The sequence below is a fragment of the Verrucomicrobiota bacterium genome (genome assembly GCA_016871675.1).
Lineage (GTDB): Bacteria > Verrucomicrobiota > Verrucomicrobiia > Limisphaerales > VHCN01 > VHCN01.
The window spans coordinates 1-57,671 of record VHCN01000008.1 but is presented as its reverse complement, the minus strand read 5'-3'; the positions used below and the strand labels follow the sequence as shown (position 1 = coordinate 57,671).

The window sequence follows — 57,671 nt, the reverse complement described above, 5'->3', positions numbered from 1 at the left end:
GCTGCGCGATGCTGCACGGGAAATGCGCGAGCAGGTTCGTGCCCGCGTCGAACGCCTGCAGCGTCTTGCCCGCCAGATGGATGGTGACCCACGCGGCTTTCGAGCGAAACGCCGGCGCGCCCACGTTCAGCACCTGCACGGGCGTCCCGGCGGTGAGGTTGGTCCAATTCAAGTCCGGGTTGAGCCGCCGGATGAGGATCGGATGCGCGTGGCTGCGCTCGGCGACGAGTTCGAGGATCGATTCGTAATCGAGCGCGCCTTGCTGCGACTTGCCGAGCCACGTCGTGCTGAGCGGTTGAAGTCGCGCGAGGTCGTTGCTCGTCACCGTGTAGGTCACGAGCGGCGGCACGGTCAGTTGAAGCCGCGCCTGCGTCTCGCTGTCCAGGCCGCCGGTGGGTTTGAGCCCCTCGCGCGATTGGAACGCCCGCAGCGCCGCGCGCGTCTGCGGACCAAACTGCCCGTCCATCGAGCCCGATGAAAAGCCCGCGCGGTCGAGCGCGAGTTGCGCCTCGAGCATCGGCCACGCGAACTTGCCCGACTCGACGCGGTTCGTCGCGGCAAGGGATGTGTTGGTGGACTTCGCCGGGGGCGGATTCGTGTCGAGGCGCGCGATGACGGGGTTCGTCGCCGGCACGTGCGGCACGGGGACGACATTCGTCCGGGCGGCGAGGGCGGGCGGGGTGTTTGTCGCCTTCGCGACCGGCTGAGGCTGGACCTCGGGCGGCGTGAACCATGCGAGGATCGGCTTCCGAAAATGCCATGCCAGAAATGGCGCGCCGCACACGGCAAGCGCGATGAGAAGCAGCCGTCCCCGCCTCGCCGGCCGCTTCGGGGCGCGCACGGGCTGGAACAGCGGCATCTTGATCAGCACGCGCGCATCAAAGCACAACCCGGCTCGCGGCGGAAGAGAATCCACGGTCGCCGGACGCGCGCGCCTCGCGCCAGTCGAGAACTTTCAACTGCACGGTGCGCGTGCCGTTGAACTCGTTGATCTGCGGCGAGAATGCGAGGTCGAACCGGCCCGCGGGCAGTTCCGGGTCGGCGACATTCCACATCACGGCCTGCCGGGTATCGCGCCCATCGGTCACGTGCAGACGGGCATGCTGCTTCTCGCCGCCCATTCGAAACACGGGGCGCGCGAGCGAGAGGTTCCGCGCGACGAGGCTCACGGCGGGATTCGCCTGCCCCGTCGGTTGAAGCCGCTCCAGCTCGGCAAGTTGGCCGAGGCTCAACTCGCCGAGTGACGTCTCGGCGTCGAGCCGGACTTCGGGTTGAAGTTGCTCGGCCGTGAGCGCGCGGCGGGCCAGCTCGTTCAAGCGGGCGCGCAGCGCGTCCACGTTTGAGGGCTTCAGCGAGAGCCCCGCGGCCATCGCGTGCCCGCCGTGGCGCGCGAGCAGGTCATCGCATTCGCGCAACGCGGCCGCGAGATCGAAGCCCTCGATGCTCCGGCCGGAGCCGCGCCACTCGTGCGCGTCGCCCCCGAGGATGATCGTCGGCCGGTGAAAGGCCCTCTGCACGCGCGAGGCGACAATGCCGACGACGCCGATGTGCCAGAGCAACTGCCCCTCGACGATCACGAAGTCCGTCTCCGGGTTGAAGCGCGCGCGCACCGCGCCGGTGACGTCGTCCGCGATGGCGCGCTCGATTTGCTGGCGTTCGCGGTTGCGCGCGTCGAGCCCGCGGGCGAGCGGCTCGGCCGTCGCGAGGTCGGGCGCGAGCAGGAGGTCGAGCGCGGCGGTCGCGGTCTCGAGCCGGCCGGCGGCGTTGAGGCGCGGGCCGAGTTGGAAGCCGACGTCGTAGGTGCCGACCGGCTCGCGGACCTGCGCGACGCGCTTGAGCGCGACGAGCCCGGGCCGCGGCGTGGCGTTGAGCCGCTCGAGTCCGGCCGTGATGAGGATGCGGTTCTCGTGCCGGAGCGGGACAAGGTCGGCGATGGTCCCGAGCGCAACGAGGTCGAGCAGCGGCCGCACGTCAAACGCGTCCGCGCCGGGGAGGCCGAGTTCCCGCGCGCGCTTGACGAGCGCGTGCGCGAGCTTGAAGGCGAGTCCGGCGGAGCAGAGTTCGTGGAAGTCCGGCTGTTCCCCGCGCCGCTGCGGATTCACGAGTGCCACGGCTCCGGGCGGCGGCGAAGAGACCTGGTGGTGGTCGAGGACGATCACATCCACGCCGCGTTCGCGAAGCCACGCGATGGTCTCGACTGCGGTCGAGCCGCAGTCCACCGCGAGCAGAAGTTTGACGGGGAACTTGTTGAGGCAGTTCTCCACGGCGTCGCGCGTGAGGCCGTAGCCTTCGTCCATGCGATGTGGCAGGTAGGGATGCACAGTCCAGCCGAGAGACGAGAGCACTTCGTGGAGCAGCGCGGTCGAGGTGACGCCGTCCACGTCGTAGTCGCCAAAGATGACGAGCGGCTCGGCGCGTTCGCGCGCGAGCCGCAGGCGGTCGACCGCACGGTCCATGTCGGGCAGCAGGAAGGGATCGGCAAGCTGGCGCAGGCGCGGCCCGAGAAACTGCCGGATGGACGCCGCATCGGACTGGCCGCGGTTGAGGAGGCACTGGATCATCAGCGGCGAGAGGCCCAGCTCGCGCGCGAGCGGCTCCGCGAGCAGGGGTTGCGGCGGGGCCAGAGTCCAGCGGGATTTCATGCAGCCGGCGGCGGCGGGTCCGCCGGAGGACTGGCCCGCAACGCGAGGATTGAGAGCAGGACGGACAACAGGATCAGCGCGCCAACGACAAGCAGCGACGCGCCGGTCGGGATGTCCAGCCAGGGTTTGACGAGCATTTTCAGGCCGATGAAGGCGAGCACGAGCGCGAGGCCGATCTTGAGGTAGCGGAAGTAACGGATCGCGCCCGCGAGCACGAAGTAGAGCGAGCGCAGGCCGAGGATGGCGAAGACGTTTGAGGTGAAAATGATGAACGGCTTCTCGGTGACGGCGAAGATCGCGGGGATCGAGTCCACGGCGAACACGAGGTCGGTCGTCTCCACCATCAACAGCACCAGCGCCAGCGGCGTGAGCGCGCGCCGGCCGTCCAGGCGCGTTATGAAGCGGTCGCCCTCGAACTCGCGTGTCACCGGGTAAAGCCGCCGCGTGAGATTCAGCACCGGGTTCTTCTCCGGGTGCACGCCGTCGTCGTCCACGAAGAGCATCTTCACGCCGGTGAAGAGCAGGAAGCCGCCGAACAGATACAACACACCGTGGAACCGGGAGACCAGCACCGCGCCGCCCCAGATCATCAGCCCGCGCATTACGAGCGCGCCGAGGATTCCCCAGAAGAGCACGCGATGCTGCAACTCGGGCGGCACGCGGAAGTAGGCGAAGATGAGCGCGATGACAAACACGTTGTCCATCGAGAGCGAGAGTTCGATGATGTAACCGGTGACGAACTCGAGCGCCTCGCCCCGGCCCCGCATCGGCACGAGCGCCGCGGCGAACCCCATGGCCAGCGTGAAGAACACAAGCGTCCACGCAAACGCCTCGCGGAAGGTGACGGCGTGCGCCTTGCGGTGGAAGACGCCGAGGTCAAGCGCGAGGAACACCAGGACGCCGCCGATGAAGACGGCGTAGTGCAGGGGCGTGATCTCTACAAGGGCCAGCAGGAATGCAGGCATGGTGTCCATGACTTTGGATCCGGTTTACATGGCCCGGCCCCCGCCAGGTCAGCTCGCGCGAAGTCCGGGGCGAGGCAGCGACCGACTCACGCCCTGGCGGCTTCCGCCGCCTCGGGCGCGGCGGTCATCGCCGTGCCGCCGAGCGCGGGGCGCTTGCCCTTGTGCCACCAGAGCACAAACGCGCTCGCGATGTAAATGGAGGAGTAGGTGCCGATGATGATGCCCCAGAGGAACGTGAAGGCGAAGTCGTTGATGACGCCGCCGCCGAACCAGTAGAGCGACGCGGTGGCGACGAACACGGTGCCGGACGTGATGAACGTGCGGCTGAGCGTCTGGTTGAGCGCGATGTTCATCAGCTCGGTGAAGCTGCCGCGGATGCCGAGTTTCAGGTCTTCGCGGATGCGGTCGAAGATCACGATGGTGTCGTTGATGGAGAAGCCGATGATCGTGAGCAGCGCCGCGACCACGGTGCCGTTGAGCTCGCGCCCGGCGAGGAAGTAGATGCCCAGCGTCATCAGGATGTCGTGGCAGATGGCGATGACGGCGCCGAGCGCGAACGAGAATTCGTATCGGAACGCGACGTAAACGAGGATGCCGAACAGCGCCAGGACCACCGCCCACAGCGCGGTGCGCAGGATCTCCCCGCCGACCGTCGGGCCGACGCTGCGGAGCTGGTTGTTGGTGAATTTCTCGTCCGGGAACGCCTTGATGATCGAGTCGGCGACGGCCTTGCCCGCGCCCGCGAGCACGGTCACGCGCAGGCGCTCGGAATTGTCGCCGGGGGATTTCTGATACTGGAGCAGCGCGTCCTTGACCTGATGTTCCCTGCCTTTGGCATCCGTGAACTTCACCGCGGTGACGACGGCGCGGATTTTCTCCAGGTCCTCGACCTTCTTCGCGAACGTGAAGAAGAGTTCGTCGCCGCCGCGCATCTCGTGGCCGAGCACGCTCGCGCCACGGAAGCCGACGCCGTAGACGAGGCCGACGAGGATGAGGCTCCACGACGCGATGAACGCGGGCCTGGCGAACTTCATGAAGTTGTAGTTCGCGTCGCGGAAGATTTGGAACATCGGCAGGCTCTTGATCAGGCCGCGCGCGAGGAGGAAGTCGAACATGAGGCGCGTGATGATGAGCGCGGTGAACATGCTCACCGTGATGCCAATGGTGAGTGTGACGCCAAAGCCCTTCACCGGCCCGGTGCCGAGGTAGATGAGCAGAACCGAGGCGATGAGCGTGGTGAGGTTCGAGTCGAAGATGGTCGCGAAGGCCCGCGCGTAGCCGGCGTTGATCGCGCCGCGGAGGGACTTGCCGGCCGCCAGTTCCTCGCGGATGCGCTCGTAGATGAGCACGTTCGCGTCCACCGCCATGCCGATGGTGAGCACGATGCCCGCGATGCCCGGCAGGGTCAGCGTGGTGCCGATGGAACACATCACGCCGAGAAGGATGAGGATGTTGATGACCAACGCCGCGTTCGCGATGAGCCCGGAGAGCATGTAATAAACGAGCATGAACACGCCGACGGCGATCACGCCGTAGATCGCGGATTTGATGCCCGCCTCGATCGTGTCCTTGCCGAGCGAGGGCGTGACGCTGACTTCCTCCTCGATGGACAGGGGGGCTTCCAGCGGGTTTTCGAGCGCGCTGGCGAGTTCGGCGGCTTCCTTCAAGTCGAAGCTCCCGCTGATCTCGCAACTCCCCCCGAGGATCGGCTCGCGGATCACCGGCGCGGACAGCAACTCGCCGTCGAGCACGATGCCGAACCGCTGGCCTACGTTGTCCTTGGTGATGTCGCCGAACAGCTGCGCGCCCTCGGTGTCGAAGCGCAGGATGATGATCGGGTCGTTGTTGACGTGGTGCCGGCTGTGGAAGGCCCGCGCCACGTGCTTGCCGGACAGGCCGAGCTCGGCCTTGACCTTGACGAACACTTCCTCGGCGCGCTCGTCGGGCTTGCCTTTCTGGTGGAGCAACTTCATCCGCTCGTATCCGGGGAAAGACGTGTAGCCCTGGCGGATGAGCTCGTCGCTGTCCGGCCGGAGCATGCGGAACTCGAGGAACGCCGCGCGCTGGATGTTCTGCCGCGCCATCGCCATCACGGATTCCTCGATGCCCGGCAGTTGCACCACGATGCGGTCCTCGCCGGCCGGCTGGATGAGCGGCTCGGCCACGCCGAGTGAGTCCACGCGCTTGCGGAGGACTTCGACGGCGTTCTCGATGGCGAGCGCATGGGTGACGCCGCGGCTGACGATGTTCGTCTTGCCCTTCTCGTCCACCTCCAACCGCGTCAGGTCCATGCGCACGGTGAAGGACACGCCGCCCTGCAAATCGAGTCCAAGCCGGATCTTGCCCGCGGCCTCGCGCTGGAGCCGGTAGAGGATGGCGAGGTTGGGGTTCTTCTGCCCGCGGACTTTGAAAGGGAAGTAGCGCGTGAGGTCGTTGGTGCCGACGGCCGCGACGAGGTTGCCGAACGTGTTGCCCGGCTTCTCGGTCTGGAGCTTGCGCGCGCGCTCGACGATCGAGGCGAAATTGGCGTCCGGCCCCGCCGCCCGCTCCTGAAAGACCTGCACCAAGTCGCGGTTCGTCGGCGGGTAAACGCTGTAAAGCGAGAAGCCGATGGCAAAGAGGGCCGCCAGCAGCCGCCAGGTGTTGTTGCGGGGCATAGAAAGGGGGAACTGCTCAGGGCTTCGCGGGTTCCGAGGCGACCTCCGTGACGTCGGTCACGGCGGACTTGAGCACCTCAAACTTCGCCTCATCCGACCGGAGGGTGATGCTTTTCTCCTTGATGGTGACGACCACGGCGACGATGCCGCTGCTGGTGACGACCCGGTCGCCTTTCTTGAGCGCCTTGATCATCGCCTCGCGCCGCTTTTGTTCCTTCTGCTGCGGACGGATCATGATCCAATACATGATGACGACCATGAAGAGGATCGGGGCGAGCGTGACCCAGATGGGCGGGGGCTTCTGCCCCGGCTGGGGCGGGGGCGAGAACGCGAGCAGGCAGGACAAGTCGTTGAGCATGGTCATTTCAAAAACAGAGCCGCCAAATCTAGGGACGAGTCGCGGAATGGCAAGTCCAACATTCGGTTGAAAGGAGGCGACGCGCCGGTGCCGGGTGGGTTCAGGCCCAGGTTCGCATCGAGGATGCGCCCCCTCCAGCGTCGTGAGCGCGCGTTTCAGCCGCAGGAACAGCAGGAACGCCATGCCGCCGATCGCGAACAGGCTCAAGTCCAGATCGCGTCCAAACCACGACGACGGGTCGGACAGCACGGCTTCAGCCGGCGGTAACCGAGCACCGCCCATCCCCCACCTCAGGTGACACGGCCGCCGTGGTGGGCCGAACGTCGCCGAGCCCTCCGGCGAGTTCCACCGCTTTCATCCGAGTCGCGCGGACGAATTCCGCTTCCCTACTGCACGGATCGCGATAGCCTCCACCCAGCCATCCCGACCATGAAACTCCTGCGCCCCGCCCTCCTCTCAATCGCCCTCGCCCTCACGCTCGCCGCCCGCGCGCAGGACACGCCACTGACTCCCGTCGGGCTCTTCACCGCGGCGGTGAAGCAACTCACCGCACTCGTCGAGCCCGCAGCCGGCGCGCCCGCGCGGAGTTTCACCGCCACGGTCAAACTCACCAAGGCCACCGGCGCGCCCGACATGTTGATCGGGCGCGACTTCGACCTCGCGTTCCAGGCGCCCGACCGCCTGCGCCTCGCCGGCGACGTCAACGGCACGCGCGCCTCGCTCGGCCGCGACGGCCATGAACTGTGGGCCTACGTGCCCGGGAAAAAGTTCGGCGTCATCGGCCAGCCCGGCCTCGTGAAGTTCGCCACCGCGCCGGAAAAGAAGGACGCGTCGAAGCTCGGCCCCTTCAAGCTCCCGCTCCCGCGCGACCAGATGGCCGTCCTCCCGCTGCTCTTCAAAGTCGAGGCGCGCCCGGATGAACACGTGGGCGGCGTGGACTGCCACGCCATCGTCGCGCGGCCCGAACCGCAGGCGCTCGAGGCCTTCAAGCTCCAGCCCTTCACGCTCTCGCTGTGGCTCCGCAAGTCCGACCACCTCCCCGCGCGCATCGGCTACAACGACGGCAAGAAACTCGACGTCGTCCTCGAACTCCGCGACGCGACGCTCGGTGAAGCCCCGCCCGCCGCCTCGTGGAAACTTGCCGCCGCGCCCGGCGACAAGATCGAGCCTGTCGCGCTCGGCCACTTGCTGCGCTTCCTCGACATCGCGCCCGCGATGCTCACCGACAAAATCCCCCCGCTCGGCCCCGTGACCGCCGAACGCCGACTCGTCGCCACCGAGGGCGCGGGCCGGCTCGAGATTCACGACGGCACGAAGGTGCTCTTCCTCAAGGGCACGCCCGAGGACATGGGCCGCCAGCACGGCGTTTTGATGAAGAAGGAAGTCCGCGACCTCGTGGACCGCGTCCTTTACGGCGTCGGCGTTGGCAGCAGCTTCGACAAGGGCCGCTGGTTCTTCGGCGAGATCGAGTCATGCCAGGCGCGCATCGGCAGGTTCATTGACGCCCGTTACCTCCGCGAGATGGACGCGCTCGCCGCAGCCGCCGGAGTCGAGCGCGAGGAGGCGCGGCTCGCCAACTTCTTCCCCGAGCTGTTTCATTGCAGCGGCTTCTCCATCTTCGGCGACGCCACCGTCGGCGGCCGCATGTATCACGGCCGCGTGCTCGACTACATGAAGGGCGTCGGCCTCGAGCAAAACGCCACGGTGATGGTCTTCCAGCCCGACATCGGCCACGCGTGGGTCAACGTCGGCTACGCCGGCTTCGTCGGTTCCGTCACCGCGATGAACGCGAGGCACATCTCCATCGGCGAAATGGGCGGCCGCGGCGAAGGCAATTGGGATGGCAAACCCATGGCACAGCTCATGCGCGAAGTCATGGAGAACGCCGGCACCCTCGATCAAGCCGTCGAAATCATGCGCCGCGGCCCGCGCACATGCGAATACTACTACGTCATCTCCGACGCCAAATCGAAGCGCGCCGTCGGCATCGCCGCCACGCCGACGAAGTTCGAGGTGGTCCTGCCCAACATGGCGCACCCGCTGCTGCCGCATCCCATCAAGGACGCCGTGCTGATGAGCGCCGACGACCGCTACGAGGAACTCGCCCGCCGCGTGAAGGCCGGCTTCGGCCGGTTCGACGCCGACCGCGCGCGCGACCTGATGACCCGCCCCGTCTGCATGGACTCGAACATCCACTCCGTCCTTTTCGCGCCCGACACGCTCGACTTCTGGGTCGCCAACGCCGACTCGCAGAATCCCGCGGCCCACTGCCGCTACACGAAATACAATCTGGCGGCGTTGTTGAAGGCGCCGACGCCTTCGAACCCGTCGGCGGCCGGGAGCGGGCGGTAGATCCGACGACACGGCGGCGTTTACGCGATGAGCTCGTTGATCACCTGCCCGCCGGTCTGGCTGAGTTGCTTGAAACGGCCTTCGTGGAAGTAGGTCAGCTTGTTGTCGTCGAGGCCGAGCAGGCGCAGCACCGTCACGTGCAGGTCGCGGAGGTGGTGGACGCACTCGGCGGCCTTCTCGCCAATCTCATCGGTCGCGCCGATGGCGTGGCCGGACTTCACGCCGCCGCCCGCGAGCCACATGGCCATGCCCTTCGCATTGTGGTCGCGGCCCGCGACGTTCTCGCCGCCGCGCACACCGTTGTCCGGCGAGCGGCCGAACTCGCCGCTCCAGATGACGAGCGTCGAGTCGAGCAGGCCGAGCCGCCGCAGGTCGGTGAGCAGCGCGGCGATGGGCTTGTCCACGCAACGGATGCGGCCCGTGTGCGCGCGGTCAATGTAGTCGTGCGAATCCCAGCCGCCCTCGAAGAGCTGCACGAAGCGCACGCCGCTCTGCACCAGCTTGCGCGCGAGCAGGCAGCGCCGGCCGAAGCGGTCCGTCGCCGGCTGGCCGATGCCGTAAAGCTCCTTCGTCTTCGCGTCCTCGTTGTCGAGGTTGATGACGCCGGGCACTTCGGCCTGCATGCGGAAGGCGAGTTCATACGCGGCCATGCGCGCGGCGAGTTCGCCCTGGTTCGGATGCCGCCTGGCGTCGTCGGCGTTGAGCTTCGCGAGCAGGTCGAGGTTCGCGCGCTGCGTGTCGCGCGTGACATGCGGCGGCGGATTCAAGTCGAGGATCGGCGAGCCTTGCGAGCGCAGCGGCGTGCCCTGAAAGTGCGCGGGCAGAAATCCGTTCGACCAGTTCGCCGCGCCGCCCTGCGGGAACGCGCCATCCGGCAGCACGACGAACGCGGGCAGGTTTTGGTTCCTCGTGCCGAGGCCGAAGCTCGTCCACGCGCCGACGGCCGGGTCCCCGGTGAAACGGTTGCCGGTGTTCATCTGGTAGCACGCGGTCGGGTGATCAATCGAGTCCACCTGGCAACCGCGATACACGCACAACTCGTCCGCGACTCGCGCGAGATGCTCGAACTTGTCGCACATCCACAGCCCCGACCTGCCGTGCTGCTTGAACTGAAACGGGCTGCGGACGAAGTAGCGCTTGCCGCTCGTCATCGCGGAAGCGAAGCGGTCGTTGCGCGTGAACTCCTTCATGTGCAGTTCGGCCAGCTTCGGCTTCGGGTCGAAGGTGTCGAGGTGCGACGGCCCGCCCTCCATGAACAGGAAGATGCAGGCCTTGGCCTTCGCCGCGAGGTGCGGCTGCTTGGGCATGAGGGGATTCGCGGATTGCGGATTGTCCGCGGCGCTGAGTTCCTGACGCAGCAGCGCGTTGAAGGCGACCGTGCCCAGCGTCGCGCCGAGTCCGTAAACGAAGTCGCGCCGCGAGTGTTTCGCGAAGTGCTGGCAGCCGAATCGGTGGGGGTTCATCGCGTTCATCGCACGTAGACGAATTCATTCGCGTTCAGCAACACGAGGCACACCTCGGCCAGCGCGCGGGTCTCGGTGCCGACCTGCCAGGGCATCAGGTCGCGGGTGTAGTGCTTCAACACGTCGAGTTCCTCGTCCCAGAAGAAATCCTCGCCGGTCATTTCCTCGACCATGTGGTGCTTCACCTTCGTCGGCAGATCATTGGCCTTCGGCGCGTTCAACCGGTGGTGCGCGAGCATCTTGTTGAAGTGCGCCTCGCAGGATTTCACTTCATTGCCCGCCGGCGGCCGGCCAAACGCGCGACGGAAGGCGAGTTCGATGCGCGACTTCAACGTCGGCGCGGACTTCTCCAGCGAGGCGGCGAAGGCAAGCGCGCGGTTGTTCGCGAAGCCGCCGTTCATCAGCGAGAACACTTGCGGCGTGACGGTCGTGGCGTCGCGGTGCTCGCAGCTTGTCTCGGAGCCGGGGCGGTTGAAGACCTCGAGCATCGGGTCCGCGAGCGTGCGGATGCGGAAGGCGTAAAGGGTGCGGCGGTTGCGCTCCGCGGGCGTCGGCGACGGCTGATACGCCGGCGCGACCGAGCCCATGATGTGCCGCGGCTGGAAGGCAACCTCCCAGTTGATCTCGGGAAACACGCCCGGCCCGCCTGTCTGCGGATTCAGTTCGCCCGTCACCGCGAGCATCGCGTCGCGCAACTCCTCGGCGGCAAGGCGGCGGGTGGGAAAGTGACTCAAGAGATCGTTGCGCGGGTCTGCTGATTCCGCGTTCCGCGTTCCGCGTTCCGCGCTTGAAGTCTGCTGATACGTCGCGCTGTTCAGGATGAGCGCGTGGAGCTTCTTGAGGCTCCAGCCGTTCTCGGTGAACCAGCCCGCAAGCCAGTCGAGCAATTCGGGGTGCGTCGGCTTGCCGCCCATCGCGCCGAGGTTGTTCGGTGTCGCCACAAGGCCGCGGCCGAAGTGCTGCTGCCAGACGCGGTTCACGAGGACGCGCGCGGTGAGCGTGTTTTGAGGACTGGCGATCCATTTCGCGAGTGCCGTTCGGCGGCCGTTCGCGGAGTCGGGCAACGCCCACGGGCTGTTCGCGTCGAGGTCGTTCGCCGCGGACATCGCGCTGAGCACGCCGGGCTTCACCGCTTCGCCGGGCGTTTCGAGCGCGCCGCCGTTGAGGATGCTCACGACTTGCACGACTCCGACGCGGTTCGTCGGCACGCCAAAGAGCGGGCGCACCGAGGTGTAATTGTTCGGCGGGCCGGAATAGACCGACAGCGCGTAAGCCTCGAAGCGCTGCCGCTCGCGCTCGAAGAAGTCCTGCCGCTTCTGGTGCACCTTGCGCACGCTGAGCTCGTCCTTGGTCAGCCCGAAGTTGTCGCGGCGCGCGGTGTCCGACTTCGTGAGATCCGCGACGGACCCGGCGCCGTGCTGCTTCTCGTGGGCGGCGATCGCGTCCTGGTTTTTCTGCCTCAAGCCGGCCAGCACTGCGCGCGCATCGCTCAAGTGCTGCTCCACGCGCGCGCGGGCCGCGGTGGTGTCGCCGATGTGCTCGCCGGGAAGGAACGGTGACGGCCGCTCGGCAAACTGCGTCGAGGCGAACGCCGCCTGCAGCCGGTAGTAATCGCGCGTCGGCACCGGGTCGAACTTGTGGTCGTGACAGCGCGCGCAGCGCAGGCCCTGGCCGAGGAACGTGACGCCGACGTGGTGCGTGACGTCGTCGAGGAAATCCTGCCGCGTGACGGCGGCGACGGTCATGCTGGTGTGTTCCCACGGCCCCATGCGGAGGAAGCCGACGGCGATTAGCATTTCGAGATTGGCCGGCTCGATCTCGTCGCCGGCGATTTGTTCGAGGATGAAGCGGTCATACGGCTTGTCGGCGTTGAAGCTGCGGATGACGTAGTCGCGATAGCGCCACGCGTGCGGCCGCTCGTAGTCGTTCGAGAAGCCCGCGGTGTCGGCGTAGCGCGTCACGTCCAGCCAGTGCCGCGCCTGCTGCTCGCCGTAGTGCGGGCTGTCGAGCAACCGCTTCACGACCTTCGCGAAGGCGTCGGGCGACTTGTCCCTCACGAACGCATCCAATTCGGCGGGCGTCGGAGGCAGTCCGAGCAGGTCGAACGTCGCGCGACGCAGGAGCGTGGGCTTGTCGGCGGGCTTTGCTTGCGGGATGCCCCGCAACGCGAGCGGCGCGGCGGTGAAGGCGTCAATGGGATTTCGGATCGTGAATTTCGAATCGCGAATGCTTGGGACGGCTGGCGTGCCAACGGGCTGCCACGCCCACACGTCCTCAGGTTTGTATCTGCGGTTTGACCAGTCGGGTGAGAGTCCGCCGCTGGTCTTGACGACGATTCCGTCGGCGGCGTTCCAGGAGCCGGCGGCGGGTTTCTCGCCGGGCCACGGGGCGCCGGCGAGAATCCAGTCGCGCAGGATCTTGAGCTGCGCGGGCGAGAGCGCGTCGTTGTCCTTCGGCGGCATGGGGAGCTGCGGATCGGCGCGCGTCGCGGCGGTGTAAAGCAGGCTCTCGTCGGGCTTGCCGGGCTTGAGCACGGTGCGCTCGCTTTCGCCGCCCGCGAGTGCGCCGGCGCGCGTGGTGAGGTTGAGGCCGCCCTTGATTTTCTCCGCATCGTTGCCGTGACAGGCGAGGCACTTTTGGGAAATCACCGCCCAAGCGCGCTGCGCGAGTTCCTGCGCGGGCGCGGCGGCGGGCGACGGCGAAGCCGCGAGAAGTGCGGGGACGACAACGAATGCAAACGGGCGCTTCATTCGGATGCAGGGGAAGGTAATCCAGCCCAACGCGGGTGTCCACGGGGTTTTGACGGCGGATGCCGGGTGGCTCGCACTCAAGCCAGCGACTTCCTCAGTGCGCGCACTTCGCCGAGCAATTCGGATGCGGCCATGCACACGGGATGCGTCGCTCCCGTGCCGGCCGCGGGTTCGGCGTCAACGTCGTCCGTGTCACCGAGGCCCGCGTCGCGCAGCCGGCGCATGCGGTCGAGGATGAGGTCGCGGATTTCCTCCGCGTTGTCCACGCCGTGGAAGTAGGCGATGTGACCCGAGTCACCGTGTTCGCCGCGCTGGTGTCCCTCCTGGCCGCCGCCGCCGGCGGTCCGCACTTCGACATCGGCGATGCCGAGCAGCCGCTGCAACGGCCCCTGGTGCACGACGATTTGCTGGATGTTCGCGAAGGTCATCGTGATCTCTCGCACGGACTGCAGCCCGTGCCGGATGCGCAGGCTGCGGTCGGTCACCACGTACCAGCGCAGCTCGTAGTTCAACTTCACCAGCAGGAACGTGAAGGGCATCTGCGCCACAAGGCTCGCCAAGCCGAACCACTCGAGCGCGTGAAACGCCCGCTGCATCCACGCCGACTTGAAGGTGATGAAGCCGCCGAGCAGCAGCAGCAGGATCGCCGCGACCGCAGAGAGCTGCGCGAGCGCCCACCGGATTTGCAGCAGTCGGTAGTAATTATTCCCGGCGCGGAAAATGCGGATGGATTCCGGCGCGCCTGCGGGCGGCTCCGGCTCGGGCGGAACCTTCATCAACCGCAGCAGCAGAGATCTCAGCCGGTTCATCATGGCGCGGGTTCCACGGGTGGTGCGGGAGGCTGGCGGGCCGCGAGATCGGCGCGAAGGCCGCGAAGTTCGGACGCCACGGCGCGAAGCGTGGCGAGAAGTTCCGTAGCCGCGGCTTCATCGAGCAGGACGCCCGGCTTCGCCGCCGCGCCCGCCGCCGGAGGCACACGCTCCTTCATCCCGCGCATCTTCGAGTAGAGAAAATCACGGACGGCATCGAACTCGCGCAGCCCTTCGATGGTCATCTCCGCCTCCCCGCTGCCGGCCGCGGTTTGAATCTGAATGCGCGCGAGCCCTAGCCACCGCTCGACGAAGTTCGAGGTCAGGTGGATGTCCTGGATGCGCGAGTAGTTGAGGATGACTTCACGGCGGAAGAGGATGCCCCACCGCATCGAGATGCCCTCCGCGTCAAATCGGTAGCGCATCGTGTGATACCGGAAGTAGGCCGGCAGGATGAGGATCGGGAACAGCGGCCCGGTGATGAGCAGGCCGAGGAAGTAATACGTCATCAACTGCCGGCACGGCCGCTCGATGGCGTAGATGATCTCGTCAGGGACTTGCGTCTTCATGCGGTTTCAGTGGCGTTCGTCGGACCGTTCCTGACAGGTGGGTGGGTTGAGTTTCATGGTCCAAGCATGTTCTGCACTTAACCGGTTGCTGCGTCAACGGCATTCACCACCTCGGGCGGCGGAAGGTTCGAGCCGGCCGGGTCGCCGCCCATTCCCGCTCACTTCAAAGTTCCCAGGAAGGCGGCGAGCCTGGGCCAGTGCCGGCCGCGCGGGACATTTCCAATTCGCCCACACACGACTACGTCACGGCATTGACGCTGCGAAACGAGGCGACTAGCTTCGCGCCGTGCCAGCCGATGCCCAGTTCATTTACCGGATCAAAGTCGTTCACGCCGGCAAGGAACAGCTTCGTGAGTTCAACAAGAACGAGGTGGTCGTCGGCCGTCCCAAGGACGGACAGTCGCCCGACCTTGACCTGTATCCCGACCTGAACGTCTCGAGGCGGCACTGCAAGTTCACTTTCGACGGCTCCGCTTATTGGGTTGAGGACATCGGAAGCTCGGGCGGCACGCGGCTGAACGATGCGGAGATCAAAGGCCACGGCCGCCAGCAAGTTCCCCAAAACTCCACCGTCGAACTCGGTGACACCACGCTCATTCTTGAACTCGGAGTCGATGTGGACGGCTCATCACCGGCCGCCGCGCCTGCAGCGAAGCCCGCGGCCAAGTCCGTCTTTCGCGGGCCCGTCGCCGCGCCCGCGCCCGCGCCGGGCGGCGGAATGCTCCGCGCGCCCCCGCCTTCGTCGGGTGGATTCACGCCAGCCGGGTCCGGCGCACTTGCGGCCCCGGCGCCCTCGAAGCCCTCGCCACTGTCGCAGGTTCCCGCAGGCGTCGGACCCTCTTCGCTCGCGCCGGTCGCACCGCAATTCACGTCCCTGGAACAGGGCGCATCCGCCGCCCCGCGCCCCGGCATGCCGCCGGCCATGAAACTGCCCGTCGCGGCGGCGTCCGAGCCGCCGGCCGACGACGTGGACATGGAAATCGCCGTCGCGATGGACGTCGGCAGCTCGGTCTTCACCGTCAACGACCAGAGCAACGCCGAGATGGTGAAGCGGCTCGCGCCGATCATGGAGATGCAGAACGAGTTCGACGCCGAGGCGCGACTCGACGCCATTCATCATCGCATCATCGAGCACGCGCTCACGGCCATCTCCTCGGCCAGGCGCGGCGCGTTCCTCACGCGCAACAAGGACACGCAGGAGCTCCTGCTTTCGGCCTACATCGCCGACGGCGAACCCGCCGTGAGCGAGACGCTCGCCAAGCGCGCGATGACGGAGAAGAAGGGGTTCATCTGGACGCGCGGCGGCTTCTCGGGTGACGTGATGGCCAGCATCGCCAACCTCTCGATCCAGTCCGGCATGTATGTGCCCGTGATGTGGCAGGCCCGGCCGCTGGGCGTCATCTGCGTGGACAATCCGTCAAGTGACAACGCGTTCACCGCGGATGACCTGCGCATGCTCGTCGCGATCTCGAACTACGCGGCGATGGTCACCGCGAACCGGCAGTTGCAGGAGGAAATGCGGTTCAACGCCAAGCTCCTCGACCGCCTGCTGATGAACTTCTCCCCGCGCATCCGCGCCAAGCTCATCGAGAAGGCCCACGCCGGAAAGCTCCGGCCCGGCGGCGAGAAATCCGAGGTCACCGTGCTCTTCTCCGACATGCGCGGCTTCACCGCCATGAGCGCGAACATGGACGCAGGCGACGTCGTGGACCTCGTCAACGACTACCTGCCCGTGCTCTCCGCGCCCATCTTCAAGAACGACGGCACCATCGACAAGTTCCTCGGCGACGCCATCCTCGCGATTTTCGGCAGCCCCGACCCGGACCCGAACCAGTTCGAGAAGGCCGTGAAGGCCGGGATCGAGATGCAGAAAGCCGTGTGCGAGCTCAACCTCAAGCGCAAGGCGCGCGGCGATGTCACGGTCGAGGTCGGCATCGGCGTCCACTGCGGCTCCGTGCTCCACGGCTTCATCGGCGCGCAGGAACGTCTCGAATTCACCGTCATCGGCGACGCCGTGAACCGCTGCAACCGCTTCTGCAACGGCGCGCGCGGGGGCGAGGTGCTCATCAGCGCAGAGGTTTATCAGCGTGTCTTCCGGGTCGTGCAGGCTGAAAAAACCGTCATCAGCACCAAGCACGAGGGCGACCTGCCCGCGTATCGAATCAAGGGGATGAAGGGCTGAGGGAGTTCCGGGTTTCAGGTCGCAAGGTCCGAGTTCCCACGGGCGCGGGTTCCTGCGTCTCCCGACTTGGAACCCGGGACTGAGTCAGCCGGCCCGTTGCGTTTCCACCCAGCGCACCGCGTGGCGCACGAGTTCGGGCGCGCTCCGGACGCCGAGCTTCTTCTTGATGTTCGCCCGGTGAACCTCGACGGTCTTCACGCTCAGGTGCAATTGCCCCGCCACGTCACGGGTGGATTTGCCTGCGCCGATCAGTTGGTAGACTTCAAATTCGCGGTCGGTCAACTTTGCGAGCGGCGAGCGTTCCGACTCGGCAGGCTGGCCGGAAAACAGCTCGAGAATCCGCGCGGACATTCTGGCGCTCACATACACCTGCCCGCCGAGCACGTGGCGGATGGCTTCCATCAGTTTCCTGCCGCCCTCCTGCTTCATGATGTAGCCGCGCCCGCCCGCGCGGAGCACGCGCTCGGCGTAAAGCGACTCGTCATGCATCGAGAGCACGAGCACCGCGAGGCCGGGTCGCAACGCTTGCAGGTCCTTGATCAGTTCCACACCGCTCTTGCCCGGCAGCGTGATGTCCGCGAGCACGAGGTCGGGCCTCAACTTCTCGACGGCGGACACGGCCTGCTCCGAAGACTCGGCCTCGCCGCACACCGACAGGTCGGGCTCGTGGTTGATGAGTTGCGCCAGGCCCTCGCGCATGATGGGATGGTCGTCCACCACGAGGATGCGCTTGCGCGCCGTGACTGCGGTCGTTGAGCGGCGCGGTTTCATTCGGTCTTGGCCGGGGATGCGAGTGGACTGTGGACGGTGCAGACGACCGCAGTGCCGCCGCCGGCCTCGCGTTGGACCGCGAGCGTGCCGCCAATGAGCCCCGCGCGATGGCGCATGATGCGCAGGCCAAGCCCGGTGCGCGGCTTCGCCCGCGCGGGCATCCCGGCGCCGTCGTCCCTCACCGCAAGGAGCAGCCGTCCGGGCAGCGACCCGAGCGAAATCACGATGGACTTTGCGCTGGCGTGCTTGAGCGCGTTGGACACGGCCTCCTGCGCGATGCGGAACAGATGCGTCGCGGTGTTCGGATCGGAGACGGGCACGGGACGGTCGCACACAAACCTGCAGCGAACCTTGGTGACCTCGTTGGTGGAAGCCGCCAGCTCCCGAAGCGCGGCCATCAGTCCGTCCGACTCGTGCATGACCGGCGAGAGGCCGCGCGCGAGGTCGCGTGTGTGGCCGATGGCCTGCCGCACGAGGCGGGCGATCTCTCCGGCCCGGGCCGAGGCGGGCTTGGATTCCGCGGCGAGTTGTTGCTGGAGCACCTGCGCCATCAGCTCGATGCCCGCGAGTTGCTGGCCGAGCCCGTCGTGCAAGTCCTGCCCGATGCGTGTCTGCTCGCGCTCGCTCACTTCGAGGATTTCCTGCTCGAGCCGCTTGCGTTCCGTGATGTCGGTGCGGATGGCGACGTGCTGCTTGGGCCGGCCGTGGGCGTCGAGAAACGGAAAGATCGTCGTGTCCACCCAGTAGTAGGTGCCGTCCTTGGCGCGGTTGCGGATTTCAGCGCGCCAGACGCGCCCGCGCCCGATGGTGGCCCACAATTCCTTAAAGAAGCACTTGGGATGAAACCCGGAGTTGATGATCCGATGGTCCCGCCCGATCAGTTCGCCGCGGCTGTATTTGGAAATCTCGCAGAACTTGTCGTTCACATACGTGATGCGCCCGCGCGGGTCGGTGATCGCGACGATCGAGTGCGCGTCGAGCGCGGCCTTCACGTCGCGCAGCTCCTGCCTCGAGGCGTCGTCCCGCAGGCGCGCCAGCAGCTCGGACTTCTTCATCCGTGACAGGCCGGTCATCGGCGCCAGTCTAGCGGCGCCGGCGCCGTTGGCCAATTTCCAATCGTCCGCGCCGCGTCAGACCGCGGGCAGCTTCGCGCGATACTGCGTGGGCGACTGCCCGACGATGCGCTTGAAGACGCGGTTGAAGTGCGTGAGCGACTGGAAGCCCACGTCGTAGGCGATCTCGCTCACGCGCAGGTTCGGGTTGAGCAGGAGCTGGCGTGCCTTCTCGATGCGCACGCGCGAGAGGTAGTCGGTGAAGTTGATGCCGGTGGACTTTTTGAACAGCTTGCAGAAGTAAAACGTGCTCGTGTGGACGGCCTTGGACACCTGCCCGAGCGAAAGGTCCTCGTGCTGGTGCTCGTGGATGAACTGCCGCGCGCGCGTGATCACCGGCGGCTCGGCGTTGGCCTGCCGCACGAGAATCTGGTTGCTCACCATCGCGAGGTGTTGCGCGAAGATCTGCAGGAGCTTGACGGTGGACTCGTGCTCGCGCGTGTTGAGCACTCGGCTGCCCATCCACGCCTTTTTCATCGAGCCTCGGTCCGCCTCGACGCCCCATTCGGCGGCTTGTTTTTCGACCCGGCTGAATTGCGCCTCGGTCGGCTTCTTGCGGAAGACCTGACCGGTCTGCAGGAAGCCCACGAGCTTGTCGCCTGTGCGCACGGGCACCGCGGTGTCGCAGAGGCCGAAGTGGCAGGTGATGGTGCAAGGTTCCTCCGTGGCGCGCTCCGCGAGCTGCTGCTGGATTTGCAGGCACGCCGCGCACGCCTTGCTCCGCCCGGCCATCATCGCGCAGAAGGGATTCTCCTTCCGCTGACGGTGATGGGGAAGCTGCCACGACTCGACGGGTCGCAGCGCGACGGGCATCCCGGTCGCCTCGCTGAACGCGCGCTCGTAGTCGCGGAACAGCGGCGCCTGGGCGAGCGCCTCGACGAGTTGGTGGTTGCCGTTGTGCGCGGCGTGGGCGCCCGGCGCGCCGGCCTGGGCGAGCGCGGGGTCCGATTGCGCCGGGATGGTCAGGGCGGCGGCTTGCAGGGCGTGGGTGGCGGGCGTCGTGTCGACTGTCGTAATCGTGTTCGCAAGAGTTGTTTGCATGGCCACAATTTACGGTCGGCAAGGCTCCGCCAACAATGGGTGAGCCGCCTGAACGAGATCGATGGGAACTTCGTAGCGTGGCTAAGTGAAACCCCTAGTGCGGAGTCGCATCCGTGCCGCGGGACTCATGAGCCGCACGGTCGCGCGGGTTACTGCTTGCCGGATGCGTCGAGCATCTTGCGCGCGTTCTCGGCTTTCTTCTCCAGCGTCGCGCGCAGGGGCGGGAACAGCTCCAGCAGCCTCTGATAAAGCCTGAGCGCCTCGGCCCATGACTGCGTCTCCTCGAGCAACCGCGCCGCCTCGAAGCCTGCCGTCTTCATCGCGCCGGGGTCGGGTTGCTCGCCGTCGCGGAGGTTCTTCCCGTAAACGACGTTGAGCAGGTGGTTCACGGCGTCCGCGGTGCGCTTGAGTTTGTCCAGCGCGCGCGCGAGCCCGATCTCCGCGTTGCTGCGCGCGATGAGGTCCGCGCCCGGCCACGTCATGGCCTTCAGATAGGCGTTGGTCGCGTTCTGGTAATGCGCCGCGCCATCCAGGGCGGTCCCGGCGCGGACGTAGTGCATGTCGCCGATGCGGGCGGCGGCGAGCGGCGCGATGGCGTTGGTGGGGAAATTGTTCGTGATGGCGGTGAACGCGTTGATCGCGTCGCCGATGGGGTCGCTCTCCTTGAACCGCGCCTCGAAGTAAGTGTCCCCGAGCGCGAAGTAGGCGCGCGGCTTGAACTCCACGGGGCACGCGCCGTCGTTGACCATGTTGATGATCGCGAGGAAGTAGTTGGTCGCCTGCTTGAACTCGCCCCGGAAGTAGGCGCAGCGCCCGGCGGCGAACCGCGCCTCGAACGGCAGCAGCCCCTGCTGCCAGTTCGTGTTCTGGAAGACACGCTGGTAGTTCGCCTCGGCCGCCGCGAACTCGCCCTCGTTGTAATGATGCGTCGCCACCCAGAACTGCGCGCTCGGCGCGTTGGAGTGCGCGGGGAACCGGGCGACGAAGTTCGTGAACAGGCGAAATGCGTTCGTCGTGGCAAGCGACCGGTCCAGCAGCACCGCGCGCTCGTATTCCACGTCCGGCAGCGCCGCGTTGGAAGGAAACCTCGCGACCCACCGGTTGAGTTCGGCGGCGGCGGCGGACCAGTTCCCCTCCTGCTGGAACGTCCGCGCGACGGCCCGGTGCACGTCGGCCGCGAGCGGGCTTTGCGGGAAGTGGGCGAGCAGGTTGGTGAACACCGCGCGCGCATCCTCGGGCCGGCCCTGAAGATTCATCGCCTGCCCGAGCAGCAACTGGCTGCGGTCGCTGAAGTAACTCTCCGGATACCACAGCAGGATCTTGCGCGTCGCCTCCGTGGCCGCGCGCAGGTCGCCGACGGCAATGGCTGCGCGCAGCATCTTGTAGAGCGCCTGGTCAAAGAGCGTGCTCTGAACCCGCGGCAGGTCGGCGAACTGGTCGATGACCCGCCCGAAGTTCGTGATCGCGTTGGTGAAGTCGCGCAGGAGCATCTGTGCCTCGCCGAGCTTGTAGCGCGCGATGGCCTGCTCCTCGGACTTCGGCAGCCGCTCCGCCGCGTGGCGGAAATCCGCGAGGCTCGACGCCGGGTCGCCGAGGTTCCACAGCGCCCAGCCGCGCGTGTAGTGCGCGCGCCCGAGCAACGGGCTGTTGGTGAAGCCCGTGATCACCCGTGCCGAGTTGGTCAGCGCCAGGTGCAGCAGGCTCGTCGCGGCGGGCGGCGGCGCGTTCGTGGACGCGTCGAGATGCGTGAAATAGTCTTTGAGCCGCAACTCGCCGAGCGTCACCTGCGCGACATCGAGCGCGGGGTCGTTCGGTTGCTGCGCGGAAAACTCCTCGAGCATGCGGATGGTGTCGGCGACCTTGTTCTGCGCGAACGTGAGCTCGATGTTCGTGAGCAGCGCCTGCCGGCGGAACTCCGGCGGCGCGTTCGTCGTCAGGTTCACCGAGTAGACCGCGATCGCCTCATCGTAGCGCTTGAGCTTGGCCAGCAGGCTGCCGCGCAAGGCGACGGACTCCGCGCTGTAGCGCGGGTTCTTTGCCGCGCTCGCCAGCGAGAGCAGCGCGGTGGTGTTGCCGAGCGCGAGCTCGTCGCGGTGGTCGGCGGACTGCAACCGGCACACGAGATACTGCCGCCGCCACGCGAGATCGGGCGTGAGCTTGAGGGACTCGGGAAAGTTCAGCGCCGCCTCGCCCGCTTTCGGATCCTTCAAGTCCAGCAACGTCGAGGCGAGCAACAGGCCGCCGCGCGCAACCCACTCGTCGCGCGGCCGCGCCTTCGCGGCGCGCTGGAACGCGCTTGCCGCCGGCTGGAGCAGGTCGACGACCCTGCGCAATTCGCCGAGCTTCGAGCGGCACAGCGCCTCGTTGTAGCTCGCGGCGAGGAGATTCGTGGACGACGGGAAGGTGGCGACGAGCTTCGCGTAGGCTTCAGCCGCGGGCGCGAACTTGCCGCCGAGGAACAGCGCCTCGCCGAGCCAGAACTGGTATTCGTCCGCGAACTTCCCCGCCTCCGCGAGATTGGCCGTGAGCAACTCGGCCGCGCCCGCCGCGTTCGTCATGTGGTAGCGGGACTGCGCCTGCCGCAGGACCGCCTCGCTGTGGCGGTGGGACGCGGGAAAACTCTTCACGAAGTCGCCGAACTCGCGCTCCGCCCGCGCGTAGCCGAGCACGCCGTCCTGAAACGCCTTGAGCGCAACGTCGAACGCGCGCCGCTCCTCGGGAGTCGCATCCGCCGCGAAGTGGGGTTGCGCGGCCAATCCCGCCGCCGCGCAAAGCAGCAACGCCGCCAGCCGCCGGGCGGATTGCCTTGGATTGGGGCTCACGAGGTTCACGGGTCACTTCTTATCCGACAGGCCGGTCGAGGATTCGACTCAAAAATCTCCCCGTGTGACTCTCGGTCACGCGCGCCACGGCCTCGGGCGGGCCTTCGGCCACGATGCGCCCGCCGCCTTCGCCGCCCTCGGGGCCGAGGTCAATCAGCCAGTCGGCGCACTTGATCACGTCGAGGTTGTGCTCGATGACGAGCAACGTGTTGCCCGGGGCGCGCAGCTTGAAGAGCACTTCAAGCAGCTTGCTCACATCGTGGAAATGCAGGCCCGTGGTCGGCTCGTCGAGGATGTAGAGCGTGCGGCCCGTCTGCTTGCGAGCGAGTTCGGCGGCGAGCTTCACCCGCTGCGCCTCGCCGCCCGAGAGGGTTGTGGCCTGCTGGCCGAGGCGCACGTAGCCGAGCCCGACCTCGGCGAGCGTGAGGCACGGCTCATAGACTTGCGGCACCGCGCGGAAAAACGTCACCGCCTCGTCCACCGTCATGTCGAGCACGTCGGCGATGTTCATGCCCTTGTAGGCGATCTCGAGCGTCTCGCGGTTGTAGCGCCGGCCCGCGCACGCCTCGCACGTGACATACACCGGCGGCAGGAAATGCATCTCGATCTTGATGAGCCCGTCGCCCTCGCACTTTTCGCAGCGGCCGCCCTTCACGTTGAAGCTGAACCGCCCCGCGTCGTAGCCGCGCACCTTGGCGGCCGGCATCTTCGAGAAGAGGTCGCGGATGGTGTTGAACATGCCGGTGTAGGTCGCCGGGTTGCTGCGCGGCGTGCGGCCGATGGGCGACTGGTCAATGACGATGACCTTGTCGAGCTGACCGGCGCCGCGCAGTTCGCGGTGCGCGCCGGGGCGTTCCTTCGAGCCGAACCACTGCCGGAACAGCGCGCGTTGCAGGATGTCCACCACGAGCGTGCTCTTGCCGCTGCCGCTCACACCGGTCACGCATGTGAGCATGCCGAGCGGAATGCGCGCGTCCACGTTCTTCAGGTTGTTCTCCGTCGCGCCGAGGACTTCGAGCCAGCCGCGCTCGCGCGCCGGGGCGACGCGTTTGCGCGGGACGGCGATGCTGAGTTCGCCCTTGAGATAACGGCCCGTGAACGAGCGCGGGGACGAGAGGATGTCATCGAGCGCGCCCTGCGCGACGAGTTCGCCGCCGCGCACGCCGGCGCCGGGGCCGAGGTCGAGGATGTGATCCGCGCGGCGGATGGTGTCCTCGTCGTGCTCGACGACGAGCACGGTGTTGCCGAGGTTGCGAAGCCCTTCGAGCGTGGCGAGCAGGCGCTCGTTGTCGCGCTGGTGCAGGCCGATGCTCGGCTCGTCGAGGATGTAGATGACGCCGACCAACCCCGCGCCGATTTGCGTCGCCAGGCGGATGCGCTGCGCTTCGCCGCCCGACAGCGTGCCGCTCTCGCGGTCGAGCGTAAGGTAGCCGAGGCCGACGTTGCGCAGGAAACCGAGCCGGGCGCGGATTTCCCTGATGAGCTCGCCCGCGATCTTCTGCTGGAACTCCGACAACGCGAGCGAGCTGAAAAAGCTGTCCGCCGCGCCCACCGACAGCGCGCAGACGTCCATGATGGAAAGGCCGGGGATCTTCGATTTCGTGTTTGGGATTTCGGATTTCGGATTTGCCGGGCCGGCGCCGGCGCCTGAATCCGCAATGGCCAGCGTCACCGCGAGCACCTCGGGCTTGAGCCGCTTCCCGCCGCACGCGTCGCAGTGTTCAGGGGCCATGAACGCCTTCAGCCGGTTGCGCGTGAACTCGCTTTCACTCTCCGCGTAGAGCCGCTCGAGATTCGGCAGCACGCCCTCGAACGCGCGCGTGACCTTGCTCGGCTTGCCCGCGCGCATGAAGTGAAAGCTGACCTCCGTCGCGCCCGTGCCGTGCAGCAGGGCCTCGCGGAACTCCGCGGGCAGCGCCTTGAACGGCGCCTCGAGGTCCACGCCGTAGTGCGACGCGAGCCCGCGCAGCAGTGCCTTGTAGTAGACGACCATCCGCTTGCCGCCGCGCCGCCACGGAAGCACCGCGCCGGCTTCGAGCGACTTCTCCGGGTCGGGCACGACGAGGCCGGGATCGAAGACGAGCTTCTGCCCAAGCCCGTGGCAGACCGGGCACGCGCCGAAGGGCGAGTTGAAGGAGAAATGCTTCGGCGTGGGCGTGTCGTAGCTTCGGCCTGTCGCGGGCGAATGCATGCGGTTGGAGTGGAGAGTCTCTCGCCAGATTGCCGGTGGCCGGTGGCCGGTGGCCGATGGGTTGGAACCGCTCGTGCCTTCAGTTTTGAACCTTGGACTTTGAACCTTGAAGTCCTCCTCCGGAACTTGGTCCAAGACCAGCACGCGGCCCTCGCCCCATTTGAGCGCCGTTTGCGCCGAGTCAGCGAGGCGAATGCGCACTTTGTCGTCGAGCACGAGGCGGTCCACGACCACGTCAATGTCGTGCTTGGCCTTCGGGTCGAGCTTCACGCGGATGTTGGCCGCGAGCTCGACGAATTCGCCGTCCACCCGCGCGCGCACGAAGCCCTCGCGGGCGAGCCGCTCGATCACGTCGCGGAACTCGCCGCGTCCGCCGCGCACGACGGGCGCGAGCAGCATCACCTTCGCGCGCGGCGGCAGCGCGAGGATCTTGTCCACGATCTCCGTGGTGCTCTGCGCGCGGATGGGCACGCCGGTCTCGGGGCAATGCGGCTGGCCGATGTGCGCGAAGAGCAGGCGGAGGTAATCGTAAATCTCGGTGGTGGTGGCGATGGTCGATCGCGGGTTGGAGCCCGAGCTGCGCTGCTCGATGGCGATGGTCGGCGAGAGGCCCTCGATGGTGTCCACGTCGGGCTTTTCGAGCTGGTCGAGGAACTGCCGCGCGTAAGCCGAGAGCGACTCGACGTATTTGCGCTGGCCCTCGGCGTAAAGCGTGTCGAACGCGAGCGAGGACTTGCCCGAGCCCGACAAGCCGGTGATGACCACCAGCTTGTCGCGCGGGATGGCGAGCGTGAGGTCCTTGAGGTTGTGCTGCCTCGCGCCACCGACTCGGATGAAGCCCTGCGTCATGTGCGAATTTCGTGATGACGGCGAAGGGAGAGCATAGCGGCGCGGCGCGTGGATGTCCGCAAGATTCTCCCGCGATGAGCGGGAACAATCCGCTCCGCGAGCCTTTTTCCTTGCCGCTCCGGGGGCTTTCCCGAACACTCCGCGCACAACAGACCCTCACGTATGAGTGTGCGACGACTTCCTGTTTACACTCTGGCTGACTGCTCCGGTTCCATGCAGGGCAACCCCATCGAATCCGTCAAGAGCGGCATCCGCGCGCTCCGCGACGAGCTGATGGGCGATCCCAGCGCGGTCGAGTGCGCCTCCCTGTCCGTGATCACCTTCGACAGCAACGCGCAGCAGGTCGTGCCGCTGACCGAGCTCGCGCAGTTCAACCCGCCCGACATCCGCGCGGTCGGCACCACGGCGTTTGGAGCGGCGCCCAAGCTCCTGCAAGACTGCGTCGAGCGCGAGGTGCAGAAGACCACGCCCGAGAAGAAAGGCGATTGGAAGCCGCTCGTGTTCATCTTCACCGGCGGCGCGCCGACGGATCGTTGGGACACTTCCGCCGCCGACCTCAAGGCGAAGCGCCCCGGCAACATCATCGCCGTCGCCTGCGGCGACCAGGCGGACGCGGACATCCTGAAGAATGTGACCGCGCCCGTGCTCGTGATGAAGGAGATGACGCCCGACGCGTTCAGGGCGTTCTTCAAGTGGGTCAGCGCCTCGCCCGCCGCGCCCGCCGAGGGCATCGCGCCGCCGCCGCCGCAGATTGTGATTCACCCGTGAGCTCAACACCGGCGCGCCGCGTGGCTCACCGCCGGCACCAACCGCCATGCCGCTAACCCGCGAGCAAGTCCTCGAAGAACGACAGCGCCTGAAGGAACAGTATGGCGAACTTTACGACTCGGTCGCGGCGCTGCTCTTCCGGCACGACCCCGTCGGCATCCGCTCCAGGCACAACCCCGACGAGTATGAGCCGGAAGTTGGCACCATCCTGCCGCGGCTGCGCGCCTGCCGGTCCGAGGCGGACGTCTGCCGCGTCGTGCATGAGGAGTTCGTGTGCTGGTTTGACGTCGGCACCGCAGGGCCGCCCGAACGCTACGCGCCCATCGCCGACGAAATCTGGCATCTGCTGCAGCGCATCGCCGCGGCGTGAGGCTCGCGCGGTTGCCGTCGTTTGCTCCCTGATTCGGCCGGGATGAACACCGATCGTCTCACTGCCGGTTCCGCCGCCAAGCCTGCCGAAGACAAGGCGGAGAAAAAGCCCGCCGCAGCCGACCCGGGCAAGGCGTCCGATACCGCGACGCCAGCCGCGACCGCGCCCGTCGCCCTGCTTGGCCCGTGTCTCGAACCGCTCTTTCTCAAGACATTCGTCGAGGCGTTGCATGCGCCGCAGCGACGCGCGAGCGCGAGCGAGTGGGAGAAGGCGTTGAGCAAGACGTTCGACCTCATTCATCCGTCGCCGGGCGGGCACGAGTGGTTCGTGCTGGCGCCGGGGATGCCGATGAACTGCCCGTTCACGGGGTCGCGCTTGACAGCGCCGGTGCCGTTCGCTGAATTTTACCGGGAGAAGAGCCCCGGGGAACGCGCGTTCAAGGCGGAAGGCCACTCGCTGACCATCTGGCACAACATGTATATCTACAAGTGGCACCTGTTCTCGAACGTGTCGCCACTGGACGCGGACCGCACGCCCCAGGGCTACTTCAGCTTTCACCAGGGCCGGTGGTGGCTCGTGAACCAGAGCGGCCACGACATGTGCATCATTGACGGCGCCTACGTGCGCCACGGCGAGCACGTCGAGATCGTGCCGGGTCTGCGCCTGCTGCTCTCGGAGGAACCCGGCGGACGCCTCGCCGCGTTCGACTTCATGCGGTCGTGAGCATGAAGAAGTGGTTTTACTTCCACGACGGCGCCGAGCACGGCCCGTGCACGGATCGCGAGATCATCCTAAAGATCAAGGCCGAGGAACTTTCCGCCAACGTGTTGATCCGGCGCGAGGACAGCGACGATTTCCTCCCCGCGTCGATGGTCATGCGCAAGGGGAAGTCGGGCGCAGCCGCAACGGGCCCGATCAGCTCCGGTCCGATCGATCCGCCGAAGGGCCCGGGCCCCATCAAGGTGACTCCCAAGTCGCCGTCGAAGCCCGCGGCGGCAAGCGCGCCGGTCCCGTCGGGGCAGCCCGCGCCGAAGGCTTACTCCAAACCCACCGCGCCCATCGACATCGAGTTCCACCCGCCCGCGAACAAGACGGGGCCCATCCGCGGCGCGGACTCGGGCGCTGCGGGCTTGCCGACGGGATTCCGCCCGCGCGCGGGCAAGCCGGACGCGTCGCCGGACACGCCCACCGGCGCGGGCAACGGTCGCAGCCGCGCGCGCTTCAACAGGCGGACGTTGATTGCGGGTTGCCTGCTCGTCGTTTGCGCGGTCGCGGCGGGAATTCTGTGGGGCGTGGTCTTGCCGAACCGCCGCATGGCCGAATCGGCCGCGGCAAAGGAAAAGGAAGAGGCCGAGGCACGCCGGCTCGCGGACGAGGCCCGGGCGCGCGAACGCGCCGACCAGCTCGCCAAGAAAGAGGCCGAGCAAAAGGCCGCGGCCGCGGCAAAGCCGAGGCGCGTGGAGCAGCTCTCCGAACTCGGCACCAGCTGGACGAACACGCTCGGGATGAAGTTCGTCCCCATCGTCGGCACCAAAGTCCTCTTTTGCGCGCACGAGACGCGCGTGATGGATTTCGCGAAGTTTATCGAGTCCACGCGGCGCGACTGGATACGGCCGCAGTTCGATCAGGGGCCGACGCATCCCGTGGTAAACGTGATGTGGGACGAGGCGATGGCCTTTGCGCGCTGGCTCACGGCGCGCGAACGCGTCTCCGGCCAGCTCGGCCCGCACGACGAATACCGGCTCCCCTCAGACCTCGGCTGGAGCGCGGCGGCCGGCATTCTGAAAGAGCCGGGCAGCACGCCCTCCGAGCGCAACAAGCGCACGCGCCGGTTGTATCCGTGGGGCACCAACTGGCCGCCCGCAGAGGCTTCGGGCAATTTCGCGCAGGGGTTGGGCCTGGACGGATTCGAGTTCACGGCGCCGGTGATGAGTTTTCCGCCGAATGAATTTGGCATTCACGACCTCGCCGGGAACGCAGCCGAATGGTGCCTCGACTGGATGGACAACTACCAGACCGCCCGCGCCGTGCGGGGCGGCTCGTATGCGGATGTTGCGTCGGACAACCTTCTCTCCTCGTTCCGCGGGAACAAGATCCCCGTGCGGCGCACTCCGGAGATCGGATTTCGCCTCGTCATTTACGTCGCCGAGGAGCAACCTGCGCCATCGCCTTGAAACGCCAGTGCCGTAACGAATCCGATCAACCTCCGTCTGACCACCCATGAAACGACTCGTGTTCCTCGCCGTCGCCATCCTCGCCCCCGCGACCACGCTCGCGCAACCGCGCGACAACCTCCTCACCGCCGACCGCGCCGAGGCCGTCGCGGCGGGGAGCTGGATCTACAACGACCTGCCGCGCGGATTCGCCGAGGCCGCGCGCACCGGCAAGCCCATGCTCGTGGTGTTCAGGTGAGTGCCCTGAGTGGACTGCCAGTCCTTTGACGAGCAGGTTGTTCGTCGCGATCCGAAAGTTCAGAAGCTCCTCGACCAGTTCGTGTGCGTGCGCATCGTGCAGGCAAACGGAATGGACCTCACCCTCTTCCAGTTCGACTACGACCTCACCTTTGCCGCGTTCATGCTGAACGCCGACCGCACCATCTACGGCCGATACGCCTCGCGCACGGGCCGCCGGCAGGCCTCGCAGGCGACGGGCATCGAGAGCTTCGGCAAGGCGCTCGAGGCCGCGCTGGAAATCCACAAGGGCTACCCGGCCAACAAACCCTCGCTCCTTGGCAAGCAGCCCCTGCCCGTCAGCCGCAAGGTGCCGGAGGATTATCCGTCGCTCGCCGCGAAATTTGGGCGCCCGGGCGAACGCCCGGTTGTCGGCGACCGCAACTGCATCCACTGCCATCAGATTTCGCAGGCGCAGAAGCGCGAGCACGAGGGTGCCAAGCGCGACATGCCGCTGGCGCTCAAGCTGCCGTATCCCATGCCCGAGGTGTTCGGACTCGGCCTGGATCCCAAGCAGAAGGCACGAGTCTCCCGCGTCCGGGACGACACGACCGCCGCGCGCGACGGCTTCAAGGTCGGCGATGACATCCTCACCCTCGAAGGACAGCCCATCCTGAGCATCGCGGACATCCAATGGGTCACGCACAACGCAATCGCCCCGACGAAGTTGAAGGCCGACGTGCTGCGCGCAGGCAAACGCATCACCCTTCCGCTGACCCTCGCGGCCGATTGGCGCAAGCCGCCGAAATGATGGGGAGCGTTTTCGGTTTTCAACGGTGAGGGTTCGGTTCAGACAACTTGAGCGACGACGATGGCGTGCCCGACTGAACTCTGAATACTCCCCCCACTCAAATGCCTTGCCAGGAAACCGCCCGCAACACGTAATCCCGCCATGCTCCAACGCACCATCCTCCTCACGGGCCTGCTGCTCGCCGGCACGGGCGCACTCGACGCCGCCGAGAACCGCCTCGAACGCGTCCAAAAAGACCGCGCCGACGTGACCGCCGGCGGCCTCTGGGTTTACAACGACCTCAACCAGGGCTTCGCCGAGGCGCGCCGCACGGGCAAGCCGCTCGCCATCGTCTTCCGGTGAGTGCCCTGAGTGGAGTGCCGCGGCATTGACGACCAGTTGGTCCGTCACGACCCGAAAATCCAGTCACTGATGAAGGAGTTCGTCGGCGTGCGCGTGGTGCAATTCAACGGCACCGACCTGGCGCGGTTCCAGTTCGACTACGACCAGACGTTCGCGATGTTCTTCATGAACGCCGACGGCACCATCTACGGCCGCTTCGGCACGCGCTCGGACATGAAGAAAGCCGACCGGGAGATCTCGATCGACGGACTCGGCAAAACGCTCGCGGCCGCGCTCGAATTGCACAAGGGCTACCCGGCGAACCAGTCGGCGTTCGTTGCGAAGACCGGTCCCGCGCCGCGCTTCAGCCGGCCCGAGCAATACCCGTCGCTCAAAGGCCGCTACCAGGCCACGCTCGACGCCGCCAAGCCCGTGCAAAGCTGCATGCACTGCCACCAGCCGCTCGAGGCCGAACGCAAGATGTTCCGCGCCGCGGGCCAGCCGATTCCCGAGGAGATTCTTCACACGTGGCCGATGCCGGATGTCGTCGGCTTGAGCCTCGATCCAAAGGAGAAGGCAAAAGTGCGCCGCGTCATCCCCGGCTCCACCGCGGAGAAGGACGGCTTCAAGGCGGGCGACGAAATCACCTCGCTCGGCGGCCAACCCATCATCTCGATCGCCGACGTGCAGTTCGTGATGCAGTTCGCGAAGACGCCCGCACGGTTGAACGCCGAGGTTCTTCGCGGCGGCAAGAAGACCCCGCTCATGCTCACGCTTGATGCGGGCTGGCGGCGGGTTAGTGATTTTGGATGGCGCGTCAGCTCGTGGGACCTGCGCCGGATGGCGACGGGCGGCTTGAAGGTGGACGCGCTCGCCGGCGAAGCGCTCGCGAAGGCCGGCCTTGGCGCCGACAAGCTCGCGCTCGAGATCAAACACGCCGGCGAATACGGCGAGCACGCCGCCGCGAAGAACGCCGGCTTCCGCAAGGGAGACATCATCGTGGCCATCGACGGCCGGACGCGCCGCATGACGGAGGCCGAGTGGCTGGCCTACCTGCTCACCAAGCCCGCGGGCTCGAAGATTCCCGCGACGGTCCTGCGCGGCGGCCAGCGCGTCGAGCTTCAGTTGCCCACGCAACAGTGACCGCGCCCGTTACTCCCTGATCACGCCCTTGTTGAGCAGCTTGTTGAGCTTTGGCGTGATCACGACGGCGCAATAAGAATTCCGGTTCTTGTTCAGGTTGTAGTAATTCTGGTGGTAGCCCTCCGCGACGTAGAAGTTCTTCAACGGCGCGATCTCCGTCACGATGGGAACGCGCCAGTCGGGTTGGGCCCGCTTCGTCGCGGCCTCGGCGGCGGCCTTCTGCGCGTCGTCGGCGTAGAAAATGCACGAGCGATACTGCGGTCCCGAGTCCGCCCCCTGCCGGTTCAACGTGGTCGGATCGTGTGAAAGGAAGAACACGTCGAGCACGGTTCCGAGGGGCACGACGGCCGGATCAAACTCCACCTGCACGACTTCCGCGTGGCCGGTGTTCTTCTCGGAAATCTGCTCGTAGGTCGGGTTCGGCACGTGGCCACCGGAATAACCGGACACGACTTTCGTCACGCCCGGGAGTCGCTGCAACACCGCCTCGACGCACCAGAAACACCCGCCGCCCACGACTATTTTCTGCGTCGGCCCGGCGGCAACGGGTGCGGCCACCGCGTCTGCGTTCGTTGCGGCAGGCGCGGCGGTGGCCGGTGCGGAAGGCTTGGAGGATGTGGTGGATGTTGGTTCGGTATTCACAGGTGCGGTGGTGGGCGCGCAACCCGCGAGCACCGGACCGAGGACGGCGAGCGCGAGGAGCCACGGGCGTTTCATGCGCTGAGTAAACACCAGCCCGCCCGCATGCGGATAGCCCAAACTGGCCTCGCGGCCAGCAGGATTTGAGATGCGCACCGTGCCGGTGACGCTGCACCTCACCTCACGATTCTATGGAGAAAACCCGATGGAACCGGTCGCTCGACGCGGCAGCTCGCTGTCGCTGACGGCGCTCAATGCCGGCGGGCACCGCCCACGCGCGCGGGGGAAATGTGCGCGCGGCCGTTCAAGGGCTGGCCCGTGCGCGCCCGGCCCGGCGGGACTCCTCGCGCACGATGTGTCCCTCGAACACGCCATCCGTCTGTGTCGTCCAGAATCCATGCAAATACCCGGCCGTGCCGCGCTCCTCGTCGCGTTCATCCTTGTGAGCCCATCCGGCGTATTCGCCGAGGACTGGCCCGGCTGGCGCGGTCCGCGGGGCGACGGTTCGAGTTCCGAGAAGACCGTGCCGGTGAAGTGGAGCGCCACCGAGAACATCGCCTGGAAAACCCCGATCACCGGCGGCGGCCACGCCTCGCCCATCGTGTGGGGCGACCGCGTATTCACCGTCACGGCCGTGGCGGAGACGGAAGGCCGCGACCTCGTCTGCCTGGATCGCAAGTCAGGCCGCGTGATTTGGCAGAAGACCGTCATCACCTCGCCCTTCGAGCGGAAGCACAAACTCAACAGCCACGCGTCGAGCACGCCCGCAACCGACGGCAAGCTGGTCTATGTCGCGTTCCTCGACGTGCGTGACATGGTCGTGGCGGCCTACGATTTCGAGGGCAACCCGAAGTGGCTTGTGCGGCCGGGCGCGTTCAGCAGCGTGCATGGCTTCTGCAGTTCACCGGTCATCTACAAGGACAAGCTCATTGTGAACGGCGACCACGACGGCGCTTCCTACATCGTCGCCCTCGACCGCGCGACGGGCGCGACGGCCTGGAAAACGCCGCGCGCCAACAAGACCCGCAGTTATTGCGTGCCGATCATCCGCGAGTTGAGCGGCCGCACGCAGATGATCCTGTCCGGGGACAAGTCCGTCGCCAGCTACAACCCCGACACGGGGAAGCTGCACTGGATCCTCGACGGCCCCACCGAGCAATGGGTCGCGAGCATCGTCTACAACCCGCGCGCGGACCTGCTCTTCGTCACCGGCGGCTTTCCCGATCACCACATCTTCGGCCTGCGCCACAACGGCAGCGGGCTCATTGGCGAGAAGGAGTTCGCATGGCACCACACCCGGCCGTCGTGGGTCAGCTATGTGCCGTCGCCAATCAGCGAGGGGGATTACTTCCTGATCGTTAGCGACCAGGGCTACGCCTGCTGTTTCAACGCGAAGACCGGCGAGTTGAAGTGGGACCAGAAGCTCGGCGCGCACCACGCGTCACTCGTGTCGGCCAACGGACTCGTCTATTTCATCGCGGACAACGGCGTGACAACGGTGGTGAAACCCGGCCCCGCTTACGAAGCCGTCGCGACAAACCCGCTCGGCGCACAGGTGTTCGCGTCGCCCGCAATCAGCAATGGACAGATCTTCATCCGCGGCGACAAGCACCTGTTCGCCATCGGCAAGAAATAGTGTCGGCCTCGGTGCCGGTGCGCGCTGATTCGTGACCGCCTGCTGGATGAACTCGCGCACGGGAAGGAACTCCGGCAGCGCGGCGAGGTTCTGTTTCCGTTGTGGTCTGCTCCCGGATGACGTGGTTCAGTTATCGCGAGACGGATGCAGCAGCTTCTTCATTTGCTCCGTCGTCTTCGCGTGCTTCGGGTCTTTGGCGAGGTTGTTCCACTCGCGCGGGTCGGCGGCGTGGTCGTAAAGCTCGGCGCCTTCGCGGCCTTCATCCCACTCGGTGTAGCGCCAGCGCTCGGTGCGGACGCTCCGGCCCATGAAGGTTTTCTTCGCCGGGTCCACGGTCACGGTCAGGCTTGTCTCGGCGTTGCGCGTGACTTGCGTGAAGGCGGGCTTGTCCCACGGTGCGTTCACGTCGTAGAGCAGCGGGCGCAGGCTGCGGCCTTCGAGCTTCGCGGGCGCGGGCAGGCGGCAGAGGTCCGCGACGGTGGGATGCAGGTCCACCAACTCGACGGTGCGCCCGCACGCGCGGCCGGTGGCCTTCGCGCCGGGCGCGGCGAGGATGAGCGGCACGCGCGCGGATTCCTCGAAGAGGCTGCGCTTCTGCCACTGGCCGCCGTGCTCGCCAAGCAGCCAGCCGTGGTCGCTGTGGAAGACGACGATGGTGTGGTCGCGCAGCTTGAGGCGGTCGAGCGCCGCAAGCACGCGGCCGACCTGCGCGTCCATCAAGCTCACGCTCGCGTAGTAGGCGCGGAGGAAAACGAGAAGCTGCTCCTCGGGCACACCGTAGCTCGGCGGCTTGACCAGCAGCGCGGCGGGCGGGATGCCGGCGAGGTGGTCCTTCGGTTCCCTCGGGAGCTGCACCTTGCCGGGGGCGTGCAGCGCGAAGTAATTCGCGCTCGCAAGCACCGGCACGTGCGGGCGGAAAAACCCGCAGCCGATGAAAAACGGCTTGTCCGGTTGCGCGGCGTGTTGGTCGAGGAGCTTGATGACCTCCGTGGCGATGAGGCCGTCGGTGTGGTCCTCGCCGTTGCCCTGCGTCTCGCGCCACGCGAGCGCGGCGCCGAGCCCGATCTTGGGGGTGAAGTTGATGAGGTCGGCCTCCTCGTCCTTGTCGCGGCCCTTCGGGTTGATGGTCCGCTGCCACGACGGCGCGTCGTCGAAGCCGTCCGTGCCGATTTGCGCGGGCACGCCGTAGTGATAGAGCTTGCCGACGCGCGTCACGCGGTAGCCGGCATGCTGAAACGTCTGCCCCACGGACTGCGCGTCGGGAACGGCCTTCCGGAAGTGTGTGACGTTCTCAAGGACGCGCGTGGTGTCGGGCCGCAAGCCGGTCATGAACGACGCGCGCGACGGGTTGCACAGGGGATACTGGCAATACGCGCGGTCGAACTTCACGCCGCGCCTGGCGAGCGCGTCAATGTTCGGCGAGTGCGCGAGCGCGTCGCCGTAGCAGCCGAGCCGCGTGTTCAAGTCGTCGGCGACAATCCACAGGACGTTGGGCTTGGGCGGCGCGGCGGCGGTTCGCGGCGCGACGTGGAGCATCAACACGAGCAGCAGCACAGCTCGCCCTGCGAGCGTGGCCGGGGCGCGGAACGGATCGAGGGGATTCATCGAGCGCAGTTTCTACCGCGCACGGAACGCGATGCAACGCCAAGTTTGGGAGGCCCGGGTCGCCCGCCCCGGTAACTTCACATTGCGTGTCTCCGTCTCTCGCGGGAGACTTCTCCCGAATCATGAAACCCCGCCTCTGCATTGCCACGCTCGCCTGCGCTCTCGCGTTTCCCGCATCGGCCGCCGATTCACCCGGGCAAGGCTCCAAGCCCAACGTGCTCTTCATCGCGGTGGACGATCTCAATCATTGGGTCGGCTATCTCGGCCGCAATCCGCAGACGAAGACGCCGAACATTGACGCGCTCGCCAAACGCGGCGTGCGCTTCACGCGCAGCTACTGCGCCGCGCCGGTCTGCAATCCGTCGCGCGCCGCGTTGATGTCGGGGCTGCGGCCGTTCACCAGCGGCGTGTATGACAACGGCAACGACTGGCGCACCGTCATCACGCCGGACCTGCCGATGACGACGGCCTTCCGCAAGGCCGGCTACTTCGTCGCGGGCGCGGGGAAGATTTACCACGGCGCCTACGAGCGGTTCAGCGAGTGGGACGACTATCTCCGGAACGAGGGCGGAGGCCGCGCGGAGCCGAAGCTTTCGGCGAAGGCGAAGAACGACGGCGTCGGCGGCATCAAGTTCGCGCCTCTCGACTGCGAGGATGCTGCGCTGCCCGATTACCGGATCACCGACTACGGCATCGCGCAACTCGGCAAGAAGCACGACAAGCCGTTCTTCCTCGCCGTCGGATTGCACAAGCCGCACATGCCATGGAACGTGCCGCAGAAGTATTACGACATGTTCCCGCTCGACACGATCCAGTTGCCGCCGCACAGCGCGGGCGACCTGGCGGACGTGCCGCCCGGCGGCGTGCGCATGGCCAAGCCCGAGGGCGACCACAAGGCCATCCTCGAGTCCGGCCGCTGGAAGGAAGCCGTGCAGGGCTACCTCGCCGCGATCGCCTATTGCGACATGAACATCGGCCGGCTCATCGCCGCGCTCGACAAGTCCGCCTACAAGGACAACACGATCATCTGCTTCTGGGGCGACCACGGCTGGCACCTCGGCGAGAAGGAGCACTGGCGCAAGTTCGCGTTGTGGGAGGAGGCCACGCGCGCGCCGCTCATCTGGGTCGCGCCCGGCCTCACCAAGCGCGACAGCGTCTGCGACCGCACCGTGGATTTCATGTCCATCTACCCCACGCTCACCGACCTCTGCGGCATCCCGACCCCGAAGCACGTCGAGGGGCCGAGCCTCCGCGCGCTGCTCGCGGACCCGAAGGCCGCGTGGGACAGGCCCGGAATCACGACCTTTCGCTACATGAACCACGGCATCCGCACCGAGGGTTGGCGCTACATCCGCTACGCCGATGGCGGCGAGGAACTCTACGACGAAACGAAAGACCCGCTCGAATGGACCAATCTCGCGCAGCAGCCGGAGTTCGCCGGGAAGAAGGCCGAACTCGCGCAACACCTTCCGAAGGACAACAAGGCCGACATCGGCCCGGCCGCAGGCAAGGGTGAAGGCGAGGCGAAGAAAAAGAAGGCGAAGCAAGAATGACCAGTGACGCAATCACCAATGCCAATGAACGGCCGGATGACGACGTTGATGCCTGACTCACGGATTCGAGCGCGTTCTACGACATGGCTCCTCCGGCCATGGGTCATTGCGTCATTGGTCATTGGTCACTTCTGCGCCCAGCCGCTTCGCGCCGCGGACAAGCCGCTCAATCTCCTCTTCATCACCGCCGACGACATGAACGCCGACTCGTCCGGCTGGATGGGCTGCAAGCTCGGCACGACGCCGAACCTCGACGCCTTCGCCGCGACCGCGCACCAGTTCGTCAACAACCACGTCACCGTGCCCATCTGCCAGCCGGGGCGCTCGGCGTTCATGACCGGACGCGTGCCGCACCGCAACGGCGCGCTCGGCTTCCATCCCGTCAAGCCCGGCACGCCCACGCTCCCCAGCGTGCTCAAGGCCGCGGGCTACTTCACGGGCGTCATTGACAAGCACGCGCACATGAAGCCCGACGCGGAGTTCCCGTGGGACGTGAAGCTCGGCGGCTCGGGCAAGCATCCGGCGCTGTTCCAGGAGCACGTCGAGCAACTGCTCAAGGCCGCGGCCGAAGCGAAAAAGCCGTTCTTCCTCAACGCCAACATCACCGACCCGCACCGGCCCTTCTACGCGAGCGAGCAACTCGCCGCGCAGCAGGCGAAGATGAACAAGAAGTCCGAACTGCGCGCGGGCGAAGGCTCCACCCAGCCGTTCACGCCCGAGGAAGTCACCGTGCCGTCGTTCCTCGAGGACATCCCACAAGTGCGCCGCGAGGTCGCACAGTATTACAGCAGTGTGCGGCGATTCGACGCGAGCTTCGGCGGCGCGCTCGCCGCGCTCCGGGCCGCCGGGCGCGAGGCGGACACCCTCGTCATCTTCCTCAGCGACCACGGCATGTCGTTTCCCTTCTCGAAGGCCACGGTCTATCGCAACGGCACATGGGTGCCCGTGCTCGTGCGGTGGCCGGCGATGGGCAAGCCGCAGCGGCGCGAGGAATTCGTCAGCAGCGTGGACATCCTGCCCACGCTGCTCGACGTGCTGAAGGTCGCGCCCCCCGCGAGTCTGGACGGCCGCTCATGGCTGCCGCTGCTGCGCGGCGAGACGCAACCCGGCCGCGACTTCGTCATCACGCACGTCAACTCCGTGAGCAGCGGCAAGAGCTTCCCGCAGCGCTGCGTCCGGACAAAGGACTTCAGCTACCAGTTCCACGCGTGGCCCGACGGCACGCCGCACTTCCGCGTCGAGGCGATGAACGGGCTGACCTTCGCCGCGATGTCGAAGGCCGCCGGGAGCGACGCGCGGATCAAGTCGCGCGTGGAGCAACTGCAAGTCGGCGTGCCCGAGCAGTTCTTCGACCTCCGGACCGACCCGGACGAGCGCGTGAACCTCATCGCCGGGCGGAAGCACGAGGCCGAAATCGCGCGGCTGAAGAAGCTCCTGCTTGCGCACATGGAGAAGACCGACGACCCGCAGTTGGAGAACTTCCGCAAACTGGCGAAGTGACGGACGTTCGACGCCGGTCACGCGCGCACGTCACGGCCCGGCTCGGGTTGCACGATGCGCAGCTTCGGATGCCTTCGCCGCAACTGTCCTTCAAACCACCGCCGCGCAGGCGCGTCGCCGTGGCCGAGCAACACCGTGTGCGGCGCGACTTTGCCCACGAAGCCAAGCAGGTCCTCGCGCTGAGCGTGAGCCGTGAGATCGAAGCCGTCCATCTCGCACTCACGCGTGAGCACGCCCGTCGCGTCGCTGAACCGGAACGGCTGGCCCGGCTTGCTCGCCTTCAGGCGGCCGCCCGGCGTGTCAGGGTCCGCGTAGCCGACAAAGAAAATCCCGTGGCGTCGCGCGGGCATCATGCGCGCGGCGAGGTCGTGTGCGGCGGTGTGCTCGCTCATCATGCCGGCCGTGACGACGAAGAGCTGTCCCGGCGCGAGCCGCATCTCCGCGGCCTGCCCGCGTTCGAGCACCTGCAAGTCGAGCGCCACGTCGAGCTGCAACCCGGGGTGATGCCGGTGCGTGCGCGGCGCCTCGAGATCATAAACCTCGGTGAAGACGCGCCCGAGCCCGCCGATGAAAACCGGCTGGCGGCGCAGCCGGCCCGCGCGCATCCACAGGGCGAGTTGCGCGAGGATCTCCTGCGTGCGGCCCAGCGCAAACGCCGGGATGAGCACGCAGCCTTTGCGCGCGAACACACCCTCAATCGCGCGGCAGAGCCGCTCCACCTCGCGCTCGCGCGTGAAGCCCTTCGGCTTCGGATGGTTGCCGCGCGTGGTCTCGAGAATGAGCACCCCGGCCTTCACGCCGTCGAACCGTGCGCGGCGGAGCAGGGTCTGGTCGTGGAAACACACATCGCCCGAGTAAAAGAGCGTCTCCTTGCGCCCGCGCACCAGCACCCCGGCCGACCCGAGGGCGTGACCGGCGTCGAAAAACTCGAGCGTCGGCGACGGCGTCGGGTTGCGGCCCTTGCGCGGCGCGCCCCACTCGATTTCACGGTTGTAGCGGACGCCTTGAAACGACGGCGCGATCGCATCCACTTCGCGGTGCGAGAAGAGCGGCGGCGTCCGCCGTCCGGTTTCCTCGGCCTGGCGTTCCATGACGTTCACGGAGTTGTGCAGCACGCGTTCGGCGATGAAGTAACTCAGTCCCGTCATGAGCACGCGCGCGCGCGGATGCTCGCGCACGGCCACGGGCAGCGAGCCCACGTGGTCGTGATGGCAGTGCGAGATGACGATCGCGTCGAGGTCGGCGTCACGGATATGCCTGTAGAGCGGGAGGCTGGCGCGGCCCTCGTGTTTGGGATGGACCCCGGCGTCCAGCAGCAGCCGGTGACCGTCCATCTCCACGAACCACGCGCTCGCGCCGATGTCCGTGTCCGGGTTCAGGTTCAGGATGCGCACGGGCGGGACGCTATCCGAAGCGGACGCGTGGAGACACGGGAAACTGCGGCGGTTCGGCAGCCCGACATTCCGATGTCGGGAACGAGCATATGCGATGCGTGTCCGAGTTCGACATGGGAATGTCGGACTACGACCTCAGCGCCCGCCGCCCGCGGGCACGGAGGTTTTCACCGGCGGCTTGTGGTAATCCGGATACGGCGGGCGCTGGTGCTTCACGGGCGGGTTTTGCTTGAGCTTCTCCAGCAGCACCTCGACGGCTTTTTCGAGCTGCGGGTCTTTGCCCGCGCGCACGGCGGCGGGGTCAAACTCGACTTCAATGTCCGGCGCGACGCCGAAGTTCTCAATCTCCCACTTGCCGTCCGGGTTCCAGAACGCAAAGTGCGGCGCGGTCACGGTGCCGCCGTCCACAAGCGTCGGGTAGCCGCCGATGCCGACGAGCCCGCCCCACGTGCGCTGCCCGATGAGCGGGCCGATGCCTTGCTTGCGGAAATACCACGGCATGAGGTCGCCGCCGGAGCCGGCGTATTCGTTGACGAGCATCGCCTTGGGCCCGCGCAACGCGCCCACGGGCGTGGGCATGTCCATGCCGTCGCGCGTCGCCCAGTAGTTGAGGAGGTCCTGCTTCAAGTAATCGATGATGTAGGTCGCCGCCTGCCCGCCGCGGTTGAACCGCTCGTCAATCACCGCGCCGTCCTTGTTCACCTGCGCAAAGTAGTAGCGGTTGAAAAATGTGAAGCCGCCCGTCGCCGTGTCGGGCAGGTGAATGTAGGCGAGCCGTCCGCCGCTCATCGCGTCCACCTTGCGCCGGTTGTCCTCGACCCACGCGAGTGTGCGCAGCGATGTCTCGTCGTCCACGGGCACGACCGTCACCTCGCGCGAGCCGGCGCCGTCCGCGTTCGGGCCGACGCGCAGCAACACGCTCCGGCCGCTCGTGGCCTCGAAGAGCCGATACACGTTGTCCTGCGGCGCGGCGACATTGCGTCCGTTCACCGCGAGCAGGTATTCGCCGGCGACGACGTTCACGCCGGGCTGCGTGAGCGGCGCGCGGAGCTGCGGGTTCCAGCTCTCGCCGTTGTAAACGCGCTCGAACCGATACCGGCCGTTCTCGATCTTGAAATCCGCGCCAAGCAGTCCGCCGCGCACGCGCTTCGCGTCGGGCCGGTCGCCGCCCTGCACGTAGAGGTGGCCGACGGAAAGTTCGCCGAGCATTTCCTGAAAGAGATAGTTCAGGTCGTCGCGGCACGAGAGGCCGGCAAGCCACGGCTCGTATTGCTTCTCGGTGGCCTTGAGGTCGAGGCCGTGGTGATTCGGCGCGTAGAAGAAGTCGCGCTCGATGCGCCATACTTCGCGGAACATCTGCGTCCACTCGGCCTGCGGCTCGATGCGAAGCTCCATGTCGGCCGTCCTGAGCGTGCCCTCGTCCGTCTTCATCGGCCCCGCGCCCGCGCTCGCGATGGCCCAGCGCTCGCCGACGCGGATGAGCGCCTTCTCCAGGTTCGCCGAAAGCTCGAACGCGCCCAGTCCGGTGGCCACGGGGTCGAGCTTGCGCCGCGCAACGTCATACTTGCTCAGCGTCAGGCCCGCGGGTTCGGCAGCGGCGCCGCGTCCGCCGCCGCCGCGCTCGGGGCGCTCGAGGATGAACACCTGGTTCGTCCTGCCCGCGATGAGGTTCAGATAATTCCGCGCCGGCAACGGCAGCGCGAGGATGCGCTGGCTGATGTTGTCGAAATCAATCTTCACCTCGGCGGGAGGTCTCGGCGCGGCCTTCTTCGCGCCGTCCTTGCCGGCATCGGCGGCGGGCTCGGCGGGTTTCGCGTCCGCGGGCTTCGCGTCGTCCTTCTTCTCCTCGACCTTTTCCTCGTCGCTTTCGGGAAGGAACGGCGACGGCAGGTCCTTCCGCAGCACGGCGAGGTAGATGCTGCGCGTGGACTGCCGCGTGTAGCTGGTCATCTCGAAGCCCTGGATGCTCGGCCCGATGTCCGTGCTCGCCGTGAAGTAGAGGTATCTGCCCGTGCGATCCCACGCCGGCGTGCGCGCGTCGCTCATGCCGTCGGTGACCTGGCGGCTCGTGGCGTCGGCGAGCGAGTGCACGAAGATGGCGCGCATCATCGTCGGGAGCTGCTTGTTGTAGGCGAGCCAGCGCGAGTCGGCGGACCACACCGGGCTGAAGCCGCTGCCGCCGAAGTTGAACAGGTTTGTGTCCACCTTCTTCGCCGCGCGCGTCTCGATGTCGAGCGTCCACAAGTTCAGCCGCTTGTCGCTGAACGCGATCTTCTTCGAGTCCGGCGACCACACGGGGCTGTAGTAGAACGACGGCTCCGGCAGCGGGATCTTCCGCACCTCGCCGCGGCCGGACTGCTCGCGCAGATGCAGCGCGTATTCGCCCGACTCGTCGCTGAAGAACGCGATCCAGCGGCCGTCCGGCGACCACGCGGGGTCGCGCTCGGCGGCGCCGGGCGTCGCGGTCAGGTTGCGCACGTCGCCCTTCTCGGAGGGCACGGTGAAGATGTCGCCGCGCGCCTCGAACACTGCGCGCGCGCCTGTCGGCGAAATCGCGGAGCCGCTGATGCGCGTGCCGACCTTTTCGAACCGCGCGCGCAGCTCGGGCAAATCGCCCGCGAGCGCCACGTCGAGCCGCTTCGCCTTGGCCGACCGGAGATCGAAGAGATTCAACGCGCCGAACTGCTCGAACGCGATCGCACCCGGCCCGAGCGACGCGGACTTCACGTCGAGGCCCGCGTTCGCCATCTCCTGCTTCACCTTCTTCGTCTTCGTGTCGTAGCTGAACAACGTCACTGGGCCGCTGCGGTCCGAGAGGAAATACACCTTGTCGCCTGCCCACATCGGGTTGAAGTCATTCGAGTTGTCGCGCGGGATCTTCTCGATGCGCGAATCGGAGAGGTCCGCGAGCCAGATCTTTGTCGTGCGGCCGCCGGCGTAACGCTTCCACGATTGGAACGCCCGCGCGATGGGCAGATACGCCATGCGCCTGCCGTCGGGCGAGAAGCAGCCTTCCTCCGCCATCGCGAGCGGCAGTTCGGACGGGAACCCGCCGTCGAGCGGAAGCGTGAAGAGGCGGTTGAAGCGGTTGTAGCTCGCGCGCCCCGAGCGGAAGAGGATGGACTTCCCGTCGGGCGACCAGCCGGCGACCGTGTCCGTGCCCGGGTGCCACGTCAGCCGCTGCGGCACGCCGCCCGTTGCGGGAACGGTGTAAACATCCACGTTGCCGTCATACTCGCCGGTGAACGCGATGAGCTTGCCGTCGGGCGAAAAGAACGGGTCCGTCTCCACGCCGACCCCCGTGGTGAGCCGCCGCGCCTCGCCACCTGAGCGTGGCACGATCCACAGGTCGCGCGCATGGACGAACGCCACGTGCGACTGCGACAGCGTGGGCTTGGTAAGCAGCAGTGGTGGCGGCGGAGACTTTTGCGCCTCCTTCCTTGGATCCGCCGCGAAACTCGCGGCGGCGAAGCAGGCGACGGCGGAGAGGACGAGCGACGAGGCGAGCGGGCGAGTGGGCGGGCAAATGGACATGATGCGAGGAGGTGAAGATTTCTGAGTGCTGCCGGATGTTTCTCGGAGCCCGCGCTGCGACGCAAGCGGAAGTTTCAACCGGGCCGTGCTCCGGCCGAATCGGCACCACACGCCGTCACTCGCGGGCGAGCGCCGAAGCGATGCTGTCCGCGTCGAACACGCATCCGCCCCAGGTGCCACCGCTGGCCGCTTGCAGCGCGGCCCACAGGCGCGTGTCGTCGGGCAATTGCGGATGCGGCGCGAGGTCTTCCCGCGGCGCGCGCGCGGCAAGAATCTCCGCGCCTTCCCCGGGAGTGAATTTGCGGCCGCCTTCGCCAATGAAATCCACGGTCGCGTCGAGCTTGGTCCGGTCCACGACAATGCGCAGCACATCGCCGTCACGCAGCCTGCCGATGGGGCCGCCCGCGAGCGCCTCGGGGCCGACGTGGCCGATGCACGCGCCGGTCGAGACGCCGCTGAAGCGCGCGTCCGTCACAAGCGCGACGTGCTTGCCGAAGGGCAGGTGCTTGAGCGCACCGGTGAGTTGGTAGGTTTCCTCCATCCCCGTGCCCATCGGGCCGGCGCCCGCGAGCACAATCACGTCGCCGGCCTTGATGTCGCCGCGCTTGGTCGCACGGATGGCTTCGCGCTCGCTCGTGAACACGCGCGCCGGCCCTTCCTTGCGATACACGCCGTCGGCGTCCACGACGCTCGCGTCAATCGCCGTGGCCTTGATGACCGCGCCCTCCGGCGCGATGTTGCCGCGCGGAAACGCCACGGTGCTGGTCAGCCCTCGAGCCTTCGCCTGTTCCGGCGGCATGATGACGTCGTCGGGTTCAACGCCGTCCTGCTCGCGGAGAATCTCGCGAAACTTCGCGCGCCGTTCGGACTTCTCCCACGCATCGAGCACTGCGCCCAGCGTGGAACCGCTCGCGGACAGCACATCGAGTTCGAGCAAGCCGAGCCGGCGGAGGTGCAGCATCACTTCCGGCACGCCACCCGCGAGGAACACGCGCACGGTTGGGTGATACACCGGGCCGTTGGGCAGCACGCTCACGAGGCGCGGGACGTTGCGGTTCACTTCGATCCAATCCTCGACCGTTGGGCGGCGCAGCTTCGCGGCGTGCGCGATGGCGGGAATGTGCAGCAGCAGATTCGTCGAGCCGCCGAACGCCGCGTGGACGACCATTGCGTTGCGGATGCTGGCGTCCGTGAGCAAGTCGCGCGACTTGAGGCCGCGCTGTTCCAACGCCACGAGCGCGCGGGCCGATTGCACGGCGAGATCGGTCCACACCGGCTCGCCGGATGGCGCGAGCGCGGAATGTGGGAGCGAGAGGCCGAGCGCCTCACCGACGACTTGTGACGTCGCGGCGGTTCCCAGGAATTGACAGCCGCCGCCGGGCGAGCCGCACGCGCGGCAGCCGAGTTCCGCGGCTTGCTCGAGCGAAATCATGCCGTGCGCGAACCGCGCGCCGATGGTCTGCACGGCGCCGGCGTCCTCGCCGTCTGTCGGCGGAAGCGTGACGCCGCCGGGCACGAGCACGCATGGCAGGTCGCGCATTCCGGCGAGCGCCATCATCATCGCGGGCAGGCCCTTGTCGCACGTGGCGACGCCGAGCACGCCCGCGCGCGTGGGCAGCGAGCGGATGAGCCGTCGGAAAATCTGCGCGGCGTCGTTGCGATACGGCAGCGAGTCGAACATTCCGACCGTGCCCTGCGTCCGGCCGTCGCACGGGTCCGAGCAATACGCGGCGAAGGGAACGCCTTGCAGTCGCCGCAACTCCTCCGCTGCCGCGGCGACGAGCAAACCAATCTCCCAGTGGCCCGTGTGATAGCCGAGCGCGACGGGCCGTCCGTCCGGCGCGCGCAGTCCGCCCTGCGTGCTGATGATGAGATATTGTTTCCCGCGCAATGCGTCGGGGTTCCAGCCCATGCCGACGTTTTGCGTGAGACCGAAGAGGTCGCCGCTCGGGCGGTTGAGCAGCATGTCCGCGTCGAGCGGCAATTTGCCCGCGGGACCGGGCGCCTTCGAGCGGAGGCGGCAGATGTCCGGCGGCGCGGCGAACAGCTCGTGAAGCGTCATGCGCGGATTGAACGGCGTGCGGCGACGGTTGCCAATGGCCAAGTGCACCGCGACGCCTGCGCGGTCAGGCTCCTTGAAGTTTCGGGGGAAATTGTCTCGCCTCGACACGACAAGCCATTATCGTCGCGCCGTGATTCCCGCCGCCAGTTCCGGCGTCAGCCCAACGCGCACCCGTTATTGGGTCGTCGTTTTCGCGATCGTCCTCGCCGTCATTCAATACATCGATCGCGTGGCGATCTCGCAGTCCAAGGATGGCATCGTGCGCGACCTGCATTTTACCGACGCGCAGATGGGCGCGATCTTCGCGGCGTTCGGGCTGTCGTATGCGTTGTTCGAAATCCCGACCGGCTGGCTCGGCGACAAGCTGGGCGCGAAGAAGGTCCTCATCCGCGTGGTGCTGTGGTGGTCGTTTTTCACGGCGGTGACGGGCTGGGCGTGGAATTTCATGTCGATGTGGATCGCGCGCTTCCTGTTCGGGGCGGGTGAGGCAGGCTGCTTCCCAAACCTTACGAAGGCGTTCAGCGCGTGGCTGCCGCGCGATGAACGCACGCGCGCGCAGGCCATGATGTGGATGGGCGCGCGGTGGGGCGGGGCATTCACGCCGCTGCTCGTGGTGTGCGTGATGGCGTTCGTGACCTGGCGGACGGCGTTCCAGTTTTTCGCCCTGCTGGGCGTGGTGTGGGCGATCGTGTTTTGGCGCTGGTTTAGGGACTACCCGCGTGATCATCCCAAGGTCAATGCCGCCGAACTTGAGCTGCTCAAGGAAAACGAAGGCAACGTGTCCGGTCACGGCGATGTGCCGTGGCTCAAGCTCATCGCGCGCCCGAGCATGTGGCTGCTGTGGGGCCAGTATTTCTGCCTGAGCTACGGCTGGTATTTCTTCGTCACGTGGCTGCCCGACTACCTCAACACCAGCGGCCGGCCGATCCTTTCGAACGATTTCCTGCGGTGGCTCGCCACGCAGATGGAGGGCACGGTGCGGCCCGATCTCATCCAGCCGATCCTCAAGGCGGTGCTGGCGGGCGTGCCGCTGTTCTTCGGCGGCTTCGGCTCGCTGTTCGCGGGCCTCATCCAGAGCAGACTCATCGCGCGGGGCTTCCGCGTGGTGCCGGTGCGGCGGACCTTCGGGTTCGTCGGCTTCGCGGGCGCCTCGGCGCTGCTGATGACCTCGTTCTACATCCAGGATCCGTTGCTCGCGATGCTCGCGATGGGCATGGCGAGCTTCTGCAACGATCTGACGATGCCGGGCAGTTGGGCGTCGTGCATGGACATCGGCGGCAAATATGCCGGCACCGTCTCAGGCAGCATGAACATGATGGGCAACTTCGGCGGCATGGTCGGCCCGTGGGTCGTCGGCCTCGTGCTGGCGGCGACGACGGTGACAACCGCCGCGGGCACGATAAAGAACTGGGAACTGGTCTTCGCCATCTCGTCGGCTATCTACTTCCTCGGCGCGTTTTTCTGGCTGCTAATCGACCCGGTGACGCCGCTGGAAAAGTCTGAGCCTCCGCCGGTCGTGGCTTCCCCCTGACACCAGGCGTATCGAGATCAGTCTGCGATGAATGTCAGCCGGTTGCCGTCCGCGCTCGCTTTGATCCTCTCACCCGGCTTGAACCCGCCTTCGAGCAGTTTCATCGCAAGCGGGTCGAGCAGCCGTTCCTGGATCGCGCGTTTGAGCGGGCGCGCGCCGAACTGCGGGTCATAGCCTTCCCGCGCGAGGAACTTCCGCGCCGCCTTGTCCACGTCGAGCGTGAGGTGCTGCTGTGCGAGGCGCTCGTCGAGCCGCGCGAGCTGGATGTCCACGATGGCCGCCAGCTCGACCTCGTCGAGGCTGTGGAAGATGATCGTGTCGTCCACGCGGTTGAGAAACTCCGGACGGAAATGCCGCTTTAACTCGTCCTTCACGCGGCGCTCCATCTCGGCGCGCGCGCCGACGAGTTGCCGTTTCTCGCCGAGGCATTCCTGGATGACCGGCGAACCGATGTTGCTGGTCATGATGATGACCGTGTTCTTGAAATCCACCGTGCGGCCCTGGCCGTCCGTGAGCCGGCCGTCGTCGAGCACTTGCAGCAGCACGTTGAAGACGTCGTGGTGCGCCTTTTCGATCTCGTCGAAGAGCACGACCGAGTAGGGCCGGCGCCGCACGGCTTCGCTGAGCTGGCCGCCTTCCTCGTAGCCCACGTAGCCCGGCGGCGCGCCGATGAGCCGCGCCACGGTGTGCTTCTCCATGTATTCCGACATGTCAATCCGCACCATCGCCTGCTCGTCGTCGAAGAGGAACTCGGCGAGCGCGCGGGCGAGCTCGGTTTTGCCCACGCCGGTCGGGCCGAGGAAGATGAACGAGCCGACGGGACGATGCGGGTCTTGCAGGCCGCTGCGGGCGCGGCGGACGGCGTTGCTCACGGCCTTCACCGCCTCGCGCTGACCAACGACGCGCGCGGCGAGGCGCTCCTCCATCTTCACGAGTTTCGTCCGCTCGCCTTCGAGCATCTTGGTGACGGGGATGCCGGTCCACGCGGAGACGACTTTCGCGATGTCCTCGTCGGTGACTTCCTGCCGGAGCAGCGTGCTGCGGGCTCCGGGCTCCGATGTCTTCTTCACGATCGTCGCGAGCTTGCGCTCCAACTCCGGCAGCCTGCCGTATTGGATCTCGGCCGCCTTCTGCAAGTCGCCGCGGCGCTGCGCCTGTTCGAGCCCGGTCCTCGCCTGTTCGAGTTGCGCGCTCACAAGGCGCACGGCGTTGATCGCGGCCTTCTCGTCCTGCCATTGCGCGGTGAGCGCGGCGGATTGCACCTTCAAGTTCGCAAGCTCGGCGTCGAGTTTCATGAGCCGCGAACGGCTCGCGTCGTCCTTCTCCTTCGCGAGCGACGTGCGCTCGATTTCGAGCTGCAAGATCTGGCGGTCGAGCCGGTCGATGTCTGTGGGCTTGGAATCGAGTTCCATCTTCAGGCGCGAGGCCGATTCGTCCATCAAGTCCACCGCCTTGTCGGGCAGAAAGCGGTCGGCGATGTAGCGGTGCGAGAGGGTCGCGGCCGCGACGAGCGCGGCGTCCTGGATGCGCACGCCGTGGTGGACTTCGTAACGCTCCTTGAGGCCGCGCAGGATGCCGATGGTGTTCTCGACGCCCGGCTCGGCGACGAGCACCGGCTGGAACCGCCGCTCGAGCGCGGGATCCTTCTCGAGGTGCTTCCGATACTCGTCGAGCGTGGTCGCGCCGATGCAGCGCAGTTCGCCGCGCGCCAGCGGCGGCTTGAGCATGTTGCCCGCGTCCATCGCGCCGTCGGCCTTGCCCGCGCCGACGATCGTGTGCAGCTCGTCTATGAAGAGGATGATGCGTCCCTCGCTCGCGGTGACTTCCTTGAGGAACGCCTTGAGCCGGTCCTCGAACTCGCCGCGATACTTCGCGCCGGCGATCATCGCGCCGAGGTCCATCGCGACGAGCCGCTTGTTCTTGAGCGACTCCGGCACGTCGCCGCTCACGATGCGGCGTGCGAGGCCCTCGACGATCGCCGTCTTTCCCACGCCGGGCTCGCCGATGAGCACGGGGTTGTTCTTCGTGCGGCGCGTGAGCACCTGCATCACGCGGCGGATCTCGTCGTCGCGGCCGATGACCGGATCAATCCTGCCCGCGCGGGCGAGCGCGGTGAGGTCCTTGCCGTATTTCTCGAGCGCCTGGAACTTGTCCTCGGGGTTCGGGTCGGTGACGCGCTGGTTGCCGCGCAAGTCGGCGAGCGCCTTGAGCACGGCGTCGCGCTTGAGATTGTGCGCAGCCAACAGCGTCTTCAGCGCCGCGCCACCCTCCGAGAGCAAGCCGAGCAGCAGGTGTTCGGTGGAAACGTATTCGTCCTTCAGCCTGCCCGCCTCCGCGGTGGCGGCTTCGAGCGACTTGCCCAGTGCGCGGCCGACGAAGATGTCCGTGGGGGTTGTGCCGTGGACTTTCGGGCGCTGTGCGAGCGCGGCGTCGAGGTCGGCCTGCAATCGCGGCAGGGCGGCGCCGAGCTTCTTGAGCAGCTCGGGCACGAGGCTCTCCGGTTGCGCGAGGAGCGCGGACAAGAGGTGCTCGCCCTCGAGTTCCTGATGCGAGTGATCGCGCGCGGCGCCCTGCGCGGCTTGCAGCGCTTCCTGCGCCTTGGTGGTGAAACGGTCCAGTTGCATGGCGAATCAAGTTGCAGCCGCGATGCCAGCGGCGCGGGGCTGGAATTGGCCGGGATTGCGCGGGAATTGGCGTGGGGGAGGGAATCACCGGCTGTGACAGTGGAGTGGGAAGCGCGCAGGATTGGCACGCAGCACCACCCGGAAGGCGCGGCCAGGAGCCGACGCTCACTTCAACAAGCGCGGGGAAACGAAGCAGCCTAAAAAACCTCGGCCCACTTGGCCGGGTCCTTGAGCATGCGCTCGCGCAGAAGCCGGACCGGAGGCGCGCCGAAGCCGAGCATGGTGTCGTGAAAGCGCCGGAGCGAATACTTCGCGCCTTCCTGCGCCTGCCAGTCGGCGCGGAGTTTCAGAATCTGCAGCTTGCCGATCGTGTAGAGGCAATAGCCGGGGTCGTAGGTGCCGCGCGTGGCCTCGGATTGCGCGGGCTTCGCCTCGTAGTAGCAGTTGGCCTGGAAGAATCTCGTCGCGTCCTCGACGGACATCCCCTCGCAGTGCATTCGGATCGCGCAGACGAACCGGCACAATCGCAGCAGCGCCTCGTCGGACTGCGCGAGCCGGTACTTCGCGGCGCGAAGCGTGTCCTCGACGGTCGGCTTGGGGCCGCGCGGGGCGGGGAAGCCCTCGTCCAGCAGCATTTGCTCCGTGTAATGCGCCCACCCCTCGACGAATGCGTAGCTGGTGAACACCTTTTCCACGGCCGTGGCTTGCGAGGCGTTGAGGTGCAGGAATTGCGCGTAATGCCCGGGATACGCCTCGTGGATGCTCACCACGTCGGTGGTGTAGTAGTTGAACGCCGTGAGCCACTCCTCCTTCTGCGCCGCGGGCCAGTCCTTCTCCGTCGGCGTCACGTAATAGTAGGCTTCGGTCGCCGTCGTCTCGAACGGCCCCGGCGTGTCCATCGAGGCGAAGCTCGTCGCCCGCAGGAACGCCGGCGTCTCCTCCACGCGCGCGCGCACCGCGCTCGGGAAGGTGATCACGTCGCGATCCACGCAAAACCGCCGGATGGCCTCGAGGTTGCGGCGCGTGTCCGGGATGAGCCCCGCCTCGGTCGGGTGATCTTTCTGGATCGCCTTGAACACCTCGATCGCGGGCTTGTCCGGGGCAATGAGCTTCGCGGTCGCGGCGAACACCGCCTGCTCGCGCTGCAACTCGCGCATCGCCACGGCCAGCAGTTCGTCGGGCGCGGGCTCGATCAACTCCGACACGCGCAGCATCCGGGCGAACTTCTCCCGGCCGAGCGCGAAGCCCGCCGTGGCGCGCGGCAGCCGCTCCTTCTCGAGCCACGACGCAAAGCCGCGCAGCTCGGCGACCGCGTTCGTGTTCGCCGCGGCGAAGGCCGCCATGAGCGACTCGTCGTGAACCTCCTCGAGCGCGGCGACAAGATCCTTCGCAAGGAAATCCGCGCCGGCGGTCGCGATTTCGATGGCCGTCTCGACAAACGGCCGGGGCAGCTCCGCGTCGAGGTTCGCCCGCGCGGCGGCGAACAGCGCGGGCGCGCCCGCAAGGATGGACGTGATCGAGCGCACGCGCTGGCCGATGGGCGCGAAGTTGCGCTTGATGTAGATGTTCACGTCCAGCACACCCGCGTAGGTCATCGGGTTGCGCCGGAACGCGGCGGCGTCCTCGAACTGGAACAGCTCCCCGCGCACGGCCGTTTGCAGGAGGCGCAGGTCGTGACGGGCGCGCGGGCCGAGCGGGCGCGCGGCGGCGGCCACAAGCCGCTCTTCGAACCGCTTCAACCGCGCGAGTTCCGCGTCGAGCGACGCGCGGCTGAAATCTGTCACGCGCCCGTCGTAAGCGTGGAGCCCGAGCGCCGTGCCGAGCTGCGGACGCCACGCCAGCCAGCCGGAGATGAACTCGTCGGCCAGCCGGTCGAACTGAACGTCGTGGTCGGTGAAGGTGACGCGCGGCGGCGGCTGTGGCGCGGCGCACGAGGCCAGCAACAAGGCAACGGCGAGCCACGACAGCACGGATTTCATGCGTGGAGACTGCCCTCGCGGAGGGCGCATTGGGAAGGCGAAAACGAGGGAACGGCTGCCCGCGCCAAACAGTCCACTCGTGTGAACCGTTCAGCGCCGACGGGTTCGATGGCACCCTATTTGAAGGTGTCGGTGACGGGGCCGCCGGAGGTGAGCTGCTCGACGCGGTTGGTGCGGCGGTTGACCACGTCCATGCCGTAATCCAACTGCGCGATGATGGCGGCGCCCTTCACGTTGGCAAGCCGGGTGAGGCGGCTGGCCGGTTTCGTTCACTTCTTCGCGCCGGCCTTTTTCATCACGTCCGAGAGCTTCACGGGCGTGCCGCCCTGGCGCTTGCTTTCGTCGGCGGCTTCCATGAAGGCGAACAGTTCGAGGGTTTCCTCCGCGGGCACGGGCGGGACGCCGGTCTGGAAGAACTTCACGATCTCGCGCAGCAGGCCCGAGTAGTCGCCGCCGGGTTTCTGGTCGAGCACGGTCTTGCTGCCGTAGGCGGTGACGCGATACGGCGCGGAGCCGTCGCGGATGCCGCGGAAGATGCCGACGCGGCCGCCCTTCCAGACGCCGGTGACGATGTCGGTGCCGGGGGTGGAGGTGCGGGTGACGGTTTCGCAGCCGGTCCCCATGACGGTGTAAAGGGCCTCGGCCGCGTGGACGCCATACCAGAAGAGGTCGGGGTGCGACTTTTCGAGCGAACAGGGCCCGGTGGAAAGGGCGCCGCGGATTTCGCCAAGCGCCGTGTTCGACTTCAATTCGACGAGTCCCGGGTAGTAGCGGAGCGAGGAGGAGCTGAAGACGGGCACGTTGGCCTCCTTCGCGAGCCGGAAGATCTCGATCGCGTCGCGAAGCGAGCCGGCGACGGGTTTGTCAATGAACAGCGGCTTCTTCGCGGCGATCACGGGGCGGGCCTGCGCGAGGTGCGGGCGGCCGTCCACGCTCTCGAGGAGGACGGCGTCCACGTCGCGGCACATGGCCTCGATGGAGTCGTAGAGCTTGACGCCGTATTTCTCGGTGAGGGTCTTGGTGAAGCCCTCGACGCGGTCGGCGCTCGAGGGGAGGTCGGGGCTGCCGCCCTTGAAGGCGGCGACGACTTTCGCGCCGGGGATGTGGTTCTTGTTGGCCGGGTCGTTGAGGATGCCGGTGAAGGCGGTGACGTGGGAGGTGTCGAGGCCGATCATCCCGAGGCGCAGGTCCGCGGCGGAAGCGACGGCGAGTGCGAGGCACGGGGCGAGCAGGAGGGCGGAGAGTTTCATGGAATGTGGTGGTGAGAGTAGCCACGGCCGCGCCGCGGTGTCAAAGGCTGCGGCGCGCCCCAACGAAGCTGGGGCGCCGGTCGCCGGATCGGAGGTCAGTTCACGAACGACGCCTCGTTCGCGAGCAGCAACGCATGCGCGTATTCGGCCCACACGCTGAGCGGCTTGACGGCCGCGGCAGGCCGGCCTTGGGGCGGGCGGGCGGCGCCTTTCTTGCCCTGGGGCAACGCCTGCGCGACTTGCACGGGCGGCGCCGCCGGCGCTGAGACGGCGCTGCCGGCGGGGGCGTCCTCAAAGAAGTTCAGGGCGAGTTTGATTTCGACGTCGTTGGGCGGGCGCTGGAAGATGAGCTCGTAAAGCCAGCGCACGCGCGCCTCCGGGTCGGTGAGCGACTTGAACGCGGTGCGCTCGACCATCGCGCGCGCCTGTTCGATGACGAGCGGGCTGTTCATGAGGAAGAGCGCCTGTTGCGGCACGGTCGTCTGGTAACGCTTGCCCGTGGGCATCTCCGGCGTGGCGACATCGAAGTGGTTGAACACCTCGGGCACGCCCGCGCGGTCGATGTAGCCGTAGATGGTCCGGCGGGTGGAATAACCGCTCGGGCGGAGCGCCTCGGCCATCTTGCCGCCGATCTTCGCGTTGCGTTGCGCGCCGCCGGCATTGCCGAGGCTCACGGGTTTGCCGCCCATCGTGGTGTCGAGGGTGCCGGCCATGGAGAGGATTGAGTCCCGCAGCGGCTCGAGTTCGAGTCGGCGGACATTTTGGCGCCAGAGCAGCCGGTTGAACGGGTCCACTTGCGCGAACCGCGGGTTGTTCTCCACGCCCTGCTGCCACGTGCTGGAGAGGAGGATGACTTTGTGGAGTTTCTTCAACGACCAGCCGTTGTCCATGAAGTAACTCGCGAGCCAGTCGAGCAATTCCGGGTGGCTCGGTGGCGAACTCATGGTGCCGAAGTCGTCGGGCGTGGTGACGATGCCCTCGCCGAAATGATGGAGCCACACGCGGTTGACCATCACGCGCGCGGTGAGCGGGTTGGATTTGCTGGCGATGGCCTGGGCGAGTTCGAGGCGGCCGCTGCCTTGCGCGAACGGCTTGCGATTCGGGCCGGAGACGAGTTCGAGGTATCGGCGCGGCGCGACGGGGCCCTTGTTCTCGGCCTCGCCGCGGAGGAACACCGGCGAGTCCGCCGGTCGCGGCTTGTCCTCGATGGCCATCGCGCGAACGGGCGCTCCGGGGTGGTTGATGTCGAGCGCGTCCCGCTTCGCCCGAAGCTGGAGGCTCTCCTGTTGAATGGCCTTCTTGTTCGCCGCGCCACCGGCCGCGGCCTTGCCCTTGAGCGCGGCGGCGGACTTCTCAATCTCCGCGAGTTCCTTCTGGTAGGTCTGGAACGCGGCGCGATCGTCCGGCAGCTTGATGATCGGGCGGTCGGCAGGCTCCTGGCTGCTGGCGAAGACGCCGTGCAGGGAATAGTAGTCCCTGGTCGGGATCGGGTCGAACATGTGGTCGTGGCAGCGGGCGCACGAGACGGTGAGCGCCTGAAATCCCTTGGTCACCACGTCAATGCGGTCGTTGATGACGTCGTTGTTGTTCCCGCCGAAGTGGTCCCCGAGCGTGAGGAACCCGAGCGCGGCGAGCGGCGAACGGTCGGCGTTGCGCGGCGCGGGCAGCTTGTCCGCGGCGATCTGCTCGAGGATGAACTGGTCGTAAGGCTTGTCGTCGTTGAGCGCCTTGATCACGTAGTCCCGATACGTCCACGCGAACGGATACGCCGGAGTCTCGCGACGGCGCGCGGGATCGCCGACGGTGTCCGAGTAGCGCGCCACGTCGAGCCAGTGCCGCGCCCAGCGCTCGCCGTATTGGGGCGATGCCAGCAGTTTGTCCACGAGCGACTCGAATGCCTTCGCAGACTTGTCCGCGACGAACGCGTTCACCTCCGCGGGCGACGGCGGCAGGCCGACGAGGTCGAAGTAGAGCCGGCGGATGAGCGCGCGCCGGTCGGCGGGGGCGTTGGGCCTGAGGTTTTTCTCCTCGAGCTTGGCGAGGATGAAGTTGTCCACGGGATTCGTAACCCAGTCCTTGGTGTTCACCGCGGGCACGGCGGGTTTGCGCACGGCCTGGAAGGACCAGTGGCTGCGCTTGTCGCTGCCGCTGCCGCCGTATTTGCCGCCGGGCGCGGTGGCCTCGCGCGGGTCGGGTGCGCCCATCTTGATCCAAGCCGCGAGGTCGGCGACCTGCCGGTCGGAGAGTTTCTCGCCCTTCGGCGGCATCTGCAGGTCCGGGTCGCCATACTTCACGGCTTTGATCAGGAGGCTCTTGTCGGGATTGCCGGGGACGATCGCCGCGCCGTGGTCGCCCCCCTTGAGCAAACCATCGCGCGAATCGAGCGCGAGGCCGCCCTTGATCTTGCCCTCTGCGGCGTTGTGGCACTTGTAGCAATGCGCCGCGAGCAGCGGCCGGATGTTGTTCTCGAAGAACTGCACCTGCGACGCGGTGAGTTGAGCCGGTGCGGCGGTCGGCGGCGGTGCGGACTGCGCGGCGGGCGCGGCGGGCTTGGGCGCGGGTGCCGCCGGCGGGGCGGCGGGCGGCGCGGGCTTCTTCTTTTTCTTGGGTGCGTCGGCCGCGTTCGCGAACCGATCGGGAACCAGCGTGGTGGCCGCGAGCACGAGCGACAGCGCGGCGACGGGGAGGATGGCGCGTTTCATGACAGTGGAGTCCGCCGGATGCCGCCGGGGCCGCTCACGCGATGATGCCTTTCTGCACCTTGCCGAAATTGTCCGTGAGGCGGAAGTCGCGGCCGTTGTAGCGATACGTGAGCTTCTCGTGGTCGAAGCCGAGCAGGTGCAGCAGGGTCGCATGGAGGTCGTGCACGTGGACCTTGTCCTTCACGGCCGCGCCGCCGAACTCATCGGTCGCGCCCCACACCGTGCCGCCTTTCACTCCGCCGCCTGCGAGCCACGCGCAGAAGCCGCGGTTGTTGTGGTCGCGACCGGGGTCGTCGTTGCCATTGCGGTCGCGCACGGGTTTGCGCCCGAACTCGCCGCCCCACACGACGAGTGTGCTGTCGAGCAGGCCGCGCTGCTTGAGGTCGGTGAGAAACGCCGCGGCCGGCTGGTCGATCTCTCGCGCCTGGTTGCGCAGCCGGTCCTCGAGATCGTTGTGGTGGTCCCACCCGCTGGCCCACACCTGCACGAAGCGCACGCCGCGCTCGAGCAGCCGCCGCGCGATGAGCATCTGCGTGCCTTGCGTTCCCGCGCCGTAGAGGTCGCGGATGTTCTGCGGCTCCTTGCTCACGTCGAAGGCGTCCGTCGCCGCCATCTGCATCTTGTAGGCCATCTCGAAGGTCTCGATGCGCGCCTCGAGCTGGGCGTCCTTCTGCAGGTTCTGGCTGTGAATCGCGTTGAGGTGGTGGACGAGGTCAAGCTGGCGCCGCTGCTCCGGCTGATGGAGGTAGTAATTGCGGATGTTCTCGATCATCTGCTCCACGCTTGGCATGCGCGTGTTGACGCTGCTGCCCTGGAAGACCCCCGGCAGGAACGCCGACTGCCAGTTGGCCGAGCCGCCCGGGGGGGCGCCGCCGGGCCGGAGCGAAATGAAGCCCGGCATGCTCTGATTCTCCGTGCCCAGTCCATAGAGCACCCACGAGCCGAGCGAAGGCTTCGCGAGACGGAGCGAGCCGGTGTTCATGAAGACCGTCGCCACATCGTGCGCCGGGATGTCAGTGAACATCGAGCGCACCACGGTCATCTGGTCCACCTGCTTGCCGAGCTGCGGAAACACCTCGCACGCCTCGATTCCCGACCGGCCCTGCCGCGTAAACTTGAAGGGCGAGCCCATCGCCACCCCGTTATGGCCGGGGATGGACTTGCCGTCGTGGCGCGTCAACGCCGGCTTCGGATCCCAGGTGTCCACTTGCGACGGCGCGCCCTGCGCGAAGATGTGCACGACGCGCTTCGCCTTGGCGTTGAAGTGCGGCTTTTTGGGCGCGAGTGGCGAGAGCGCGTCCTGCGCCGACGCCTCCTCGCCCAGCATCGCGGCGAGTCCCATCGCGCCAAACCCCATCCCGGCGCGCGAGAGAAACTGGCGGCGCGTCTGGAACAGGTCGCGGAGCACGAGCGTGTGGCCGTCGGAGGATTCGGGTTTCATGGCCGGGCAGGATATCAGCTTCCGGGTAAGACGATGCCGAAGGCCGGCGGGTTTCGCAAGCTGCGAACGGTCCGGCCCCGCCGGAAAAACCGGACTTCAACTCGTGTCGCTTCAACCGCGCCCGGCGGCGGTGCGATCGGTCCAAAAAGCTTGCCGCCTCCGGAGGCGGCTCGTAGTGTGCGCGCCCGTGATGGCGCGGCTTCATGCGGCACCGCGAGGTTCCAACCCGATGAAGCCGGCCCGATTGCGCGGTTAGCTCAGGGGTAGAGCACTTCCTTGACACGGAAGGGGTCGCAGGTTCAATTCCTGCATCGCGCACCATCCGCCCGCCGGTTACTTCCCACTTGGCCCCGGCCCGAGTTCATCCGGCGTCTCGTTCCGGCGATCTTCGAACCAGCCCCAACCCCACCCACCCCCCGGGCACCCGCGCGCGCCGAAGAAACTGCTTGCACGAACCCTGGATTTCGATATGTTCTGTCACGACAGAAATACCTGACACCATGAAATCGCTCAGCACGGTCCAGCAGCAGTTCATCCTCCACTGGGGCGAGATGGGCACGCGCTGGGGCATCAACCGCACCGTCGCCCAGATTCATGCGCTGCTCTACATGTCGCCCCGCCCGCTGAACGCCGAGGACATCGCCGGCACGCTCGATGTCGCCCGCTCCAACGTCAGCACCAGCCTCAAGGAACTGCAGGGTTGGGGCATCGTCCGACTGGTCCACGTCATGGGCGACAAGCGCGACCACTTCGAGAGCATGAAGGACGTCTGGGAGATGTTCCGAGTCGTGCTGGACGAGCGGAAAAAGCGGGAGATTGACCCCACGCTCACCGTTCTGCGTGAGTGCATCCTCGAGGCGGAAAAGGACAAGGAGACCGACGAAT

39 protein-coding genes and 1 tRNA gene (1 of these 40 running past the window's edge) are annotated in these 57,671 nt (G+C 67.0%); 16 read left to right on the top strand and 24 right to left on the bottom strand.

All coding sequences use genetic code 11. The features are described from left to right. The 5 genes from FJ386_03330 to yajC all read right to left on the bottom strand — a co-directional run. Positions 1–517: the 5' portion of a murein L,D-transpeptidase gene (locus tag FJ386_03330; GenBank protein ID MBM3875734.1), read on the bottom strand. The gene continues 323 nt to the left of window position 1, outside the view; 517 of the gene's 840 nt are visible here — the first part of the coding sequence; it begins with the start codon at positions 515–517; its stop codon lies beyond the left edge, outside the window. 361 nt (positions 518–878) lie between these two features. Further along, a complete protein-coding gene (recJ, locus tag FJ386_03325) occupies positions 879–2,642 on the bottom strand; it encodes a single-stranded-DNA-specific exonuclease RecJ (GenBank protein ID MBM3875733.1) in 1,764 nt (587 codons plus the stop codon). Continuing rightward, complete coding sequence (locus FJ386_03320) at positions 2,639–3,607, bottom strand: TerC family protein (protein MBM3875732.1); 969 nt, start codon at positions 3,605–3,607, stop codon at positions 2,639–2,641. Before FJ386_03320 ends, recJ begins: the two co-directional genes overlap by 4 nt. 86 nt (positions 3,608–3,693) lie before the next feature. Beyond that, positions 3,694–6,264 carry a protein translocase subunit SecD gene (gene secD / locus FJ386_03315; protein ID MBM3875731.1) on the bottom strand — a complete coding sequence of 857 codons (2,571 nt, stop codon included), beginning with the start codon at positions 6,262–6,264 and terminating at the stop codon, positions 3,694–3,696. Between the two features lie 16 nt (positions 6,265–6,280). Beyond that, positions 6,281–6,904: a preprotein translocase subunit YajC gene (yajC, locus tag FJ386_03310; GenBank protein MBM3875730.1), complete on the bottom strand. Its 624-nt coding sequence runs from the start codon at positions 6,902–6,904 to the stop codon at positions 6,281–6,283. A 147-nt stretch (positions 6,905–7,051) separates the two neighbouring features. On the opposite strand from yajC, the gene FJ386_03305 reads away from it, so the two are divergent. Continuing rightward, positions 7,052–8,974, top strand: coding sequence for a hypothetical protein (locus tag FJ386_03305; protein ID MBM3875729.1), 1,923 nt, complete (start codon positions 7,052–7,054; stop codon positions 8,972–8,974). A 20-nt stretch (positions 8,975–8,994) separates the two neighbouring features. On the opposite strand, the gene FJ386_03300 is transcribed toward FJ386_03305, so the two are convergent. From FJ386_03300 to FJ386_03285, 4 genes are all read right to left on the bottom strand, one after another. Next, positions 8,995–10,437 carry a DUF1501 domain-containing protein gene (locus FJ386_03300; GenBank protein MBM3875728.1) on the bottom strand — a complete coding sequence of 481 codons (1,443 nt, stop codon included), beginning with the start codon at positions 10,435–10,437 and terminating at the stop codon, positions 8,995–8,997. 5 nt (positions 10,438–10,442) lie between these two features. Further along, the gene (locus FJ386_03295) at positions 10,443–13,187 is read right to left on the bottom strand and encodes a DUF1553 domain-containing protein (protein ID MBM3875727.1); all 2,745 of its coding nucleotides are present in this window, start codon (positions 13,185–13,187) and stop codon (positions 10,443–10,445) included. A 77-nt stretch (positions 13,188–13,264) separates the two neighbouring features. After that, complete coding sequence (locus tag FJ386_03290) at positions 13,265–13,999, bottom strand: PH domain-containing protein (protein MBM3875726.1); 735 nt, start codon at positions 13,997–13,999, stop codon at positions 13,265–13,267. After that, positions 13,996–14,565 carry a PH domain-containing protein gene (locus FJ386_03285; GenBank protein MBM3875725.1) on the bottom strand — a complete coding sequence of 190 codons (570 nt, stop codon included), beginning with the start codon at positions 14,563–14,565 and terminating at the stop codon, positions 13,996–13,998. The genes FJ386_03290 and FJ386_03285 overlap by 4 nt, the downstream gene beginning before the upstream one ends. Positions 14,566–14,851: 286 nt before the next feature. Between FJ386_03285 and FJ386_03280 the strand changes: the two genes are divergently transcribed. Then, positions 14,852–16,747, top strand: coding sequence for an FHA domain-containing protein (locus tag FJ386_03280; protein ID MBM3875724.1), 1,896 nt, complete (start codon positions 14,852–14,854; stop codon positions 16,745–16,747). A gap of 84 nt (positions 16,748–16,831) precedes the next feature. Here the strand turns inward: FJ386_03280 and FJ386_03275 are convergent, their stop codons facing one another. The 5 genes from FJ386_03275 to uvrA all read right to left on the bottom strand — a co-directional run bounded on the left by FJ386_03275 (position 16,832) and on the right by uvrA (position 25,533). Next, positions 16,832–17,518: a response regulator transcription factor gene (locus tag FJ386_03275; GenBank protein MBM3875723.1), complete on the bottom strand. Its 687-nt coding sequence runs from the start codon at positions 17,516–17,518 to the stop codon at positions 16,832–16,834. Beyond that, positions 17,515–18,591, bottom strand: coding sequence for a PAS domain-containing protein (locus FJ386_03270; protein ID MBM3875722.1), 1,077 nt, complete (start codon positions 18,589–18,591; stop codon positions 17,515–17,517). The genes FJ386_03275 and FJ386_03270 overlap by 4 nt, the downstream gene beginning before the upstream one ends. Positions 18,592–18,648: 57 nt before the next feature. Beyond that, positions 18,649–19,671, bottom strand: a complete 1,023-nt coding sequence (locus FJ386_03265) for a helix-turn-helix domain-containing protein (GenBank protein ID MBM3875721.1) — start codon at positions 19,669–19,671, stop codon at positions 18,649–18,651. Between the two features lie 149 nt (positions 19,672–19,820). After that, complete coding sequence (locus FJ386_03260; GenBank protein ID MBM3875720.1) at positions 19,821–22,502, bottom strand: tetratricopeptide repeat protein; 2,682 nt, start codon at positions 22,500–22,502, stop codon at positions 19,821–19,823. Between the two features lie 10 nt (positions 22,503–22,512). Next, the gene (gene uvrA, locus FJ386_03255) at positions 22,513–25,533 is read right to left on the bottom strand and encodes an excinuclease ABC subunit UvrA (protein MBM3875719.1); all 3,021 of its coding nucleotides are present in this window, start codon (positions 25,531–25,533) and stop codon (positions 22,513–22,515) included. Between the two features lie 168 nt (positions 25,534–25,701). On the opposite strand from uvrA, the gene FJ386_03250 reads away from it, so the two are divergent. From FJ386_03250 to FJ386_03215, 8 genes are all read left to right on the top strand, one after another. Next, entirely contained in the window at positions 25,702–26,301 is a 600-nt protein-coding gene (locus FJ386_03250) for a VWA domain-containing protein (protein ID MBM3875718.1), read from the top strand. 88 nt (positions 26,302–26,389) lie between these two features. Then, on the top strand, positions 26,390–26,671 hold the full coding sequence (locus FJ386_03245) for a hypothetical protein (GenBank protein ID MBM3875717.1): 282 nt from the start codon (positions 26,390–26,392) through the stop codon (positions 26,669–26,671). 42 nt (positions 26,672–26,713) lie between these two features. Continuing rightward, positions 26,714–27,394: a hypothetical protein gene (locus FJ386_03240; GenBank protein MBM3875716.1), complete on the top strand. Its 681-nt coding sequence runs from the start codon at positions 26,714–26,716 to the stop codon at positions 27,392–27,394. After that, positions 27,391–28,845 (top strand): hypothetical protein, encoded by a 1,455-nt coding sequence (locus tag FJ386_03235; protein MBM3875715.1) that lies wholly within the window; start codon positions 27,391–27,393, stop codon positions 28,843–28,845. The genes FJ386_03240 and FJ386_03235 overlap by 4 nt, the downstream gene beginning before the upstream one ends. Positions 28,846–28,891: 46 nt before the next feature. Further along, positions 28,892–29,083, top strand: coding sequence for a hypothetical protein (locus FJ386_03230; GenBank protein MBM3875714.1), 192 nt, complete (start codon positions 28,892–28,894; stop codon positions 29,081–29,083). 9 nt (positions 29,084–29,092) lie between these two features. Beyond that, positions 29,093–29,872: a PDZ domain-containing protein gene (locus FJ386_03225; GenBank protein MBM3875713.1), complete on the top strand. Its 780-nt coding sequence runs from the start codon at positions 29,093–29,095 to the stop codon at positions 29,870–29,872. 141 nt (positions 29,873–30,013) lie between these two features. Beyond that, a complete protein-coding gene (locus FJ386_03220; protein MBM3875712.1) occupies positions 30,014–30,214 on the top strand; it encodes a hypothetical protein in 201 nt (66 codons plus the stop codon). 69 nt (positions 30,215–30,283) lie between these two features. Then, positions 30,284–31,336 carry a PDZ domain-containing protein gene (locus FJ386_03215; protein MBM3875711.1) on the top strand — a complete coding sequence of 351 codons (1,053 nt, stop codon included), beginning with the start codon at positions 30,284–30,286 and terminating at the stop codon, positions 31,334–31,336. Between the two features lie 9 nt (positions 31,337–31,345). On the opposite strand, the gene msrA is transcribed toward FJ386_03215, so the two are convergent. After that, complete coding sequence (msrA, locus tag FJ386_03210) at positions 31,346–32,053, bottom strand: peptide-methionine (S)-S-oxide reductase MsrA (protein ID MBM3875710.1); 708 nt, start codon at positions 32,051–32,053, stop codon at positions 31,346–31,348. Between the two features lie 319 nt (positions 32,054–32,372). On the opposite strand from msrA, the gene FJ386_03205 reads away from it, so the two are divergent. Further along, positions 32,373–33,611 carry a serine/threonine protein kinase gene (locus tag FJ386_03205; protein ID MBM3875709.1) on the top strand — a complete coding sequence of 413 codons (1,239 nt, stop codon included), beginning with the start codon at positions 32,373–32,375 and terminating at the stop codon, positions 33,609–33,611. A gap of 126 nt (positions 33,612–33,737) precedes the next feature. On the opposite strand, the gene FJ386_03200 is transcribed toward FJ386_03205, so the two are convergent. Further along, positions 33,738–35,216 carry a sulfatase gene (locus FJ386_03200; GenBank protein MBM3875708.1) on the bottom strand — a complete coding sequence of 493 codons (1,479 nt, stop codon included), beginning with the start codon at positions 35,214–35,216 and terminating at the stop codon, positions 33,738–33,740. A gap of 122 nt (positions 35,217–35,338) precedes the next feature. Between FJ386_03200 and FJ386_03195 the strand changes: the two genes are divergently transcribed. Then, on the top strand, positions 35,339–36,769 hold the full coding sequence (locus FJ386_03195; GenBank protein MBM3875707.1) for a sulfatase: 1,431 nt from the start codon (positions 35,339–35,341) through the stop codon (positions 36,767–36,769). Between the two features lie 18 nt (positions 36,770–36,787). Beyond that, on the top strand, positions 36,788–38,269 hold the full coding sequence (locus tag FJ386_03190; protein ID MBM3875706.1) for a sulfatase: 1,482 nt from the start codon (positions 36,788–36,790) through the stop codon (positions 38,267–38,269). Positions 38,270–38,286: 17 nt separating this feature from the next. Here the strand turns inward: FJ386_03190 and FJ386_03185 are convergent, their stop codons facing one another. The 3 genes from FJ386_03185 to FJ386_03175 form a co-directional block, all read right to left on the bottom strand. Beyond that, positions 38,287–39,663 (bottom strand): MBL fold metallo-hydrolase, encoded by a 1,377-nt coding sequence (locus FJ386_03185; protein MBM3875705.1) that lies wholly within the window; start codon positions 39,661–39,663, stop codon positions 38,287–38,289. Between the two features lie 135 nt (positions 39,664–39,798). Beyond that, positions 39,799–43,197 (bottom strand): protease, encoded by a 3,399-nt coding sequence (locus FJ386_03180; protein MBM3875704.1) that lies wholly within the window; start codon positions 43,195–43,197, stop codon positions 39,799–39,801. Positions 43,198–43,312: 115 nt separating this feature from the next. Then, positions 43,313–45,259 (bottom strand): YjhG/YagF family D-xylonate dehydratase, encoded by a 1,947-nt coding sequence (locus tag FJ386_03175; protein ID MBM3875703.1) that lies wholly within the window; start codon positions 45,257–45,259, stop codon positions 43,313–43,315. Positions 45,260–45,293: 34 nt separating this feature from the next. Between FJ386_03175 and FJ386_03170 the strand changes: the two genes are divergently transcribed. After that, a complete protein-coding gene (locus FJ386_03170; GenBank protein MBM3875702.1) occupies positions 45,294–46,790 on the top strand; it encodes an MFS transporter in 1,497 nt (498 codons plus the stop codon). A 17-nt stretch (positions 46,791–46,807) separates the two neighbouring features. On the opposite strand, the gene clpB is transcribed toward FJ386_03170, so the two are convergent. The 5 genes from clpB to FJ386_03145 form a co-directional block, all read right to left on the bottom strand. Then, on the bottom strand, positions 46,808–49,414 hold the full coding sequence (gene clpB / locus FJ386_03165; protein MBM3875701.1) for an ATP-dependent chaperone ClpB: 2,607 nt from the start codon (positions 49,412–49,414) through the stop codon (positions 46,808–46,810). A 197-nt stretch (positions 49,415–49,611) separates the two neighbouring features. Continuing rightward, positions 49,612–51,423: a DUF885 domain-containing protein gene (locus tag FJ386_03160; protein MBM3875700.1), complete on the bottom strand. Its 1,812-nt coding sequence runs from the start codon at positions 51,421–51,423 to the stop codon at positions 49,612–49,614. A gap of 239 nt (positions 51,424–51,662) precedes the next feature. Continuing rightward, positions 51,663–52,568: a Gfo/Idh/MocA family oxidoreductase gene (locus FJ386_03155; protein ID MBM3875699.1), complete on the bottom strand. Its 906-nt coding sequence runs from the start codon at positions 52,566–52,568 to the stop codon at positions 51,663–51,665. A 170-nt stretch (positions 52,569–52,738) separates the two neighbouring features. Further along, complete coding sequence (locus FJ386_03150; GenBank protein MBM3875698.1) at positions 52,739–55,345, bottom strand: DUF1553 domain-containing protein; 2,607 nt, start codon at positions 55,343–55,345, stop codon at positions 52,739–52,741. 34 nt (positions 55,346–55,379) lie between these two features. Continuing rightward, the gene (locus FJ386_03145; GenBank protein ID MBM3875697.1) at positions 55,380–56,786 is read right to left on the bottom strand and encodes a DUF1501 domain-containing protein; all 1,407 of its coding nucleotides are present in this window, start codon (positions 56,784–56,786) and stop codon (positions 55,380–55,382) included. Positions 56,787–57,032: 246 nt separating this feature from the next. Here FJ386_03145 and FJ386_03140 point away from each other — a divergent pair. Beyond that, positions 57,033–57,107, top strand: a tRNA-Val gene (locus tag FJ386_03140). Positions 57,108–57,286: 179 nt separating this feature from the next. Continuing rightward, positions 57,287–57,671: MarR family transcriptional regulator (locus FJ386_03135; protein MBM3875696.1), on the top strand; the 385-nt coding region annotated here is incomplete at its 3' end.

Coding starts and splice junctions, on each gene's coding strand:
- recJ (MBM3875733.1), bottom strand. CDS start 2,642: ATGAAATCCCGCTGGACTCTGGCCCCGCCGCAACCCCTGCTCGCGGAG.
- FJ386_03320 (MBM3875732.1), bottom strand. CDS start 3,607: ATGCCTGCATTCCTGCTGGCCCTTGTAGAGATCACGCCCCTGCACTAC.
- secD (MBM3875731.1), bottom strand. CDS start 6,264: ATGCCCCGCAACAACACCTGGCGGCTGCTGGCGGCCCTCTTTGCCATC.
- yajC (MBM3875730.1), bottom strand. CDS start 6,904: ATGGGCGGTGCTCGGTTACCGCCGGCTGAAGCCGTGCTGTCCGACCCG.
- FJ386_03305 (MBM3875729.1), top strand. CDS start 7,052: ATGAAACTCCTGCGCCCCGCCCTCCTCTCAATCGCCCTCGCCCTCACG.
- FJ386_03300 (MBM3875728.1), bottom strand. CDS start 10,437: ATGAACCCCCACCGATTCGGCTGCCAGCACTTCGCGAAACACTCGCGG.
- FJ386_03295 (MBM3875727.1), bottom strand. CDS start 13,187: ATGAAGCGCCCGTTTGCATTCGTTGTCGTCCCCGCACTTCTCGCGGCT.
- FJ386_03290 (MBM3875726.1), bottom strand. CDS start 13,999: ATGATGAACCGGCTGAGATCTCTGCTGCTGCGGTTGATGAAGGTTCCG.
- FJ386_03285 (MBM3875725.1), bottom strand. CDS start 14,565: ATGAAGACGCAAGTCCCTGACGAGATCATCTACGCCATCGAGCGGCCG.
- FJ386_03275 (MBM3875723.1), bottom strand. CDS start 17,518: ATGAAACCGCGCCGCTCAACGACCGCAGTCACGGCGCGCAAGCGCATC.
- FJ386_03270 (MBM3875722.1), bottom strand. CDS start 18,591: ATGACCGGCCTGTCACGGATGAAGAAGTCCGAGCTGCTGGCGCGCCTG.
- FJ386_03265 (MBM3875721.1), bottom strand. CDS start 19,671: ATGCAAACAACTCTTGCGAACACGATTACGACAGTCGACACGACGCCC.
- uvrA (MBM3875719.1), bottom strand. CDS start 25,533: ATGACGCAGGGCTTCATCCGAGTCGGTGGCGCGAGGCAGCACAACCTC.
- FJ386_03240 (MBM3875716.1), top strand. CDS start 26,714: ATGAACACCGATCGTCTCACTGCCGGTTCCGCCGCCAAGCCTGCCGAA.
- FJ386_03230 (MBM3875714.1), top strand. CDS start 28,892: ATGAAACGACTCGTGTTCCTCGCCGTCGCCATCCTCGCCCCCGCGACC.
- FJ386_03220 (MBM3875712.1), top strand. CDS start 30,014: ATGCTCCAACGCACCATCCTCCTCACGGGCCTGCTGCTCGCCGGCACG.
- FJ386_03215 (MBM3875711.1), top strand. CDS start 30,284: ATGAAGGAGTTCGTCGGCGTGCGCGTGGTGCAATTCAACGGCACCGAC.
- msrA (MBM3875710.1), bottom strand. CDS start 32,053: ATGAAACGCCCGTGGCTCCTCGCGCTCGCCGTCCTCGGTCCGGTGCTC.
- FJ386_03205 (MBM3875709.1), top strand. CDS start 32,373: ATGCAAATACCCGGCCGTGCCGCGCTCCTCGTCGCGTTCATCCTTGTG.
- FJ386_03200 (MBM3875708.1), bottom strand. CDS start 35,216: ATGAATCCCCTCGATCCGTTCCGCGCCCCGGCCACGCTCGCAGGGCGA.
- FJ386_03195 (MBM3875707.1), top strand. CDS start 35,339: ATGAAACCCCGCCTCTGCATTGCCACGCTCGCCTGCGCTCTCGCGTTT.
- FJ386_03190 (MBM3875706.1), top strand. CDS start 36,788: ATGCCAATGAACGGCCGGATGACGACGTTGATGCCTGACTCACGGATT.
- FJ386_03180 (MBM3875704.1), bottom strand. CDS start 43,197: ATGTCCATTTGCCCGCCCACTCGCCCGCTCGCCTCGTCGCTCGTCCTC.
- FJ386_03175 (MBM3875703.1), bottom strand. CDS start 45,259: ATGACGCTTCACGAGCTGTTCGCCGCGCCGCCGGACATCTGCCGCCTC.
- FJ386_03170 (MBM3875702.1), top strand. CDS start 45,294: ATGGCCAAGTGCACCGCGACGCCTGCGCGGTCAGGCTCCTTGAAGTTT.
- clpB (MBM3875701.1), bottom strand. CDS start 49,414: ATGCAACTGGACCGTTTCACCACCAAGGCGCAGGAAGCGCTGCAAGCC.
- FJ386_03160 (MBM3875700.1), bottom strand. CDS start 51,423: ATGCGCCCTCCGCGAGGGCAGTCTCCACGCATGAAATCCGTGCTGTCG.
- FJ386_03155 (MBM3875699.1), bottom strand. CDS start 52,568: ATGATCGGCCTCGACACCTCCCACGTCACCGCCTTCACCGGCATCCTC.
- FJ386_03150 (MBM3875698.1), bottom strand. CDS start 55,345: ATGAAACGCGCCATCCTCCCCGTCGCCGCGCTGTCGCTCGTGCTCGCG.
- FJ386_03145 (MBM3875697.1), bottom strand. CDS start 56,786: ATGAAACCCGAATCCTCCGACGGCCACACGCTCGTGCTCCGCGACCTG.